Genomic DNA, 57671 nt, shown 5'->3' on the forward strand with positions numbered 1-57671 from the left:
CCATGTCGACGATCAGGTGGAACTGGCCTTCGTTGACGAGTTCCACCAGTTGCTCGCGCAGCTTGGGTGCGGTGTATACATCGATCTCGCCGCCCACCTCGACGATCGTACGACCGCCCTCGGTTCGGGTCGACAGGGACAAGTCCACGGATCCTCCAGCACCTTGCTCTTGAGCGGTCGCCCCCCATGGATCGGCAGCCGCCAAGGCATTCAACCACTTATGGGCACTAGGGGACGATGAATCCCGCGACATTGGATGTAACACTGGTGCCCGATGCAGCCCAGTACACGCCCCCCGGAAGGTCTTCTCGGCCGCCTTTTGGCGAGTCGGGATCGACCCGATCGAGTGACGCACGTCCGGCGCATACCCGCTCGCGAAGGTGTTACCTCCGGCTGGCCCGACTGGGTTCGGCCGGAAGTGGGCGACGCGTTTCGCGCAGCGGGTATCGAACTGCCGTGGGAGCATCAGGCCCGCGCCGCCTCTGTTGCGGCACAGGGCCGCTCGGTCGTGATCGCCACCGGCACCGCCTCGGGCAAGTCCCTCGCCTATCTGTTGCCGGTCCTCACGACCCTGGTCGAGGGCGCGTCCGCGCCCAGCGGGCGCGGTGCGACCGCACTCTACCTCTCCCCGACGAAGGCGCTGGCCTCGGATCAGGCGCGCGCGGTCGAGGAGTTGCGCGCCGCGAACCCCGCGCTCGGGTGTGTCCGGGTCGCCACCTACGACGGCGACACCCCCGTGGAGATCCGCCAGTGGGTCCGCGCGCACGCGTCGTACGTCCTGACCAATCCGGACATGTTGCACCGTGCGTTGCTGCCCGGACACCGTTCGTGGGCCGCCTTCCTGCGCTCGCTGCGCTATGTGGTGATCGACGAATGCCACACGTATCGGGGCGTCTTCGGCTCGCATGTGGCCCAATTGATCCGCCGGCTGCGCCGGGTGTGTCGCCGGTACGGCTCCGACCCCGTGTTCATCCTGGCGTCGGCGACCGTGTCCGATCCGGCGCACGCCGCCGAACGGCTGATCGGCGCGCCCGTGGTCGAGGTGACCGAGGACGGCTCGCCGCACGGTGAACTGGTGTTCGCCCTGTGGGAGCCGCCGCTGACCGGCCACGAGGGTGAACACGGTGCACCCGTCCGGCGTACCGCGACCGCGGAGACCGCCGAGTTGCTCACCGATCTGGTGCTCGACGGCGTGCGCACGGTCGCCTTCGTGCGCTCCCGGCGTGGCGCCGAGGTGGTGCGGGTGATCGCGCGCGACCACCTCGCCCGGGTCGACGAGGCGCTGGCGGATCGGGTGGCCACCTATCGCGCCGGCTACCTGCCGCAGGAGCGCCGGGCGATCGAGCGCGCGCTGCACGACGGCAGCCTGCTGGGGGTGGCCGCGACCACGGCGCTCGAACTGGGCGTGGACATCTCCGGTCTGGACGCGGTGCTGATCGCGGGCTACCCCGGCACCCGGGCCTCGCTGTGGCAGCAGGCCGGCCGGGCGGGTCGGGCCGGGCGGGAGGCGCTGGCCGTCCTGGTCGCGCGCGACGATCCGCTGGACACCTTCCTGGTGCACCACCCCGAGGCGCTGTTCGACCGGCCGGTCGAGGCGACCGTGCTGGATCCGGACAACCCGTACGTGCTGGCCCCGCACCTGTGCGCGGCCGCGGCCGAGTTCGCGCTGACCGAGGAGGACCTGGAGCTGTTCGGGCCGGTGGCCGCCGAGCTGCTGCCGGGCCTGGAGCGGCGCGGGCTGCTGCGCCGTCGGTCCACCGGGTGGTACTGGACGAGCCGGGAGCGGGCCACGGATCTGACCGACATCCGCGGCGCGGGCGGGCCGGCGGTGCGGGTGGTCGAACAGGACACCGGCCGCCTGCTCGGCACGGTCGACGCGCCGGCGGCGCATTCGGCGGTCCACCCCGGCGCGGTGCACCTGCATCAGGGTGACACCTTCCTGGTCCGCGAACTCGACCTGGGCGAGGGCGTGGCGCTGGTGCGCGCGGCGAATCCGGACTGGACCACCAGCGCGCGCGAGGTCACCGAGATCCGGATCCTGGAGACCGCGCGCAGCCAGGAGTGGGGCGCGGCCCGGCTGCACTTCGGCTCGGTCGAGGTCACCGGCCGGGTGGTCTCCTTCCAGCGCAAGCGCATCATCACCGGCGAGGTGCTGGGCGAGCACAAGCTGGACCTGCCCGAACGCAGCCTGCGCACCCGCGCGGTGTGGTGGACGGTCACGCCCGAGCAGGTCGCCGCGGCGGGCATCGACCCGACCGACCTGCCCGGCGCGGCACACGCGGCCGAACACGCCTCGATCGGCCTGCTGCCGCTGTTCGCCACCTGCGACCGTTGGGACATCGGCGGCGTGTCCACATCGCTGCACCCCGACACCCGCCTGCCGACCGTATTCGTCTACGACGGCCACCCCGGCGGCGCGGGCTTCGCCGAACGCGCGTACGTGACCGCCACCGCCTGGCTGACCGCGACCCGCGAGGCGATCGCGTCCTGCGAATGCGACCACGGCTGCCCGAGCTGCGTGCAATCCCCCAAATGCGGCAACGGCAACCAGCCATTGGACAAGCCGGGCGCCGTCGCCCTGTTGGACGCACTACTGGGGACCAACGGGGTGGCGAGCGGGGGTGGCGCGGCGGGCTCGGGCGCGGCAGGCGGGGCGGCAGGCTCGGAAGACGCAGACGGGGCAGCCGGCTGAGGCGGCACAGGTAGGCAACGGGCTCGCATGGCACGGACAGGGCGACGCGCGGCGACGAGGGCGACCCGGCGGGGCCGTGCGACCTGGACGGGTGCCATGGGCCGGGACGACGCGCGACCTGCGCGGCGAGGTCGGGCGGCTTGCACCGGTGACGTGGGTGGGGCGACCTGCGCGTGCGGCGCGGCGCAAGCGGCGGCCCGGCTGCCGCGACAGGCACGCCCGCACGATGGCGCGCGGCCCGGCGAGCACGGGTAGCCCGCACGAGTGACGTGGGCAGCCCGGCGGGCGCGCACGGCGCAAGCGGCGCCCCTGCTGCCGCAACGGGGCGCGACCCGTGTGGATGACGTGGACGGCTCGGTGTGAGCGGCTCGACGGGACGGACCGCCCAAACGGCGTGGCGGGTTCGGGTGGGGTAGCGGGCGTGAGCGATGTGGGCCGGGTTGAGGGGGCAGCCGGTTGGGATGGTGTAGATCGAGTCGGGTCGGTTGATCGGGGGAACGGAGCGAACGGGTGAGTGGTTCGGGCGTGTCGGGGGGCAGGAGCGGTGCCACCGATTCGGCCGGTTGACTGTTGTGGGGCTCGCTGATGGTCGGATGGCGTGGGCCGCGCGATCGATGCGGACGATGTGAGCCGGGCGGATGGCTGCAATCGGGGGGTCGGGTCGGGCCGCGTCAGCGGTGTGCGTGGGTGTCGGGTTGGTCAAAGGGGCCCGCGCGGGCGGTTGCTCGGGCTGTGCGTGCCGCCGGGGCGGGGGCGGTCACGTCGACCTCTGCGAACCCGGCGGTGAGCCGACAGCGGGTCAGTTCGGTGTGCTGGGCTCGGGCCACTCGGCGGGCCAGCGCGCACGCCTCGTCGGCATCGGCGCCGGCCGCGGCTCGGCCGGCCGCCGCGAGCGCGGCCAGGTCGGCCGCGGCGCCCGCGCGATGTCGGGCCGCGACCGCTCCGGCGAAGACGAACACGAACGCGGCCACACACATCGGCACCAGGGCGAGCGCGACCACCCACAACGTCGCCGAGCCCTCCTGCGCCGACGCGCGTGGGCTCACGGCGGCACCTCGTCCTCCGCGGCCGCCACCGCGACATGTTCCACGTGGAACCTCATCCCGGCCCAGGCAGCTCCCGGTACGCCGACCTCGGCCGCCACCCGGAATCGCACCAGCCCCTCCCCGCCGGACACCTCCGTCCGCGCCCCAACCGGCCCGGCGGCCCGAGCCCGGGTTTGCGCGACCGCCATCGGCTCGCCTCGGGCCAGTGCCCTCGCCCCCGCCTGCGCCGCGTCCACGCAGCGGATCTGCGCGGCGGCGGCGCCGAGCCCGGACACCAGCACGGCCGTCAGCAGCACCAGCACCGGCAGCACCACGGCGGTCTCCGCGGTCACGAAGCCGTCCTCCGCGCGCACTCGGCGAACGGCGGCGGCGACACGCGACCCCGCGTCAGAACGAGACATCGAGCGCCTTGGTGATCACGCCGGTGAGCGCCGTCGCGACCCCGGGGCTGGTCACGATCTTGAACAACACTGCTCCGAAGGCCACCGCGGCGACCGTGCCCACCGCGTACTCGGCCGTGGTCATCCCGGCGTCGTCGCGCAACCGCAGCCACACCCGACGCGCGGCCGGACCGAGAATCGGCATAAGAATTCGCATGATATTCCCCCCTATTGATGCGTATATGAATGAATAAATCGATCGATCAGAACGGCCGCAGCAACGTCGTCGTCAGCCCGATCACGATCGGGACCACCCCGATCAGCAGAAAGGCCGGCAGAAAGCACAGCCCGAGCGGAACGGTGGCCCGCACCCCCACCCGGCGAGCGGCCGCACCGGCGGCCCGCCGGTGCTCGGCGCGTTGCTCGTCGGCCATCCGAGCCACCAGGGCCGCCGCCGGCGCACCACCTGTCGCGGCCCGCGCGAGGGTCCGTCCCAGCGGCGCGAGCACGGGTTCGTCGGTCAACCCGAGCCAGCATCGACTCGGATCGCCACCCAACCGCAACGAAGCCACGATCGGCCGCAAGCGGCCGGCGAGCGGCCCACCGACCGCGTGCGCGACCGCCTCGGCGGCCTCCACCGGCGAACTCCCGGCCACCAGACACGCCGCGAACAAGTCGGCGGCGGACGGCAGATCCGCCCGCAACCGCTCCCGAAGCACTCGCCCGGACCGCGACTCCAGCCGCCCCAGTCGCCGATCGAGCACCACCGCCACCACGACACCCACACCGCCCCCGACCCACCCCCCGAACAGCACGAAGACGGCCGCCCCACCCAGCAACGCCGCCACCCGCCGCCGCCCCGATTCGCTCCCCCACCCATACGGCCGCCGCACCCGAACCCCCCTCCCCCGCACGGCACCGCCGGCCCCACCCGCCGCCGCGAACGCCGCCACCACCACGGCCACCCCACTCAGGTCCCCACCCACCGCTCCAACCTCCCATCACCCCCGAGCCCGCCCCCGAAAGGCCCCCTCGACCTCCCGCACACACCCCACCCCCAAAGCAGCCACCGGCCCCTACGACGCCACCAGCACCCGCCCACCACCCGCTCCCTGAGCTCACCTCCAGGAGCTGCCATCCCTCACCACACCCACCACCCCAAAGCCCACTTCCGAGCCACCGCAACACGCACCCACGACGCTCCAGCGCGGTCCCGCATCCTCACCACACCGGTCATGCCGGCCCCGGCAACCGCCTCGCCCGGCAGCGACCCCTCAAAGCCACCCGCCTCCGGACCGCCACAACAGGCACTCGCGGCATCCCGAACCACCACCACGCCCTCCCACCCACCCCGGCAACCACCCCACCCGCGCAGCGGCTACCCGGAGCCGGCCGGCTCCGGCCCCACGTCAGAAACCGCGAAAACCCGCGCCATCCCGCACCGCCGCCACGCCACTCCCGGCGCCCCGGCATCCATCCACCTCCCGCGGCGGCCACATCCGAGCCGCCGCGACATCCCGTACGGGCCCGACGTCGGTCATACCGACCTCGGCATCGCCCCGGTCACCAGGCGGTCCGTCCACTCCAGGCCGGTGGCCACCAGGGCCAGGCCCACGCACAGGCACCCGACTCCGGTTGGCGTGCGGAGCAGCACGTCCAGTGGCCGAGCGCCCAGGCCGCTGCCCAGGAAGAGGCCGAAAACCGGCAGCGCGGCCAGCACGTGCGCGGTCGAGCGGGCCCCGGCGAGTTCGGCGATCAGTTCCTCGTGCGCGTCCTCCTCGGCCCGCAGCGTGGCCGCGATCCGCTCCAGCGCCGGGGCGAAGCCGGCGCCCCGACCGATCGCGATCCGCCAACACGCGGCGATCCGTCGTAATCCGGCCGCCCCGGGTCGGTCCGACGCCCGGTCCAACGCGTCCGGCACATCGCCACCGACCCGGGCCGACCCGATCGCCTCGCCCACCACCGCCAGGACCGGCCCGTCCACCGCGTGCGCGGCCCCCGCCAACGCCTCTGTAGGTGTGCGTCCCGCCCGCAACTCCCCCGCGAGCGCCGCGCACAGCCCGACGACCCCGCCGCGCACCGCAGCGGCCTCCCGGTCCGCCACGGCCCGCGCCCGCCGCCGGCGCAGCACCCACGCACCCGGCAGGGCCAGCAGCGCGGGCACCGGCGATCCCAGCGCCAAAGCCGCACCGCTCCCACCCGCGAGTACCGCCAACGGCACCCGATGCCGCCGGGCCACCACCGCGCCGCCCACCGACCGCCCCACCCGCTCGCCGTCGAGCGACCCCAGCACCGCGCGCAACCGACCCGGCCCCGCCCGAGTCATCGACAACCACACCAGCCCCGCGACCCCGAACACGGCCAACACCGCCGCGATCACTCACACCACCCCCACACAGCCGGCCCGGCGGCCACCCACCACCGGCCCATCTCGACCTCCGACACCCACCCCGCCGAGCCCCCGCCCCGCCACCCACCCCACCCCCGCCGGCAACGCAGCCGATCGCCGGCGGCCCACCCCCCGAACCGCCCCCGCCGTCCTCACCCCCGCCACCACCCCGCCAGCAGCGCGGTCAATCGCTGGTGGCCCGGGCCGGCTCGGTGGCCTCCGCCGCGTTCGAAGCAGGCCGCCGGGATCGGGCGGACCCATCCCGCCGCGTCCCGTTCGAGGACGTGGATCTCGGCCACCCGGCGCAGACCGTCGCGCTCGCGCACCACATGCACCACCAGGTCGAGCGCGGCGGCCAGTTGGCTGTGCAACGCTTCCCGGCCCAGGCCGGCCAGCGCCCCGAGTGCCTCCAGCCGCGCCGGCACGTCCGCCGCCGAGTTCGCGTGCACCGTGCCGCAGCCGCCCTCGTGGCCCGTGTTCAGCGCCGCGAGCAGTTCGACCACCTCGGCGCCGCGCACCTCTCCGACCACGAGCCGGTCCGGTCGCATCCGAAGTGCCTGGCGGACCAGGTCCCGCAGCGTCACCTCGCCCGCGCCCTCGACGTTGGCCGGTCGCGACTGGAGCCGCACGACGTGTGGATGACGCGGCGTCAGCTCGGCCGAGTCCTCGGCGAGCAACAGCCGTTCGGCCGGATGCGCGCACCCGAGCAGAGCCCCGAGCAGCGTGGTCTTGCCCGACCCGGTGCCGCCGGAGACCAGGAACGCGGCCCGCGCCGAGACCACCGCGCACAACAGTTCGGCCGCCGCCGGCGACAACGAGCCGGCCCGCACCAGGTCGGCCAGGCCGAGCGAGGTCCGCCGGGGCACTCGCAGCGACAGACACGTCCCGCGCACGGCGACCGGACGCAGCACCGCGTGCAGCCGGATCCCGTCGGCCAACGTCGCGTCCACATAGGGCGAGGCGTCGTCCAACCTCCGCCCGGCACCGCTCGCCAATCGCTGCGCGAGCCGTCGCACCGCCGCGTCGTCGGCGAAGGTCACCGCCGTGCGCTGCGGCCCCGCACCCCGGTCGATCCACACTTCGTCGGGCGCGTTGACCAGCACGTCGGTCACCTCGGGATCGCGCAACAGCGCGTCCAGCGGTCCGGCACCGGCGATCTCCGACCGCAGGGCCCGGACCAGCTCCGGCAACGCCGCCTCGCCGAGCACCCGCCCCTCGGCACGAAGTGCCGCGGCCACCGCCCCGGGGGTCGGCTCGTGCCCGCCGGCGGCCAACCGCGACCGCACCGCCTCCACCAACTCCGGCTCCGGCGGCGGCACCGCGACCACCGTCGCCGCCGACGGCGGTGCCCCTGCCGCGGCAGTCGATGCCGGCGGCGGCACCGCCCGCAACTGCGGCGCCGAGAACACCCCGGTCCCGCCATCCGCCGGCGTCGGCACCGGCCACGGCGGCGGTTGCGGCACCCGAGCCGCCGGCCCCGCCCGCCCGGTCCCCTGCGGCCCGCCGGGAAGCGGCGTCGGCGGCGGGAACGGCGGCATCGGCGGCACCTCGCGCGCGCTCACGCCGCCTCCCCGCGCACCAGGCCGGCCGGGTCGCCCGCGAGGTAGTCGCGACAGAACCGGGCCAGCGGTCCGCGCGCCCGCAGGCCCGGCGGATCACCTCGCTCGGCGGCGGCCGAAAGCCCCGCCTCCGGGCGCAACTCGCCCGCGAGCGGCAGGCCGAGGCCGCGCGCGACCGCCTCCGAGGTCAACCCCGACGCGCTCGGCTGCCGCACCACCGCCCGCAGATCGCGCACCATCGGTCCGATCCGCGTCGACACCTGCGCCGCCGCGGCCAGCGCGCGCACCTCGGCCGGCACCACCAACAGCCCGGTGTCGCACTGGCGCAGCGCCTCCGCCCCCATCGAGTCGGTATGCCGCGGCACGTCGAGCACGGCGACGTCGTGGCGTCTGCGCACCGCCCGCACCACCGAGCGCATCGTGTCCGGCAGGATCCCCGGTGGTCGGTCGCGGTCCCACGAGAGCACCGTCAGTCCGTGCAGGCGCACCAGCGCGTCGGACAACGCGCCGCCGTCGATCCGCCCGCGCGCGCTCGCCAGATCCGGCCAGCGCAGGCCGCGCTCGTCCTCGCCGCCGAGCAGCACGTCCAGACCACCGCCCAGCGGGTCCACGTCCACCAGCGCGGTGGTCAGCCCCGTACGCACCGCGGTCACCGCGAGCGCGCAGGCCAGCGTGCTGGCCCCGCTGCCGCCGCAACCACCGAGCACCGCGATCGTGTACGCGTCCGGTCCGGTGCCCTCGGCCACGTCGCCCAATCGATCGACGATCCAGGCCTCGGCGTCGGGCAGGAACACCACGTGGTCGGCGCCCACGTCCAGGGCCCGCCGCCACACGTCGCCGTCGTCCAGGTCGGCGCCGATCAGCACCACGTCCTCCCGGCGGGGGTATCCGCACCGGGCCAGACCCGAGGTCACGTCGTCGCCGACGATCACCAGCGGCGCGCCTCGCCACGCCGCCCGTGCCGCGCCCGCGTCCGGTTGTACCTCCGGTTCGATCCCGGCCGCGGCGCACAGCCGCAACAGTTCGTCGAGCAGGGCGGGATCGCCGGTCACCAGGAGCGGGCGGGCCGGCCGAGGCGGGGAGAGCGCTGCCACGGAACCTCCAGGGGTCGGGGAGGTCCGTCCGAACCGGGCCTCCCGAGAACTGACCCCACCGTCGCCGCCGGCGCGCGCTCGGCCGAGCGGGTGGTTCGTACCTGTGGACAAGCCCGTGGTTGTGGATTGCGGATTCACTCGGGAGAGGGACGCTTCAGCCGTTCCGGACATGTCTTCCGCGTCTGATCGCGCGTAGAACACCAAAAATCGACCGGGAATCCACCCGAAACAGCGGAGAACGGCGGTTCCGAAAAAGTCCGCCGCCCGCACCGGAGCACGATCGACGCAGACCGACGCCGATCGACGCGGAATCGCGGATTCAATCCGATCCGGCCCGCCGGGCACCGCGTCGACAATCCCGCCCGCCGACCCGGCGGCACACCGACAATCGCGCACCTCGGCGGTTAGTCGGACAAAGCCCGACCCACACCCTCGTATGGGCGCAAAAAAGCCCCCCGGACAAGCGACGACCCCCGCCGGGGGGGAGAGCGGGGGTCGTCTCCACGGCCGACTCGGGGGGGGAGGAGTCGGACCGGGTTAGCACGGTCGCGAACGATCCGTGACTTCCAGGATGTACCCGAGGGGGTTCTCTAGCAAACCCACGACATGGAGTTTACGCCGAATGGCTGCCCTTATCCTCGTGAACTGTGGAAACCCAGGCTCCGAAGCGGACAGCAGCCTTCTTCGACCTCGACAAGACCATCATCGCCAGGTCCAGTGCGCTGGCGTTCAGCAGATCCTTCTACCACGGCGGTCTCATCAATCGCCGCTCCGTCCTCAAGAGTGCCTACGCGCAGTTCGTGTTCCTCGTCGGTGGCGCGGATCACGATCAGATGGAGCGCATGCGCGAATATCTCTCCGCTCTCTGCCGCGGCTGGGACGTCCAGCAGGTACGCGAGATCGTCGCGGAGACCCTGCACGACATGATCGACCCGATCATCTACGACGAGGCCGCGTCCCTGATCGAGGAACACCACGCCGCGGGCCGCGACGTGGTCATCGTCAGCTCCTCCGGAGCCGAAGTGGTCGAGCCGATCGGCGACATGCTGGGTGCGGACCGGGTGGTGGCCACGCGGATGGTGGTCGAGGACGGCCGCTACTCCGGCGAGATCGACTTCTACGCGTATGGGCCCAACAAGGCCGCGGCGGTCAAGGAGTTGGCCCGAACCGAGGGCTACGACCTGACCTCCTGCTACGCGTACAGCGATTCGATCACCGACCTGCCGATGCTCCTGGAGGTCGGCCACCCGTACGCGGTCAATCCCGATCGTGGCCTGCGCCGCGAGGCGACCGGTCGGGGATGGCCCGTACTGGTCTTCAGCCGGCCCGTCGCACTGCGCCAGCGGGTGCCCACCCTCTCGGTGCCCTCGCGCCCCGTACTCGCCGCGACCGCGATCGGCGCGGGCGCCACGGCGGCCGGCTTCGTGTGGTACCTGGCCAGGAAGCGCCGCTGACCCCGGGCGACCGGCCGAAACCCGGTTCGCCGGCACGGGCCAAGCGGACCGGGAGCACGGCGATCGGGGAGCAAATCCGACAAAGGCCAAAAGTAAAGATCTTGGCTCAGGGGTTCCACTCCCCCCGGCAACCCACTAGAAAAGGGACCAACGGCCCGTACGGCCCCCGCTTCGGCGGACGGCTCGAGCAGGCCGAGCACGACCGCCGGGAACCCACGTGCGACCGACCCTCGTAGGGGCCGAACGCGTCGGATGACCTGCATGTTCTTCCCCCCGTGGATGCGCATGCCGGGGCCGATCGTCATAACGGGTACACGCTTGGTACCCCGGTGGGAGTGACAAAACGGCGGCGTCCTCACGGGCGCCGCCGTCTCGTGCGTTCGCCCCCGGGAACCGCCGAGACGTACGGGCGCGGTCCCATCGCGGCCGGCACCACGAACGCCCGCGGGATCGCGGTCAGATCCCGCGCATCACCGCTTCGCAGACCGCCACGCTCTCCCGCGCGCCCAGCGTCATCGCCTCCGCGCAGTGCCGGATCCAGGTCGACACACCTTCGGCGGTGCCGCTCTCGTACGCGCGCAGCGCCGCCGCGTAGGCGTCCACGCCCAGTTCCAGGTGACCGACCTCGGGCACCGCCGCGCCCTTGGGGTCCAGGCCGCGAGTGACCAGCACGATCCGCTGCGCGGCCCGCGCGACCAGGCCGTTGCCCCAGGTGAACGGGGCGAGCGTGAGGATCTCCGCGTGGGTGACGGCGGCGACCACGATCGCGGGCGCCGCGGACGGCGCGAGCAGCAGCCGGGACAGTCCGTCCAGCCGGGCGGCCACCTCCTCCGCGGAGGGCAGCGGGCCGGGCAGTTCGCCGTCGCGGCGCGGTCGGCCGAGCGCCTCCGCGGGCACCGCGTCGGCGGCGGCGACCACGTGCAGCCGGGCCAGCACCTGGAGCGGGCTGTGTCCCCACGTGCCCAGCAGCGAGCCGATCTCGGCGGACAGCCGCAACGCGCCCGCGACCACCGCGCCGCCGTCGTCGAGCGAGGACGAGAAGTCGGTACGGCGGCGGATCTCCTCGAGCGACCAGTCGACGCCTTCGAGCGCGGCACTCGCGCGCGCGCCTCGAAGCGCGGACTCGGCGCTGATGTCCATGCTGCGGCGGCGCATCGTGCGGTGGCCGAGCAGCCGGTCGACGGCCTTGCGGGTGTCCTCGACGGCCTCCGGGACGCCGGGCAGCGCGGCCAGGGCGGCGAGGGGATCGGTTGCGGTGCTCACCCGGGCGAGATTACGCCGCGCGGGAAACCACCCGCGACACCGGTCCGCGCGACACGCGACGGCCGCACGCCCACCACCACACGGTCACCGAGCGACTTGACGCGGGCACGGTGAGCGACGGATGATCGTATTCGAAAACGATTGTCAAACCCAGATCGTCGAACCCGGATCGTCGAACCCGGATCGTCGAACCACCCGGGCCGACGAACCCGTCGTCGGGTCGAACCCGTCGATCGGTTCCATCGGTCGAACCCATCATCGGAGGGCCCATCCGTGAAGATCGCCTTCGTCGGCAAGGGCGGCAGCGGCAAGACCACGTTGTCGTCCCTGTTCATCCGACACCTCGCGACGACCGGCCGGCCGGTCGTCGCGGTGGACGCGGACATCAACCAGCACCTGGGCGTGGCCCTGGGCCTGGACGAACGGACCGCCGCCGCGCTGCCCGCGATGGGCGCCGAACTGCCCGCGATCAAGGACTGGCTGCGCGGGGACAACCCGCGGATCGCATCGGTCTCCGAGATGGTCAAGACCACGCCGCCCGGCCGCGGTTCGCGGCTGATCCGGCTCGCGGACGACAACCCGATCCACGCGGCGTGCGCGCGCGAGGTGCCGGGCCTACCCGGGCTGCGGCTGATGGCGACCGGGCCGTTCGAGGAGTCCGACCTGGGCGTCGCGTGCTACCACTCGAAGGTCGGCGCGGTCGAGCTCTACCTCAACCACCTCGTCGACGACGCCGACGAATACCTGGTGGTGGACATGACCGCCGGATCCGACTCGTTCGCCTCCGGGCTGTTCACCCGCTTCGACATCACCTTCCTGGTCGCCGAACCGACCCGCCGGGGTGTCGGCGTCTACCGGCAGTACCGCGACTACGCGCGCGACTGGGGCGTCTCGCTCGCAGTGGTCGGCAACAAGGTCCAGGGGCCCGAGGACGTCGAGTTCCTGCGCGAGCACGTCGGCGCGGACCTGCTCACCTGGACCGTGCAGTCCGACTTCGTGCGCGCCCTGGAGAAGGGCCGCGCGCCCGGCTTCGAGACCCTGGAGCCGGCCAATCGCGCCGCGCTGGAGGAGCTGACGCGCGCCTGCGACGCCGCGTTCGAGCGCCGCGACTGGGAGCGATACACCGCGCAGATGGTCGAGTTCCACCTCAGGAACGCGCGGAGCTGGGCGAACGCGAAGACCGGCGCCGACCTCGCCGAGCAGGTCGACTCGGCGTTCGTGCTCGGCCCGCACGCGATCTCCGCCCCGGTGTGAACGCGGCGGGGCGGCCCGCCCCCGAAGGAACGGGCCGCCCCGTCTCGATCAAGTCCCGGCCGGATCGGCCCGGGGTCAGTCCTCGGCCGTCGCCGACGGCAACTGCGACGTGATCAGATCCATCACCGACGCGTCGGTCAGCGTGGTCACGTCGCCGAGCGTGCGGCCCTCCGCGATGTCGCGCAGCAGGCGGCGCATGATCTTGCCGGAGCGCGTCTTGGGCAGTTCGGCGACCGGCAGGATGCGCTTGGGCTTGGCGATCGGGCCGAGCACCTTGCCGACGTGCTCACGCAGTTCGCCGACCAGCTCCTCGGACTCGGACGCGCTGCCGCGCAGGATCACGAACGCCACGATCGACTGCCCGGTGGTCGCGTCGGTCGCGCCGACCACGGCCGACTCGGCGACCTTGGGGTGCGAGACCAGCGCCGACTCGACCTCGGTGGTGGAGATGTTGTGGCCGGACACGAGCATCACGTCGTCCACCCGGCCGAGCAGCCAGACGTCGCCGTCCTCGTCCTTCTTGGCACCGTCGCCGGCGAAGTACAGCCCCTCGAAGCGGGACCAGTAGGTGTCCTTGAACCGTTGGTCGTCGCCCCAGATGGTGCGCAGCATCGACGGCCACGGCTGGTCCAGGACCAGGTAGCCCCCGCCGCCGTTGCCGACCTCGGTCGCGGTGTCGTCGACCACCTTGGCCGAGATGCCCGGCAGCGCGCGCTGCGCGGAACCCGGCTTGGTCGCGGTCACCCCCGGCAGCGGGCTGATCATGATCGCGCCGGTCTCGGTCTGCCACCACGTGTCGACGATCGGGGTCTTCCCGGCGCCGATGTGCTCGCGGTACCAGATCCACGCCTCGGGGTTGATCGGCTCGCCGACGCTGCCCAGGATGCGCAGCGAGGACAGGTCGAACCGGGCCGGGATGTCGTCGCCCCACTTCATGCAGGTGCGGATCGCGGTGGGCGCGGTGTACAGGATGGTGACCCCGTACTTCTGCACGATCTCCCACCAGCGGCCCTGGTGCGGCGAGTCCGGCGTGCCCTCGTACATGACCTGGGTGGCGCCGTTGGAGAGCGGGCCGTAGGTGATGTACGAGTGCCCGGTGACCCAGCCGATGTCGGCCGTGCACCAGTACACGTCGGTCTCGGGCTTGAGGTCGAACACCGCGTTGTGCGTGTAGCTCGCCTGGGTCAGGTAGCCGCCCGAGGTGTGCAGGATGCCCTTCGGCTTCCCCGTGGTGCCGGACGTGTACAGGATGAACAGCGGGTGCTCGGCGTCGAACGCCTGCGGCTCGTGCTCCTCGGACTGCGCGTCGACCAGGTCGTGCCACCAGAGGTCACGGCCCTCGGTCCACGCGACGTCGCCGCCGGTACGGCGCACCACCAGCACGTTGCGCACGTCCGGGCAGGACTGCAGCGCCTCGTCGATGGCGGGCTTGAGCGCGGAGGGCTTGCCGCGCCGGTAGCCGCCGTCGGCGGTGATCACGACGCGCGCGTCGTTGTCGTTGACACGTGAGGACACCGCGTCCGCCGAGAAGCCGCCGAAGACGACCGAGTGCGGGGCGCCGATGCGCGCACACGCGAGCATCGAGATCACCGCCTCGGGGATCATCGGCAGGTAGATCGCGACCCGGTCGCCCGCCTCCACGCCCAGCGAGGTCAGCGCGTTGGCCGCCTTGGACACCTCGCGCTTGAGGTCGGCGTAGGTCAGCGTGCGGGTGTCGCCCGGCTCGCCCTCGAAGTGGATCGCCACCCGGTCGCCGTTGCCCGCCTCGACGTGCCGGTCGACGCAGTTGTAGGCGACGTTGAGCTTGCCGTCGGCGAACCACTTGGCGAACGGCGGCGTCGACCAGTCCAGCGTCTCCTGCGGCTCCACCGCCCAGTCCAGCCGCCGGGCCTGCTCGGCCCAGAAGCCGAGCCGGTCGGCGGCCGCGCGCTCGTACGCCTCGGCCTTGACGTTGGCGTCTGCCGCGAGCGCCGGCGGGGGCGCGAAGCGTCGCTCCTCGCGCAGCAGGTTCGACAGTGCCTCTCCGGCCTTGTCCCCGGTGTTCCGGTCTGCGTTGCTCACGCGTACTCCTCCGTGCCGCTGCGGTCGGTTCCTTTGGCCGTAGCTCATCAGGGACCGGCCCGAGCCGGCAAGAGGAGGACCGCGATTGGTTTAGACCACTTGTCGGCTCACGGCGCATCGTGGCCGACCGCGCGATCGTACGGGGTGGCTACCCCGCGTTGAGCACCGGAAAAGTGTGATCTTCGGCGCCCAGGACGACACCCGCCGGGAGCGCCCCGGACTCGGCCCGCTCCGCGTCCACCGGACCGAAGTCGCCGCGCACGCCGTCGTAGAGGTACATCTGCGCGGAGGCGATGTCGAAGTACAGCCCGAACAGCCGGAGTCGGCCCTCGGACACGGCCCGGGCGACCACCGCGTGGTCGAGCAGGTTGTCCAACTGCTGGACCACGTTGGTCAGGCACAGTTGCTCCACCGGCGGCACCAGGTGGCCGGTCAGGGTCGGCGCGGGGCCGGCCGTGAAGCGCGCCAGCGACGCGTCGCCGTTGCGCAACCAGCGATCCAGATGCGGCGTGGTGCCGTGCCCCGACCCGGCCTCGGCCGCGTCGCCGACCTTGGCCAGCAGCGCGTTCATCGCGCCGCAACCGGAGTGCCCGCACACCGTGATGCTGCGCACACCGAGCACGGCCACCGCGTACTCGATCGCCGCGCCCACCGACGCGTCGGCCGTGTTCGGGTCGGCGTGCCCGGCCTCGCCGCGCGGCACCAGGTTGCCCACGTTGCGCACGGTGAACAGGTCGCCGGGGCCGCTCGCGGTGATCAGGTTCGGCACGATCCGCGAGTCGGCGCAGGTGATGAACAGTTGCGCGGGCTTTTGCCCCTCCAGCGCGAGCCGCTCCAGGAACGGCTGTACGAGCGGCGCGGTGCGCTGCTGGAACTCGCGCGCGCCGGCCACCAGCGCCTGGGACGCGGTGCCGTCCTCGCGTGGGCACGCCCGCTGCCAGTGCCACCACGGCGCGAACCAGCGCGGCGACGGGGTCAGCCGCGAGCGCTTGGGCCCCGGGGAGCCGCCCGCGGCCCGCTCGTAGCACCCGTCGTGGATCTCCTCGATGTCCACCCGCCCGCCGCGCGCGAGGTAGCCCACCCGCCACGAGTGCACCGCCTCGAACGCGGCCTGGTCGAGGTAGTCCACCGTCATGTCCAGCACGACGTGCTCGCCCGGCGGCAACTTGCCCAGCACCCGGGACAGCCGCGGCACCGACAGGAAGGTCAGCGACCCGTGCACCTCGACGTGCAGCACACCGTCGCCGGGCTGGACCCGCACCGTGCTGCGGCTGAGCCGGTACAGCGCGGTGAGCACCGCGACCACCACGCCCAGCAGCACGCCCTGGAGCACGCCGGCCAGGACCACTCCCGCGATCGTCGCCGCGTAGGCGGGGAACTCGCGGTGCCGGTGCACGTGTCGGATGTGCGCGAGGCTGACCATCTGGATGCCGACCACCATCACCAGCGCGGCCAGCACCGCGAGCGGGATGCGCTCGACGAACGCGCCGAGCAGGACCACGAACAACATCACCCACACGCCGTGCAGGACGGTCGAGGCCCGAGAGACCGCGCCCGCGCGCACGTTGGTCACCGACCGGATCGCGACACCGGTGACCGGATAGCCGCCGATCGCTCCGGAGACCACGTTGCCCACGCCCTGGCCGATCAGTTCGCGATCGAGGTCGGCCCGGGGCCCGTTGTGCAGCCGGTCGACCGCGGCGGCCGACAGCAGCGACTCCATGCCGGAGACCAGGGCCACGCTGACCACGCCGACCGCGATCGCGCTCCAAGCGCCCGACGGCGGCACCACCGGGGTGGTGAAGGTGACCGAGGACAGGTCCACCCGGGCCACGTTCAGGTGGGTCACGCTCGCGACCGCCGTGGCGAGCGAGACCGCGATCAGCGGCGCGGGCACCTTGGCCGGCGCCGCCCACCGCCCGGGCAGCCGGGACAACAGCGGCCAACCGAGCAGCAGGACCACGGTGATCACTCCCACCGCGACCGCGGGGGCGCGCAGATTGCCGACCTGGGTGGGCAGTTCGCGCAGGTTCTCCCAGGCCGAGCGCTGTGGCGCGCCGCCCAGGACCACGTGCAACTGGGCCAGCGCGATGACCACGCCGATGCCCGCGACGACGCCGTGCACGACGGCCGGCGACAGCGCGAGGGTGGCCCGGGCCACCCGGAGCAGGCCGAGCAGGATCTGCACCAGGCCGGCGCCGACGGTGACGAAACAGGTCACCCGCCAGCCGTGGGTCTGCACGAGGCCGGCCACGATCACCATGACGCCGGCGGTGGGGCCGCTCACCTGGAGCGGCGCGCCCCCGAGCAGGCCGACCACGATGCCGCCGATCACGGCGGAGATGATGCCGGCGCCGAGTGGGGCGCCGGCGGCGAGTGCGATACCGAGCGAGAGCGGTACGGCGACGAGGAAAACCACGAGTGAGGCGCCGAGGTCCGCGCGCAGCGCGGCGGTCCGGGAGACCGGCGCGGGCGTGGTGGCAGGGGCAACGGGCATGTCCGTGTCCTCCGGGTCAGTCATGTCAGTCATGTCATGGCGGGCATGGCTGCCGCAGGGATGGCGGCGCGCGGGTCGAACGAGAGAGTTCCGGGCCTGGCAGGCCAAGTTAACTCTAAGTGTTTACATTGTCACAGTAAGGCTATCCTTTTCGGAACGTAAAATATGCACCCGCATGGGTGAAACGAGTGTTTCGCGCCGGAGATCTTCCACACTGTGCGTGATGGCACGTAATCTCCCCGGAGTGGGGGTGGTTCCGTGCAGGTGCTCACGCTGTTCGCGACCGGGCTCGGTGCGGGGTTCGTCGCGGGTGGCGCGTCCTGCGCGGCGGTCCAGGGCGGCCTGCTGGCCGGGGCCGTGCGCCCGTGCGAGAACCCGGCCGGCGACTGCGCGAACAAGCCGCCGCGTGGCCTGCTCCCCCGCGCGCTGACCGCGTTCCTCGGCGCGAAGCTGCTCGCGCACGCCATCCTCGGCGCACTGCTCGGCCTGCTCGGCGGCGCGATGCAACCGGCGCCGGGCACCCGCGCGATCCTGCTGCTCCTGGCGGGCGCGCTGATGGTGCTCTTCGGGTTGTCGATGCTCGGCGTGCCCGGCGTCGGCCGACTGCTGCCGCGCCCCTCGCCGCGTGGCGCCGGTCGCGGTCCGCTGCTCCTGGGCGCGGCCACGGTGCTGGTCCCGTGCGGAGTGACGCTGAGCGTCGAACTGGTCGCCGTGACCGCCGGGAACGCCCTCGGCGGGGCCGCCGTGCTGACCGGCTTCGTGCTCGGCACCTTCCCGCTGTTCGCCGCGCTCGGCCTGCTGGTCGGCGCTTCGGGACGGCTCCTGCGCGGCCGACCGACCGCCGCCGTGGGCCTGTTGGTGCTCGCGGTGGCCGCCTGGACGATCGCCTCCGGACTGCGCCTGGGCGGCTGGTGGACGCCGGCCGCGGTGGGCACGGTGGACCACGCGGCGGCGAGCACCGGGGCCGATGGCGTGCAGCGGGTCACCGTGCGGGTCGGGAACGAGGGCTACCGCCCGGCCCGCGCGCTCGCCCGGGCCGGTGTGCGCACCGTATTGGTGCTGCGTACCGACCACACCACCGGCTGCACCCGGGGCTTCGTGCTGCCCGCCCGCAACGTGCAGCGCGTGCTGCCGACGTCCGGCGAGACCGGGATCGACCTGGGCACGCCGCACGCCGGCACCCTCACCTGGACCTGCTCGATGGGCATGTACAGCGGACGGATCGAGTTCCGGGCCGACCCCTGACCGTCGCGGGTGACGGCGGATCGCTTTGGGGCCCTTCCGCCCCGTACGGTGATGTGTCCGCGCTCACGCGCCCCGTGCGATCCGACGCGTCCCGACTCGGGTACGCGGGGAAAGCGGTCCGGGCACGCACGCAACCGGGTGACCCCGGTGTGCGTATGTATCGATAGGGAATACAGCTCGGTCCGGCATGTCCATGGGAAGAGGTGAACTGTGCGAACTGTCCGCGGCGCTGCGGTGCTCGTCGTTGTCGCAGTCCTGGCCGCTATCGGTTTCGTGGTTTTCGCAAAGGACGGGAAAGATTCCGGCAACTCCTCTGCAAAGAACTCTGGCAACGGAAATCCGAGCGCTCCGGGCAAGGAATCGGACAAACCGAGAGGTCCGGTCCGGCCGATCGGCGACGGCTCGACCGCCGACACCGGTCCGCAGCCGAACCAGCCCAAGGTGGAGAAGCTCAAGCCGGGGGAGAAACCACCGCAGTTCGTCGTGTTCTCCTGGGACGGCGCGGCCGAGGACGGAAACAAGCTGGTCTCGGAATTCTCGAAGCTGTCCGAGGCGAACAAGGCGCAGATGACGTACTTCCTGAGCGGCATCTACATGCTCCCGAAGGCGAAGCGGGCCATGTACACCGGACCGAAGCACGCGCCCGGCGCGTCGGACATCGCGTTCATGTCCGACGAGACGATTCGCAACACGATCGTCCAGATGCGCGAGGTCTGGCTCAAGGGCAACGAGATCGGCACGCACTTCAACGGGCACTTCTGCAACAGCTCCACGAGTGGCAAGGCCTGGGCCCCGGCGGACTGGAAGAACGAGACCGAACAGGCGGTCAAGTTCATCCAGAACTGGAAGACGAACACCGGGTTCGCCGATCTGCCCCCGCTGCCGTTCGACTACTCGCCCGGCAAGGAACTCATCGGCGGCCGGGCACCGTGCCTGGAGGGCCAGACGAATCTGATGCGGGCCGGCAAGGAAATGGGCTTCCGCTACGACGCGAGTTCCGCCGGCGGTCTTCAGGTGTGGCCCAAGCGCGGCAAGGAGACCGGCATTTGGGACTTCCCGCTCCAGTCGCTGCCGTGGCCGGGAAACCCGAGCAAGTCGCAGCTCTCCATGGACTACAACATCATGTTCGAGCAGGAAGCGCTGCACGGTAAGTACGACCCGTCCAAGAAGGAAGCGTGGGAGAAAGAGGCCCACGAGTTCTACATGAACGGATTCCAGCGCGCCTATACCACCAACCGCGCGCCGTTGTTCATCGGCAACCACTTCGAGGACTGGAACGGCGGCATCTATATGAACGCCGTCCGGGACACGGTGAAGTCGATCTGCAACAAGTCCGACGTGCGCTGCGTGACCTTCCGCCAGTTGACCGACTGGCTCGAGGGCCAGGACCCCGCGGTGCTCACCAAGCTGCAGGGTCTGGGCGTCGGTCAGAACGTGACCGACTGGAGCACGATCATCACCGCCTCCGCGGGGGGCCAGAACAAGCCCGCCGCGCTCCGCCCGCTCGCCGCCTCGGACTCCGCGGTGCTGCCGCGTCGCCAGGACTGAGCGACCGGCCGAACCCGGGCCCGGCTCCGGCCCCGTATCGAAATCCCCTTCGGTACGGGGCCTTTGCGTGGGCGGCGCGGGGTCGGTGGGTACGTCGGCGAGCCCGGCGGCGCCGACGCGGCCGTGCGCGGTTCGGTTCCCTCGTGGCGCGAGTCTTGTCGATACACTGACGGGGATCGGGTCGGTCGGGTTCCGCCGTCCCGCGTCAGGGGTCTCCGCTCGGGAGGCATGCCGGGAAGTCTGGTCGGCGCTGTTTTGTCGTTTTCGCAGGGCGGTATACGCCCGCGAACCACAGCCGACCTGGAGGTCCCGTGGCTGCCGAGTCCGCACCACGCAACAAGTTCTTTCGGCGTCCGTCCACGTTGGCCGAACGGAACTTCATCGCGGACGCGCTGCGCACCGAGACCGTCGGCGGCGCGCTGTTGCTGATCGCGGCGGTGATCGCGGTGATCTGGGCGAACACCGGGTGGAGCGAGGCCTACCAGGACCTGCGCGATTTCCACATCGGTCCGAGCGCGCTCAACCTGGACCTGTCGCTGGGCACTTGGGCCGCGGACGGCCTGCTCGCGGTGTTCTTCTTCGTGGCCGGCATCGAACTCAAGCGCGAGCTGGTGGTCGGCGACCTGCGCAATCCGGCCCAGGCGGTGCTGCCGGTGGTGGCCGCCGCGTGCGGGATGCTCACGCCCGCGCTGTTCTACTTCGCGGTCAACGCGGGCGGCGGATCGCCCGACGGCTGGGCGATCCCCACCGCGACCGACATCGCGTTCGCGCTGGCCGTACTCGCGGTGATCGGCACCAACCTGCCCTCCGCGCTGCGTTCGTTCCTGCTCACCCTCGCGGTGGTCGACGACCTCGGCGCGATCCTGATCATCGCGATCTTCTTCACCGACTCGGTCGACTTCCTCGCACTGGCCGGGGCCTTCGCCCTGCTCGTGGTGTTCGCGCTGCTCCAGCGGTTCCGGGTGCGCGGCTGGTGGTGGTACGTACCCCTCGCCCTGGTGACCTGGGCGCTGATGCACGAGAGCGGCGTACACGCCACGGTCGCGGGTGTCGCGATGGGCCTGTTGATGCGCGTGGTCCCGGACCCGGACGAGCGGACCTCGCCGGCCGAGCACGTCGAGCACCTGGTGCGGCCGATCTCCGCGGGCGTGGCGGTGCCGATCTTCGCGCTGCTGTCCGCGGGCGTCGCGGTCTCCGGTTCGGTGCTCGGCGACGTGTTCACCCAGCGGCCCACGCTCGGCATCATGATCGGCCTGGTCGCGGGCAAGGTGGTCGGGATCTTCGCGGGCACCTGGCTGGTCGCCCGGTTCACCCGGGCCCAACTCAGCGACGACCTCGCGTGGTCGGACGTGTTCGGCATGTCCATGCTCGCCGGCATCGGCTTCACGGTGTCCCTGTTGATCAGCGAACTGGCCTTCACCGACGACCCGACGCTGACCGAACAGGCCAAGGCCGCGGTGCTGGTGGGCTCGGTGCTCGCGGCCGTCGCGGCGTCGGTGGTGCTGCGGATAAGGAACAACACCTACGCCCGGTTGTGGGCCGAGGAGAATCGCGACGACGACGGCGACGGGATTCCGGACGTCTATCAAGCGGACGCGGATCGACTCCGCGACGAGAAGCTCGGCCACTCCTGAATACTTCGTTTCCCATCCGAAACACTCGTACGACGCGCCCCGCTGGATACGTATCGCCGCAGCAGGGCATGATCGGGGTCGGATTATCCATACAGGTACAAGGAGTGACCATGGCAGGCACCGACAGGTCCCCGGCCCAGGACGTGCCCGTCGACGCACAGCGATCCCTCGGCGAGCTGTTCTCGTCGGCCAGCCGCGACATGTCCACGCTGGTGCGCAGCGAGATCGCGCTCGCCAAGAGCGAGGTCAAGGTCAGCGTGGTCAACGTCGCGAAGGGCGGCGGCGCGTTCGGCGCGGCGGCCTTCATCGGCGTGTTCGCGTTCATCTTCCTCAGCTTCGCGGTCGTGTACGGAATCCACGCTCTCGGTCTCGGCGTGGCGTGGAGCTTCCTGATCGTCGGCGGCTTCTATCTCCTGCTCGCGGGCGGGCTCGCGTTCTACGGCGTCAAGTCGTTCAAGAACGTCCGCGCGCCGGAGCGCACGATCACCACCACCCGGGACACGGTCACCACGCTCAAGAACGTCGGTTGATCCGGCAACGCGCCCGGGCCGGCCAAACCGGCGGCGGAAACCGGGGTGCGATGGCGAGTGTGCGACGCTGCTCCGCATGACGGTTCCCGAGAGCGCCGTGGTCAACGTGGACGGGCCCTGGACACACCGCGACATCGCCGCCAACGGCGCGCGGTTCCACATCGCCGAGATGGGCGAGGGGCCGGTCGTGCTGTTGCTGCACGGTTTCCCGGAGTTCTGGTGGGCCTGGCGGCATCAGATGCCGGTGCTGGCCCGGGCCGGCTACCGCGCGGTCGCGATGGACCTGCGCGGGTACGGCGGCAGCGACCGCACCCCGCGGGGCTACGACCCGATCACCCTGGCCCTGGACGTGACCGGGGTGATCCGCTCGCTGGGCGAGCCGGACGCGATCGTGGTCGGCCACGACCTGGGCGCCTACCTGGGCTGGACCGCCGCCGTGTTGCGGCCCAAGGTGGTGCGCCGGTTGGTCGCGGTGTCCATGCCGCATCCCCGGCAACTGCGCGGCGCGCTGTTGACCGACCGGCACCAGATGGCCGCGAGTTCGCACATCTTCGGCTTCCAGCGGCCGTGGGTGCCCGAGCGGCAGTTGATCCGCGACGGCGCGGCGATGGTGGGCGACATGTTGCGCGCGTGGTCGGCGCCGGGCCGGCCGGCCGACGAGTCGATCGCACGCTACCGGCAGGCGATGCTGGTGCCCGGCACGGCGCACTGCGCGGCGGAGCACTACCGCTGGCTGATCCGGTCCATCCCGCGCCCGGACGGCATCCAGTACTCGGCCCGGATGAAGGCCCCCGTCGAGGTGCCCACGCTGCATCTGCACGGCGCGCTCGACCCGGTGATCCTGCCGCGCACGGCGGCCGGCTCCGGGCGCTACGTGGAGGCGCCCTACCGCTGGCGACTGCTCGAGGGCGTGGGGCACTTCCCGCACGAGGAACAACCGGCCGTGTTCACCGAGGAACTCCTGGGTTGGTTGAAGGATCCGGAACCCGAGCGCTGAAGTTCCGACAGCGCTTCCGGGCCTTTCTTGTGCGATCTTGACGGGGATATCCGACACTTCCGTACAGATCGCCTCCGGCGTGTCCGGAAATGATTTTCGGACCGCCGAGGCGGCGCGATTACGCCGTCGGTGACCCGGGTAGGCGCCACCGTATGAGCCGGACGTACAACGCTCCGAGCATGGCGGCGGGGGCCGGGGACACCCGGTCGGAGACGGCAGAGACCCTCATGGTTGAGATCGGCACCACTGGCACTCACGGGTTCGAGCACACGCGAGGGGCGCCGGCCGGCGCGGTTGCCGACCGGGGGGATCATCTCCCGGGACTGATGGGGATATTGCGCCGACGAGCACGTTGGTTGAGTCTGCGCCTGCGCTTCCTGCGTTGACGTGTCGACGCGACTCGGGACCGGGTCGCGTCGCACCATCCCCTGTCTCGCGTACGGGTTCCACGCTCCCGCACGGGTTCCGCGCATCGGTCGGTCGATTCCGCTTTTCGCCGCTCAGGCGAATGTGCCGAACCACAAGAGCGCGACGGTGGCGAGCATCATCACCGGCACCAGGACGAGCGTCTCCACGCGGTTCCCGGTCCGGCTGACCACGGCCACCTCGAAGCGGGTGCCCAGCGGCCAGAACAGCGGTATCCCCTGCTTGGTGAGGAAGTCGCCGAGCAGGTGCGCGATACAGCCGAGCACGATCACCATCGGCAGCCAGTCGGGGGCCGCCGGCATCCAGTGGTCGACCACCGCCGTGCCGCCGCCGGCGAGCGCGACGATGGTGATCCAGGAGGCGAGGCCCTTGCCCGGCGGACACAGGTTCAGCGCGCGCAGCGCGAGCGCGAGCAGCAGGAAGACCATCGTGAGGGTGAACGGCCGCCCCAGGTGCTCGACCCCCTGCCAGGTCAGCAGTCCGGCCAGGACGACGAAGACGATCGAGTGGGTCGCGTGTCGGTGCCCGCCGGACACCTTGGCCACGCCCGCGCACAGCGCCCGCGAGAGCGGTCCCAGGAAGTTGGCGATCGTACCGTTGTGGTGATCGAGGTCGGGCAGCAGCGCCGCGCCCGCGGTCAGGAACGTACCGATCACGATCTCGGACGGGGACAGGTGGTTGTGCCACAGGTGTTGGGGCAGCGTCGGTGCCGTCGCCGCGAACACCAGTGCCCCGCTGACCGCGTGCGAATGCCCGAGCATTCCCCCACCCCACCCTGCCTCGCCCCACCGTCGCCCGCTCGTCGCGGCTGTGCCCGAACATCTGCCCGAGAACCCGGCGGACATGCGTCACATGGCGCAACTCTGGGTGTCCACGGGGCGGTCGCCGACCGCGCCCGCCTCGGCGTCCGCGCGCACCTCCTCGACGGTGAGCGCGTACCCGGTGGACTCGTCGTCGAGCGACTTGGCGAAGATCACCCCGGCGACCTTGCCGTTCGGTGAGATCAGCGGGCCGCCGGAGTTGCCCTGGCGCACCTTCGCGTACAACGAGTAGACGTCGCGACTGACCGTGCCGCGCTTGTAGATGTCCGGGCCGCCGGCCTGGATCCGGGCCCGGACCCGGGCGGGTTCGACGTGGAAGGCGCCGTTCTCCGGGAAGCCCACCACGATCGCGTCCGCGCCGCTCTCCACCTTCGGTTCGAACTGCAGCGGGGTGGCCTTGAGTCCGGGCACCTTGAGCACCGCGATGTCGCGCTTCCAGTCGTAGAGCACGACCTCGGCCGGGTATTCGCGGCCCTCGCCGCCGATCTGCACGGTCGGCTTCTTGACGCCGCCTACCACGTGGGCGTTGGTCATCACGCGCTGCGGGGCGTAGACGAAGCCGGAGCCCTCGATCACCTTGCCGCAACTCTTCGCGGTGCCGACGATCTTGACGATGCTGTCCCGGGTCCCCTGGACCGCCGGCATCGACAACAACTTGGGGTCCGGCGGCGGGACCTGCGGGATGTCCTCGCGAACGAACGGGCTGAAGACCTGCGGGAAGCCGTTGCGGTCGAGCAGGTTGCCGAACGAGGAGAACCATGTGTCGGCGCCCTGCGGCAACACCTTCTGCACGCCGCCGAGCACCTGCGAGGAACGCACCTCGCGCGAGACGGTGGGCATCGAGGCGCCCGCGACCGAGGAGCCGATCAGCCACACCACGATCAGCAGCGCGCACACGCTCACGATCGAGCCGCCGGCCGCGTCCACCAGTCGCGCCGGACGCCAGGTGAGTTGCCGGCGCAGCCGGTTGCCGGCCGCGGTGGTCAGCGCCTGGAGCGCGGTGGCCAGCACGAGCACGACGCAGATCGCCGCGATCGAGGGACCCAGCCCCGGCTCGAACCGGTTGAGCAGCGAGGGCACCAGCCACATGCCGAACACACCGCCGCCGATGAAGCCCAGGAACGAGAGCACGCCGACGATGAAGCCCTGCCGGTATCCGGAGATGGCGAAGGCCACCGCGGCGGCGAGCAGCAACAGGTCCAGGACATTCACGGGCTCACGTTCTCATGTGCGAGCCCGCGCTGTCCGCCGCCGTGCCGGTTCGTCGAACACCGGTGACACAGCCGTACAGAACCGGTGTTGACGTACCGTCAGCCCGCCCCCGCACCGGGTGCGGCGGGCGGGCCGACGGTCAGTCGCGGACCTCGGGCTCGGAGGCGGTCTCCTCATAGCGGTCGAACCCGCGCCGGGCCAATCTGCTCTCGGTCTCCGAGAGGGTGACCTCGCGGCGGGTGTCCCACGGCCGTTCCCAGCCGGTGTGGTGCAGGACCCGGTCGATCAGCCCCGCGGTGAAGCCCCAGACCACCAGGTCGTGCACCAGGAACGCCGGGCCCAGGTGACCGCCGGGGTGGCGCAGTCGGGCCCGGTTCGCCGGTTCGGCGAGTTCGGCGATCGACACCCGCAACACGCGCGCGACCTCCTCGGGTGCCCCCGGGGCGACCTCGCTCTCCCGGTGCCACCACGCGAGCACGGGCGTGACCACGAAGTCGCTCACCGGGATGTACAGATCCGGCAGCCGGCCGAAGACCCGCACGCCGGAGGGGTCGAGCCCGACCTCCTCCTGCGCCTCGCGCAGCGCGGTGCCCTCCGGACCGTCGTCGCCCGGGTCCACCGAACCGCCCGGAAACGCGGGCTGGCCCGCGTGCGAGCGCAGCGTCGCGGCGCGTTGCAGCAGCAGCAGGTCCGGCCCCTCGGGCCCCTCGCCGAACAACACCAGCACGGCGGAACGCCGGCCGCCCTCGGCCGGCGGCAGGAAACGGCTCAGTTGCTCGGGGCGGATCTCCCGGGCGGCGCGCGCGACCGGGCGCAGCCATTCCGGCAGATCCGCTTCCGCCCAGGTCTGGATCCCGGTTCCGGTCTGGGTCACCCGGCGTCCCCCTCGTCTCGCGGTGCGGCCTTCGCTCGTGCGGCCCTCGCTCGGGTGGCCTTCGCTCGTGCGGCCTTCGTCTCGGATACGTCTTCGGCTGCGTCCACGTCTTCGGACGCGTCGCCCGGCACGGCGAGCACCGGCTTGGCCGGCGGCTTGAGCCGTTGGCCGGGTTGCCCGGCCATCTCGTACTTGAGCAGCGCCCTGGCCTTGATCGGATCCGTCTCGCCCTCGCCGTACGCCGGACACAGCGGCGCGATGGCGCACGCTCCGCAGGCCGGGCGGCGGGCGTGGCAGACCCGGCGGCCGTGGAAGATCACCCTGTGCGACAGCAGCGTCAGGTCCTTGCGCGGGAACAGCGCGCCGACCTCCTGCTCGACCTTGACCGGATCATCGTCCTTGGTCCACCCGAAGCGCCGGGCCAACCGGCCGAAGTGGGTGTCGACGGTGATGCCGGGCACGTCGAAGACCTCGCCGAGCACCACGTTGGCGGTCTTGCGGCCCACTCCGGGCAGCGTGACCAGTTCGGCGAGCTTGCCCGGCACCTCGCCGTCGTAGCGCTCCAGGAGCGCCTGGGCCAGGCCCTGCACCGAGCGCGTCTTGGCCCGGAAGAACCCGGTCGGCTGAATGATCGCCTCCAGTTCGGCCGGTTCCGCGGCGGCCACCGCGGCGGCGTCGGGGAAGCGGGCGAACAGCGCCGGGGTGACCGTGTTGACCCGCCGGTCGGTGGTCTGCGCGGACAACACCACCGCGACCAGGAGCTGGAACGCGTCGCCGTAGTCGAGTTCGCAGTGCGCACCCGGGTATATCTCGCCCAATTCGCGATTGATCCGGCGCGCGCGGCGCACCAGAGCGAGATGGGACTCGGTTTTCACGACCTTCGCGGCCGCCCGCGACCTGCGCGGCGCGGGCTCCGTCACGTTGCTCGACACCCGGCCAGAGTACGCAGATGGACGGGGCGTACGGTCGAGCAGTCCGCACATGCTTGATCACAGGAGCGACATGTCCGGTTACTGTGGATCCGCCCGTTCGTGATCCAGGCCACCCCGCGTGATGATTGCGGGTACCGGTGCGTCAGACTGTGACCGATCGCACTGTTTGACCGCTCGGCTTTCATTGGTGTCGACCAGGCCGGCCTAGGAGGAACCTCGTGGACGACGTTTTGCAGCGGGCTCCGCTGTTCGCGGCGCTCGAAGATGAGGACGCCGCCGAGCTGCGGGCCTCCATGACGGAGGTCGCGCTCGAGCGCGGGGACTCACTCTTCCACGAGGGTGACCCGGGTGACCGCCTGTACGTGGTGATCGAGGGCAAGATCAAGCTGCACCGCAGCTCCAACGACGGCCGCGAGAACATGCTCGCGGTGCTCGGCCCGGGCGAGATGTTCGGCGAGCTGTCGCTGTTCGACCCCGGACCGCGTACGGCGACCGCGACCGCGCTCACCGACGTGCGCCTGCTCGGCCTGGGCCACTCCGACCTGCAGCCCTGGCTGACCGGTCGGCCCAAGGTCGCCGCGGCACTGCTGCGGGCGATAGCGCGTCGACTGCGGCGGACCAACGAGAGCCTGGGCGACCTGGTCTTCTCCGACGTCCCGGGACGGGTGGCCAAGGCCCTGCTCGACCTGTCCCGCCGGTTCGGGGTGCCCGCCGACGAGGGCATCCACGTCGCGCACGACCTCACCCAGGAGGAGCTGGCCCAATTGGTCGGCGCCTCGCGGGAGACGGTCAACAAGGCGCTCGCCGACTTCGCCAGCCGGGGTTGGCTGCGGCTGGAGGCGCGCGCGGTGGTCCTGATGGACGTCGAGCGGTTGTCGCGCCGCTCGCGCTAGCACGTCACGCACCGAACGTGTGGGGGTCCGCCGTCGGCGGGCCCCCACACGGCGTTCAGGCGTCCGCGCGCTCGGTCAGGTATTCGAGCTGGGCGCGGACCGACATCTCGGCGGCCCACCACAGGCCGCGGTCCACGTCCGCGTAGACCCGTTCGACGACGTCCTGGGCGGTCTTGTCGCCCGCCGCGACCGCGGCCTCCACCTGGGCCAGTCGGGCCGCCCGGTGGGCCAGGTAGGAGTCGAGCACGCCGACCGCGTCGTCCAGGATCGGGCCGTGCGCGGGCAGCACCGCGGTGACCTCGCCGGCGGCGGCGAGGGCGCGCAGCCGGCGCAGCGAGTCCAGGTAGTCGCCGAGTCGGCCGTCGGGGTGCGCGACCACCGTGGTGCCCCGACCCAGCACGGTGTCGCCGGTGATCACGAAGCGGTCCGCGGCCACCACGAAGCACACCGAGTCGCCGGAATGGCCGGGAGTGGCCAGTACCCGCAGGTCCAGGCCGCCGTCCTCGATCACCTGGCCGTCCACCAGGCCCTCGCCGCCGTAGCGCCACTGCGGGTCGACCGAGTGCACGACGGCGTTGGTGAGCGCCTTGAGGCCGGCCACGCCGGCCGAGTGGTCGGGGTGGCCGTGGGTGAGCAGGATTCGGCCCACGCGGCGGCCCTCGGCCTCCACCGCGGCCACGATCGCGCGCAGATGGCCCTCGTCGTCGGGGCCGGGGTCGATCACCACGGCGGTGTCCGCGCCGGGCTCGGCCACGATCCACGTGTTGGTGCCGTCCAGCGACATCGCGCTCGGGTTCGGTGCGAGCAGACAGGTCACCCGGGAGCTCGCGGGTCCGCCGATGGTCGGGCGCGGGTTGCCGGGCAGGGGCTGTGCGTTCATGGTGGTCATCCTGTACCTCGGTGGCCCGGACCGATCCGGTGGATGCCCTCGGACCGGCTCCGGGTCGTCGGTGGGGCCTCAGCGCAGACCGAACGGGTCCGCGACCCCCGGCCATTCGAGCACGAGGCGATCCCCGTCGAAACGGCCCCGGGCCATGATCGGGGTGATCTCCCGGTCGGCCGCGGCGGCCAGGGCCGCCGCCGGGTCGGCCAGCTCCGCCAGGTGGCGCAGCGTGTCGATGGTGGGCGGCAACATCGCCATCTCCTGCGCCCGGTGTTGTTCCAGCGCGTCGCCGGGCCGGGCCCAGGTGACCCGGTCGGCCTCGCCGGAGACGTCCCGGGTGCGCTGGCCGGCGGGCAGTGCGGCGACGAAGAACCACGTGTCGTAGCGGCGGTCCTCGAACTCGGGGGTGATCCAGCGCCCCCACGCGCCCAGCAGGTCGGAGCGCAGCACCAGCTCGCGCCGCTCCAGGAACTCGGTCAGCGTCTGCTCGCGCGCCACCAGCGCGGCGCGGTCCGTCTCCCAGTCCGCGCCGGTGGTGTCCGAGACGACGGTGGTCGGGTCGGGCCCGGCGAGCAGCACGCCGGATTCCTCGAAGGTCTCGCGCACGGCGGCGCAGACGATCGCGCGGGCCTCGGCGACGCCGGTGCCCAGCCGCTTCGCCCACTCGGCGGGTTCGGGTCCGGCCCAGGCCACCGAGTGGTCCGCGTCCCGGGGATCGACGCCGCCGCCGGGGAACGCGTACATGCCGGCCGCGAACTTCATCGCGGTGTGCCGGCGCAGCAGATACGCCTCGGCGCCGTGCGGCCGCTCGCGCAGCAGCACCACGGTCGCCGCGCGGCGCGGAGCCACCGGTTCCGCCTCGCCGGCGATGATCGCGCGGGCCCGCTCGGCCCAGGACGCGGGCATGCCCGGCTGGGCCTTCCCGGCTCGCGTACTCCCTGATTCGGCCATGCGCCGGATCGTACGCCTGACCGAGTCAAGTTCCATCCCTCGCCCCCGAAAACGATCGGACCCGACCCGAAAGGGCCAGGTCCGATCATCTCGATGGCGCAGCGGGCGGTCCGCTCAGACCACCTCGACGAGGATCTCCACCTCGACCGGGGCGTCCAGCGGCAGCACGGCCACACCGACCGCACTGCGGGCGTGCCGCCCGGACTCGCCGAAGACCTCGCCGAGCAGTTCACTGGCACCGTTGATCACGCCGGGCTGGCCGGTGAAGTCCGGGGCGCTGGCCACGAAACCGACCACCTTGACCACCCGACGCACCAGCGACAGGTCGCCGAGCTCGGCCTTGACCGCCGCGAGCGCGTTGAGCGCGCACCGGCGGGCGAGTTCCTTGGCCTCCTCGGCGGTGACCTCGGCGCCGACCTTGCCGGTCGAGGGCAGTTTGCCCTCGATCATCGGCAACTGGCCCGAGGTGTAGATGTGATTGCCGGTGCGGATCGCCGGAACGTACGCGGCCACGGGCGGCACCACGTCGGGCAGGGTCAGCCCCAGCTCGGTCAGGCGCTGCTCGGGGTGTACCTCGCTCACTTCGCCGCCTCCTGCTTCGCACGCTTCATGTAGGCCACCAGGCTCTCCGGGTTGGGGCCGGGCACGACCTGCACGAGCTCCCAGCCGTCGTCGCCCCAGTTGTCCAGGATCTGCTTGGTCGCGTGCACCAGCAGGGGGACGGTCACGTATTCCCACTTCGTCATGTGTGCAGACTTTAGACGGACACGTCGGGCGGTTCGACGGGGCGCCACGCCACCGGCGAGGACAACACCATCGTGCTGGAGGGTTTGCCGTGCTCGGCGAGCCGGTCGATCAGCACCTGGAAGTCGGACATCGTGGCGACGGCGACCATGAGCAGGCAGCACGCGTCGCCGGTGACCCGGTGCACCTGGAGCACTTCGGGCCACTCGCGCACGGTGTCCGCGTCCCGGCGCAGCAGGCAGCCGGGGCCGTAGCAGTTCATCCGAACCAGCGCCACCACACCGCGGCCGGCCGCGGCCGGGTCCACGTGCGCGTGATAGCCGGTGATCACGCCCGTGTGTTCGAGCCGGCGCACCCGGGTGGCCACCGCGGGCGCGGAGAGGTTGATCCGCCGGGACAACTCGTTGAGCGAGACCCGGGCGTCGCGCTGCAGTTCGGCGAGCAATCTGCGGTCGATCGCGTCCATGCGCACCCTCCGTTCACGATCGTGAGCACATGTCCTTCGACACTTTGCGAGCGTAAACCGAACCGAGGCTTCCGATGCTCGACACCCATTCCCAACCGAATGGTCGCACGATTCCATATGGGCACTCCCCGACCGGCTCTTCCGGCGCACCGGCGGGACCGGCCGGAGAGGTGACCTGCGATGACGATCGACGAACGGACCCCACCGGCCGATCCGGCGAGCGCGACGTGCCCGATGGCGGGCCCGCGTCGAGGCCCCGCCGACGCCGCCGCGCCGCCGTACGCGGACTACGTGCAACTCGACCGGCTGCTCCGGCTCCAGCGCACCCGCACCGACGTGCCCGCCGAGCTGTCGTTCCTGATCTCCTCCCAGGTGATGGAGCTGCTCTTCGCGCTGCTGCGGCACGAGTGGACGATCGCGGGCGAACGGCTCGACGCGGACGACGTGCCCGGCGCGATCGGCACGCTGCGGCGCAGCATCCGCGAGTTGGACGTGCTGGTGTCCACGTGGGACCTGCTCGCGACGCTCACCCCCGGCGAGTTCGGCGGCTTCCGGGACGCGCTCGGCGACGCGTCCGGCTTCCAGTCGCACCTGTACCGGCATCTCGAATTCCTGCTCGGCGTCAAACGCGCGGGCGTGCTGCGGCCCTACACGGGCAGCCCGGAGGTGCACGCCGAGCTGGAGCGCTCGTTGCGCGCGCCGAGCCTGTACGACCACGCGCTCGCCCTGCTCGCCCGCCGGGGTCGACACACCCCGACTCCCGGCGCGGATCCCAGCCGGCCGTACGAGCCGTCCCAGGACGTCGAACGCGCGTGGGCGGGCGTGTACACGGACGGCGTGGTCGACTTGGTCGAGCTCGGCGAGGTGCTCACCGACATCTCCGAGCGCTGGACCCGCTGGCGCGAGCGACATCTGGCCGCCACACTGCGAGCGCTGGGAAACCGGCCGGGCACGGGTGGTTCGGCCGGAGCGTCTTGGTTGGAGCAGACCGTACGTGTGCGCGTTTTTCCCGAATTGTGGACCATGCGCACCTTGGTCGAACCATCGAAGGTCTGATTCATCGAAAGATGGGTGAAGCATGTCCGATTCCTTGCCGAACACGGCCGCCGACGACGCGTCGGTCCGACTCTCCAACGGTCGCCTCGCGGCCGGACGGGTGGCCGAAGCCGCCGAACTGGACGCGGCCGACCCGCTGGCGCACGTGCGCGAGCGGTTCCTGCTGCCGGCAGGCGTGATCTACCTCGACGGCAACTCGCTGGGCGCGCTGCCCGCCGCGGTGCCCGAGGCGCTGAACGACGCGGTGCACCGCCAGTGGGGCACCGACCTGATCCGCTCCTGGAACGCCAACGACTGGTGGGGCGCGCCCGCGCGGATCGGCGACCGGATCGGCGCGCTGATCGGCGCCGCGCCCGGTCGGGTGGTGTGCGGCGACTCGACGTCGGTGCAGATCTTCAACGCGATCGCCGGGGCCCTGCGGCTGCGCCCGGGACGCACCGTGGTGCTGGCCGACCCGGACAGCTTCCCCACCGACCTCTACCTGGCCGACTCGATGGCCGGCCTGCTCGGCGCCCGGGTGCGCCGGGTCCCGGTCGGCGAACTCGCCGAGGTGCTGCGCGCGGACGGCGACACGGTCGCGGTGATCGCGTACAACCACGTCGACTACCGCAGCGGCGAACTGCGCGACCTGCCCGGATTGACCGCCGCGGCGCACGCGGTCGGCGCGTTGGCGCTGTGGGACCTGTGCCACTCCGCCGGCGCGTTCCCGATCGACCTGGACGCGCACGACGTCGACCTCGCCGTCGGGTGCGGCTACAAGTACCTGTCCGGCGGCCCCGGCGCGCCGGCGTTCGTCTACGTGGCCGAGCGGCACATCGCGGACTTCGCGCCCGCCCTGACCGGCTGGCACGGGCACGCGAACCCGTTCGGCATGGAGCCGGGATACGCACCCGCGCCGGGCATCGAGCGGGCCCGGATAGGCACCCCGCCGCTGTTGTCGATGCTCGCGCTCGAAGCCGCGCTCGGCGCCTACGACGACGTGCCCATGACGGCCGTGCGGGCCAAGGGCCTGGCGCTGACCGACCTGTTCATCACCTGCGTCACCGATCTGGGCCTGGAGACGCTGACCCCGCTCGAGCACGCGCGGCGCGGCAGCCAGGTCGCGGTGCGCCACCCGGAGGCGCACGCGGTGATGGCGGCGCTGATCGACCGGGGCGTGATCGGCGACGTCCGACCGCCGGATGTGCTGCGCTTCGGCTTCAACCCGCTCTACATCGGCCACGCCGACGTGGTCGAGGCCGCGCGCGTCCTCGGGGACATCCTGGAGACGGGGGCGTACAAGGACGCGCGCTACGCCGTTCGGGCGACGGTGACGTGACGCGGGTCACCACAGGGGGATCACCTCCGACCGGGCGGGGACGGGGTGGTTAGGCTCGACTCGTGAGTTTGGGTGCGCGGTCACACGGGTCCGGTAACGCCTCGGCTGCGGCCGAATGGCGCAAGCCTTCGAGGGCAGGGATCCGGGCATGCCACGTACCCGAGACGACCGTCGCGCCGGCCGCCCCGGCCGTACCCGCTGGACGGACGCCGTGAGCACCTCGACGGCGGGCGCACGCACGACCGACGGCAATGCCGACTGGGAGGGCGTGCGCCTGCACGTGGTCAGCGGCAAGGGCGGCACCGGCAAGACCACCGTGGCCGCCGCGCTGGCGCTGGCGCTGGCCTCGGGCGGACGGCGCACGCTGCTGGTCGAGGTGGAGGGGCGACAGGGCATCGCGCAGCTCTTCGACTGCCCGCATCTGCCCTACGAGGACCGCAAGATCGCGGTCGCCCCGGGTGGCGGCGAGGTGTACGCGCTCGCGATCGACCCGGAAGAGGCGCTGCTCGAATATCTCGACATGTTCTACCACCTGGGTCGGGCCGGTAAGGGCCTGAAGAAGCTCGGGGCGATCGACTTCGCGACCACCATCGCGCCGGGCCTGCGCGACGTGCTGCTGACCGGCAAGGCGTGCGAGTCGGCCCGGCGCCGCACGCAGGGGAAGTTCGCCTACGACGCGGTGGTCATGGACGCGCCGCCCACCGGCCGGATCGCACGCTTCCTCAACGTCAACACCGAGGTCGCGGGACTGGCCAGGTTCGGCCCGATCCACACCCAGGCCGAGGCGGTGATGGGGGTGATCCGCTCACCGCAGACCGCGGTCCACCTGGTCACCCTGCTGGAGGAGATGCCGGTCCAGGAGACCGTGGACGGCGTCACCGAACTGCGCGACTCGGGCCTGCCCACCGGCGGCGTGGTGATCAACATGGCCCGGCCGCCGCTCCAGGCCGAGGACGAGAGCGACACCGGACAGCGGCTCACCGCCGAGCTGCTCGAGGCCGGCCTGGTCGCGGGCGGCATCAAGCCCACCCGGCCACTGGTCACCTCGCTGCTGGCCGAGGCCGACGAGCACGCGAGCCGGATCGAGTTGGAGAGCACCGGCCGCGCCCTGGTCCGCGGGCTGGACCTGCCGGTGTACGAACTGCCGCTGCTGGCCGACGGAATGGACCTGGGCGGTCTGTACCGCCTCGCCGAAGCGCTGCGCGAGCAGGGGATGGCATGAACAGGCTGGAGATCGACGAGCTGATCGACGACCCGGGCACCCGCATCCTGGTGTGCTGCGGCTCCGGCGGCGTCGGCAAGACCACCACCGCCGCGGCGCTCGGGCTGCGCGCGGCCGAACGCGGCCGGGACGTGGTGGTGCTGACCATCGACCCCGCACGCCGGCTCGCTCAGTCGATGGGCCTGACCGAGTTGGACAACACGCCGCGCCGGGTCGTCGACGTCGACGAGACCAAGGGCGGCAGCCTGCACGCGATGATGCTCGACATGAAGCGCACGTTCGACGAGATCGTCGAACAACACGCCGACCCCGAGCGCGCGCAGCAGATCCTGGACAACCCGTTCTACCAATCGTTGTCCTCCAGCTTCGCCGGTACGCAGGAGTACATGGCGATGGAGAAGCTGGGCCAGTTGCACGCGACCGGCGAGTGGGACCTGATCGTGGTGGACACCCCGCCGAGCCGGTCCGCGCTCGACTTCCTCGACGCCCCCCAGCGCCTGGGCTCGTTCCTGGACGGCCGGCTGATCCGGATACTCTCGGCTCCCGCCAAGGTCGGCGGGCGCGGCGCGCTCAAGTTCCTGTCCGCGGGCATGGGCCTGATGACCGGCGCGCTCAGCAAGGTGGTCGGCACCCACCTGCTGACCGACATCCAGACCTTCGTGGCCGCGCTGGACACCACCTTCGGCGGCTTCCGCAAGCGGGCCGACGCGACCTACAAACTGCTCCAGGCACGCGGCACCTCGTTCCTGGTGGTCGCCGCGCCGGAGAAGGACGCGCTGCGCGAGGCCGCGTACTTCGTCGACCGGCTGGGCACCGAGCGCATGCCGCTGGCCGGCCTCGTGCTCAACCGCGTGCACGCCACGCGCGCCGGTCGGCTGTCCGCGGAACGCAGCGTGGCCGCGGCCGAGGCGCTGACCGAGCAGGCGGAGCAGGCCGAACAGCTCGCGCAGGCGGAGGAGGCCGAGCAGGTCGAGGAGGCCGAACTGCTCGACGGTGAGCTCGCGTCGCGGCCCGCCGACCTGCGCCTGGTCGCGGGACTGCTGACGCTGCACGCCGAGCGGTTGCGGGTGATCGACCGGGAGGAGCGCATGCGTACGCGCTTCACCTCGATCCACCCCGAGGTGCGGGTGGCCGAGGTTCCGGCACTGCCCGGTGACGTGCACGACCTGGACGGGCTGCGGGTGATCGGCGAGAGCCTGGGCGCGGGCTGAGCCCGGGGTCCGCCGGCAGCCCGGACCCGCTCGGCGACGCGCGACCGGTTTCGGCCGGTTTCGTTTGTACCCACGCGCGCCGTGCCGCGGCTGTCGTGCGTGTCGACCCACCGTGCCACGGAGTTCGTCCGTACCCGCCGGGACCCGGGCCTGACTCCCGGCCCCGGCGGGTTCTCACGTGCGAACGAGGTGGCGTTCGGCCGTCGACACGTGCTCAGCCGGCGACCCGAAACTCCTCGTCTCCGTGGATGTCGCGCTCGTACTCCTCGCGCGCGGTCTCCAACAGCCGACGCCACGACGTGATCATCGGCCGGCGGCGCAGCAGCGCGCGCCGCTCCCGCTCGGTCATGCCGCCCCAGACGCCGAACTCCACTCGATTGTCCAGCGCGTCCGCCAGGCACTCGGTGCGAACCGGACACCCGGTGCACACTGCCTTGGCACGGTTCTGCGCCGCCCCCTGCACGAACAGCTCATCCGGATCGGTACTCCGGCAGGCGGCCTGCGTGCTCCAGTCGGTAACCCAGCTCATGCTGGTGCCGTCCTCTCCCGATTTTCGAGGCTCCCCCAACGGCGGCGAAGGGAATTCCCGACGCCAAGCAGGACGGTACGAAACCCTGGGCACGCGCAACAGCCCCTGTGCGGGCAGTCATCGATGGCCCGGAAGGACTATGCGCAAATATGGACCCACCCGTCCGGGTGAATGCTCTTGCGTTTCCGGTCACGGCTTCACTCAGAAGGAGGCACGTCCGCGGCACAGAGCACGGCAGCGAGATCCGACATCCGGCCACATTCACTCTAAAGAGTGAAATGGTTACTGACACGGATCCCCCGGCTGCTCCGCCAGCTTAGGCGAAGTCCCTTCACCGCGTAGGGTGTTTCGGCACGTAGGCTGTCGCCCATGGCCCGAACTTCCTCCGGCTCGGCCCGCCCGAAACGCGGCTCGTCCCGCTCACGATCCCCGTTGGGCTTCGTGGGACGGTTCGCCGCCTTCGTGGGTGCGAGCATCCTCGCCGGTGCCCTGGTCGCGGGAATCGCGCTGCCCTTCGTGGGAGGCTTCGGCCTGACCGCGAAGGCGGCGTCGGAAAACTTCGACGATCTGCCCAGTGATCTGGATCAACCGTTCCTGTCGCAGCCGTCGTACATCCTCGACTCCGAGGGCAACCAGCTCGCGATGGTCTACGACCGGTATCGCATCCTGGTGAACTTCGACCAGATCTCACCGATCATGCGTCAGGCGATCGTGGCGATCGAGGACTCGCGCTTCTACGAGCACGGTCCGATCGACCTCAAGGGCACCCTGCGCGCCCTGATGCGCAATCAGCAGTCGGGTGGCACGGGATCCAAGCAGGGCGGTTCCAGTCTCACCCAGCAGTACGTGAAGAACATCTTCGTGGAGGAAGCCGGCAACGACCCGGCCAAGGTGGCCAAGGCCCAGGCCCAGGAGGTCTCCCGCAAGGTCAAGGAACTGAAGTACGCGATCGGCCTGGAACAACGGCTGTCCAAGGACGAGATCCTCACCAGGTATCTCAACATCACCTTCTTCGGCCGCCAGGCGTACGGCGTCGAGGCCGCGTCGCAGCGCTACTTCAGCAAGCACGCCAAGGACCTGACCCTGACCGAGGCGGCCACCCTGGCCGGCGTGGTGCAGGCGCCCTCGGCGTACGACCCGATCGGCTACCCGAACGCCGCCCGGGAACGACGCAACATCGTGTTGCAGCGCATGGCCGAGGTGAAGGTCATCTCGCAGGTCGAGGCCGACGCGGCCAAGGCCACCGAACTGAACCTGAAGACCCAGCCGCTGCCCAACGGCTGCATCACCGCCGACCAGATCGACGGTGCCGCGTTCTTCTGCGACTACGTCGAACGGGTGGTCAAGAACGACCCGGCGTTCGGCGCGAACAAGGGGGATCGCGACCGGTTGTGGCGCGAGGGCGGTCTGCGGATCACCACCACGTTGGACCGAAAGGCCCAGAAGGCGGCCTACACCGCCGCAACCAAGGGCGTACTCCAAAAGGACCCGGTCGCCGACGCGGTCGTCATGGTCGAGCCGGGCAGCGGCAGGATCAAGGCGATGGCGCAGAGTCGGCCGTACGGGTTCGGCGACTACGAGACCACGCTCAACTACTCGGTCGACCACTCCATGGGCGGCTCGACGTACGGCTTCCAGACCGGCTCGACGTTCAAGCCGATCACCGCCGCGGCGGCGCTGGAGAGCGGGATGAAGGTCGACCAGGAGTACTCCACGGGCTACGACATCGACATGCGGAAAGAGAAGTTCCGCACCTGCGGTGACGCGGCCCGGGACCCGAAGTACCAGCCGCAGAACGAGAGCCGCAGCGAGACCGGCACCTGGAACATGCAGACCGCGCTGGAGAAGTCGATCAACACGTACTTCGTCCTGTTGTCCAAGGACGTGGGGCTGTGTCCGATCGCGACGCTCTCCGACCAGCTCGGTGTGCACCAGGGCAGCGGCAAGGCACTGGAGCAGGTGCCGAGCATGACGCTGGGCGCCAACACGGTCGCGCCGATGAACATGGCCGCCGCGTACGCCGCCTTCGCCAGCCGTGGCGTCTACTGCTCGCCGATCGCGGTCACCGAGGTGGCCAAGCTCGACGGCACCAAGCTGCCCGTCCCCCAGGCGGGTTGCAAGCAGGTGATGAAGCAGTCCACGGCGGACACGATCAACGCGCTGCTCAAGGGCGTGGTCGAGGACGGCACCGGCACCCAGGCCGGACTCAAGGACCGGGACAACGCGGGCAAGACCGGTACCACCAACGAGCGCAAGGCGGCCTGGTTCGTCGGTTACACGCCGAACCTGTCCACCGCGGTGTGGATCGGTGGCGCCAAGGACGACGTCGAGATGGTCGACATCACCATCGCCGGCGTCCGCCACGACAAGGTCTACGGCGGACAGGTCCCCGGACCGATCTGGAAGGCCGCGATGTCCGGTGCGCTCAAGGGCGTGGAAGCGCCCGGCTTCGTCGATCCCCCCTCGGGGACGATCCCGTCGAAGCCGGACCCGAACAAGAAGCCGACGGATGGCAAGCCGCGGGATCAGAACCGGCCGCCCACAGGCGGTACGAACACGCGGCCGCCGTGGACTCCGCCGACCACGCCGACCAACACCACGCCGCCCGGCGGGGGCAATGGGGGCAATAGTGGTGGCGGGGGCGGTAACACCAAGCCGCCGGAGTCGACGCGACCGCCGGGACACTCGTGGCCGCCGATCGGGGGCGGGCCCGGGGGTGGCGGGTTTGGTGATGACGGGTGAGGGGCGCCGACGGGTGACGACCGAGGGGCCGGTGTCGGCCGGGTTCCTTTGTCGGCCGGGTTCCTTGGTGAATTCGGTGTCGAGCGGGTCCGTGGGTTCGTGAGTCTTGAGTTCGTGAGTCTGCGGGTTCGTGACTCTGCGGGCTCCGTGGGCTCCGCAGGCCACGTCGGCTCCGTCGGCTCCGCGTGAACGACGATGGCGGTGCTCCCCTGTTTGTCGGGGGGCACCGCCATCGTCGTCGTGTGGGGTGCGGTCGGCCGGAATCGGGCCCGGGGGCGGTGTCGGTCGGGGCCGCGTCGGATCAGGTGCCGAGCTGGCTCTTGATCTCGGCGGCGATCCGGCCACCCTCGGCCTTGTCGCCGACCTTGGGGCGGACCGCCTTCATGACCTGACCCATCGCCTGCGGACCACTCGCCCCGGTCTCCGCGATGGCGTCGGCGACGATCACCTTGAGCTCGTCGTCGGACAGTTGCGCCGGCAGGTAGGCCGCGAGGACCTCGCCCTCGGCGCGCTCGCGGGCGGCGGACTCGGTCCGGCCACCGTTCTCGAAGGCCTCGGCGGCCTCGCGACGCTTCTTCGCCTCGCGCACGATGACCTTGAGGACCTCGTCGTCGGACAGCTCGCGGGCCGTCTTGCCCGCGACCTCCTCGTTGGTGATCGCGGTCAGGGTGAGGCGCAGCGTCGAGGAGACCAGTTCGTCACGGGACCGGATGGCCTCGGTGAGGTCGCTCTGCAAACGGCTCTTGAAGGGGCTCATGGGGTCAAGTGTCGCAGCCGCGGGTGCGGGGGCCCCACCCAATTACCCGGGCGCGGCCCGAGGCGGACCGGTCGAGGGCGTCGTTCCGACCTGCCGCGTCGTGGTCGGCGGAGCCGCACTACGCCATCGAGACTGCCGACGACCGGCCGGCTCTGCCAGCATGGAGGGATGCGACCGCGTTCAGCCTTCCCCCTAGCCGTTGCCGTCACCGGGGCCGCCTGCCTCACCTATGCGGCGGCCTACGAGGCCCGTTCGTTCCGTTTGCGCCGGGTCGAGGTGCCGGTGCTGCCACACGGGGCGCGGCCGGTACGGATCCTGCAGGTGTCCGACATCCACATGGTCTCCGGCCAGCGCCGCAAGCAGGAGTGGCTGCGCCGGCTCGACGCGCTGCACCCCGACTTCGTGCTGAACACCGGCGACAACCTGTCCGACCCGGACGCGGTGCCCGAGACGCTCGACGCGCTCGGCTCGCTGCTCGGCCGGCCGGGAGCGTACGTATTCGGGTCCAACGACTACTACGGCCCGCGCCCCAAGGACCCCACCGGCTACCTGCGCCGCGACGACGGCACCCGCCGGCTCGGCCGCGAGAACCCGTGGACCGACCTGCGCGACGGCTTCGACGCGGCGGGCTGGGAGAACCTCAACAACGCGCGCGGCCGCGTCAAGGTGGACGGCCTGGAGATCGAGCTGGTCGGCCTGGACGACCCGCACATAGACCGGGACCGCTACGAACAGGTGGCCGGCGGCCCCGACCCGGCAGCGGACCTCTCGCTCGCCGTCGTGCACGCCCCGTACCTGCGCGCCCTCGACGCCTTCACCGCCGAGGGCTACCCCCTCGTGATCGCCGGCCACACCCACGGCGGCCAGGTCTGCGTCCCCTTCTACGGCGCGCTCACCACGAACTGCGACCTCGACCGCAAGCGCGCCAAGGGCCTGTCCAAGCACACCTCCGCCGACCGTGAGGCCTACCTCCACGTCTCCGCCGGCTGCGGCACCTCCCGCTACGCCCGCTTCCGCTTCGCCTGCCCCCCCGAGGCCACCCTCCTCACCCTGACACCCCGTCAATCCACCGCCGGCCCCCTCCCCCCGACCCCCCGCTAAACCGGATTTCGCCTCAGGCCCCCGACCCGCTAAGCTGAACGCGCAGCATCGGGGTGTGGCGCAGCTTGGTAGCGCGCTTCGTTCGGGACGAAGAGGCCGTGGGTTCAAATCCCGCCACCCCGACTCGGATTGGAGACCCTTCCGGAATTTCCGGAAGGGTCTCCTTTTTGCGTCCTCGCGCTCTTCGGGGGTGATGAAGGGCGCGGCAGGCAGCAGGATCAACAGCAGCCATGGCTCCACCAGGACCGGCGCGCCGAGGTCCGTGTGGGCCGCCGCCTTGCCGACCCGGCCGCGGGGCTTCCTGTTCTGCTTCGAGGAATCGGACTTCTTGCCCTTCGTGCCCGGGGGCGCGGACCCGACCCGGGTCGGTTCGGCCGCCGGGTGCTCCTTGGCGTCAGGCTTGCCGGATGCTCCTTGGCGTCAGGCTTCAGGAGGCGGCGCGACCGGATCGCCTCGGTCCCCCGCGTAGCCCTGGAGCAGATAGCGGAGTGGGAGGTGGTCCAGCGTCACGGCGGCGTCGGCCACCGCGTGGCGGAACGCCTCCCGGAACGGCACGCCGAACATGCTGAGGGAGGTGCCCTCGCCGTCCAGGATGGTCTGGTGCAGCGGCGTGACCGCCATCTGCTGCTCGGTGTCGGCGAGGCGTCGGAGATCGGGGCCGTGCGCGGCGAGGCGGTCGGCCTGGGCGACCCCGCGGTCGCCGCCGCAGAAGACCCACCAGCGGCGTACGACCTCGTTCAGCGGCTCGATGTCGAGGGTGGCCGTGACCGCGCCGAGAGCCTCGCAGAATTCCTGGCCGAACCTGCGCCGGTCCTCGCCCGAGAGTGTGGCGTGGACGGCGGGACCCGTCATCTCCGGCGGACCGCTGCGGTGGTTCACCACGTGCGGGTCGAGTGCACCCATGGCTTCAAGTCTGGCCCCCGCGACGGTGCCACGGGAAGGGAACGCCGGCAACGTCGGAGAAGATCCGCCGCGCCGGCGAGTCCGCGCGAGTCGGGTCCGCCTCGTCGATGGCCGGTGAACTGCATGGTCACCATCTGGTTCCCCTCTCACCGAAAAGTGCGTTCTTCCACGTCAGCGCCCGGTCTCCTACGGTCTCCGAGTAACCGAAAGAGAGCGATCACGCCTCGATTCGTGGGAGCGGGCCGCGGCCCGCGGGACAAGGAGGCGGGCAACATGGCCATCACCCTGCTGAACCCCGGCGGACTGCCGGAGATCGACGTGTACCGGCAGGTGTCGATCGCGACCGGGTCGAAGCTGGTCTTCATCGCCGGACAGGTCGCCTGGGACGCCGACGGCGTCACGGCCGCCCCTGGCGACCTCGCCGCGCAGGTCGAACAGTGCTACCTCAACGTCGCCACCGCCCTGGCCGGGGCCGGGGCGACCTTCGACGACGTGGCGAAGCTGACCGTCTACGTCGTCGACTGGACGCCCGACAAGATGCCCCTGTTCCTGGACGGGCTGTCGCGGGCGGCCGTGAAGCTGGGCGTCACGCCGGTACCGCCGGGCACCCTGCTGGGCGTCGCGGCGCTGGACGTCCCCGAGCACCTGGTCGAGGTCGAGGCGATCGCCGTCATCGACTGAACCAGCACGCGGGGGTTGACGCCGCATGGTGTGAGTGATTGAGTACTCACATGAAGACGGAACCACGCCGAACACTCTCCACCGCCGACGAACGCCGCGAGACGGTGCTGCGCACCGCCATCGGGGCGTTCGCGGCGAAGGGGTACTACGGCACGACGACCACCGAGGTGGGCAAGGCCGCGGGCATCTCGCAGGCCTACGTGTTCCGGCTCTTCCCGAACAAGGAGAGCCTGTTCGTCGCCGTGGTCGAGTACTGCTTCCTCCGCGTCCGGGAGAGCCTGGAGCGCGGCGCGGCGGCGGCCGAGGGCAGCTCGCCCGAGGCGGTGCTGTCCGCCATGGGCGAGGCGTACGCCCGCCTGATCACCGACAACGACCTGCTCCTGGTACAGATCCACGCCCAGGCCGCGGCGGCTTCCGAGCCCGCCGTGCGCGATGTGGTGCGCACCGGGTACGCCCGGCTCGTCGAGTACGTGCGCGGTGCCTCCGGGGGCGACGACGCGCAGGTCCAGGAGTTCTTCGCCCGCGGGATGTTGTGCCACCTGGTGTCGGCGATCGGCGCCGACGAGGTGGACGCGCCGTGGACACGCACACTCGCGGCCGGCATCCGGCACTACTGACCCGTCCGAGCCACATCCCCACGTAACACCACACCACCGCCCGCGGTCGCCTTTTCAGGTCTCGCGAGTGAGTGTTTGATCAATCATCCAGCGCGCGATCTCGCGGCGCCTCGATCCACCCCACCACCACCCCCAAGGAGTCCCCCATGTTCGCCGCCGCCATCGCCATCCCGCTCGCCTTCTCGCCCGGCGGACACAGCCCGATCGGCATCGACGAGAAGGCCCCGGTCATCACCCGCGACGACATCACCATCCACGCGCCGCTGGACCGGGTGTGGCGGATCCAGACCGACGTCGAGGCATGGCCTGCCTGGCAGCCCGGCGTGAGCTCGGTGGTCAAGCAGACGCCGGGGCCGCTGCGTCCGGGATCGTCGTGGGTCTGGTCGACCGAGGGCCTGGAGGACATCACCTCCACGGTCAAGCAGGTCGACCCGAAGCGGCGCATCGTGTGGGGCGGGCCGGCCCAGGGCATCACGGCGGTCCACGTGTGGACGTTCACCAAGACCAAGGAAGGCGTGCGCGTCCACACCGAGGAGTCCTGGACCGGCGAACCCGTCGAGGCGAATAAGGAGTTCCTGCAGCAGGCGCTCGACGGCTCGCTCGACCACTGGCTGAACAACCTCAAGCGGCGCGCGGAACGCTGCGACTGACGCGGCGCTCGCGTGGCGCTCGTGCGCGGCCCCTTGGGGCGTTCTTTTTGCGACAAAGCATGATTGATCAATCACACACTATCGCCGCACCGAGACGACCTCGGAACAGGAGTCCCCCCATGTCCTCGGCACCCCTCGCCCAACCGGCGGACCCGCCCCCCATCGCCACGGATCCGGCCGCCGTCCCGGCCGGTCGGGTGCTGGCCGTCCTCGCGGCCGCGCAGTTCGCGGTGGTGCTGAGCACGTCGATCGTGAACGTCGCCCTGCCGCAGGTCCGCGACGGGATCGGCCTGTCGGGTGACGGGATGGCGTGGGTGGTCAACGCGTACGGCCTCGCCTTCGGCGCGCTGCTGTTGCCCGGCGGACGGCTCGCCGATCTGCTGGGCCGGCGCCGCGTCCTGCTCGCGGGACTCGCCGTCTTCACCGCCGCGTCGGTCGCGGCGGCACTGTCCACCGCACCGTGGTTGCTGATCGCCGCGCGGGCCACCCAGGGGCTGGGCGCCGCCGCGATCGCACCGGCCGCGCTGGCGCTCGTCATGCGGACCTTCGCACCGGGACCGGCGCGGGGCAAGGCGCTCGGCGTGTGGGGCGCGGTATCGGGAGCGGGCGGCGCCGCGGGCGTCCTCCTGGGTGGCGTGCTCACCGAAGCCTTCGGCTGGCGTGCGGTGTTCGTGGCGGTCGCGGTGCTCGGCGCCGCCGTGCTGGCCGCCTCCGCCCGGCTGCTGCCGGGCACACAACCGGCCGTGCACCACGGCACCCGCTCCTTCGACCTCCGCGGCACCGCGACGGTGACACTCGGACTGGTCGGCCTCGTCTACGGCCTGACCACCGCAGGCCGCGACGGCTGGACCGACCCCCGGGTCCTGACCGCGATCGCCGTCGCCATACCCCTGCTCGGCCTGTTCGCGCTGCTGGAACGGCGCCACAGCGCACCGCTGTTGCCGCCTCGCCTGCTCAGGTCCGAAGCGGTCACCCCGGCGAACCTCATGATGACGCTGCTGGGCGGCGTGTGGGTGGGCCTGTTCTTCTTCCTGCCGCTTTACCAGCAACAAGCCCTCGGATACACCCCCTTGCGGGCCGGGCTCACACAACTCCCGCTTGCCGTGGCCAACATGGTCGGCGCAGCCGCCGCACCACGGCTAGCCCGGCGGTTCGGACCGGGCGCCGTGCTCGCGGCCGGTATGGCCACCATCGCCGGCGGCTTCCTGTGGCTCTCCCGGATATCGGCGGACGGCAGCTTCCTCGGCGACCTCCTCGGCCCGACCGTCGTCGTCGGCCTCGGCCTCGGCGCCGCCTTCGTCCAACTCACCGGCGCGGCCGTCGCCGGAGTCCCGACCGCCGACGCGGGGTCGGCCGGCGGACTGGTCAACACCACACGGCAGATCGGCGGCGCGCTGGGGCTGGCCGTACTCGGCACCCTCGCCACCGCGCGCACCGATGCCGCCGGATCGGCGGTCCCCCACGAGGTCGCGCTCACCGACGGCTATCGCACCGCCTTCCTGGTCTCCGCGGGCATCGCCGCCGTCGGCGCCCTGCTGACTCCCCTGCTCACCCGGCGGACCACGCCGACTCCCTGAACTCCGCCTCGACCGAAGCACACCCCACACCACCTCGCCCGACCCGCAGACCCGAGAACCGCAGCCCGGAAGGAACCCGACATGGACACCACCGCCGCAGCCCGGCCCGCCGCCCGCAAGCCCTACCTCACCGGCCACTACACCCCCGTCGCCGACGAGATCACCGCCACCGGCCTGACCGTCGAAGGCACCCTCCCGCCCGAGCTCACCGGCAGCCTGCTCCGCGCCGGCCACAACCCCAAGCCCGGCGTCACCCCCAGCCACTGGTTCAAGGGCAGCGGCATGGTCCACGGCATCCGGCTCCGCGACGGCCGCGCCGAGTGGTACCGCAACCGCTGGGTGCGCACGCCGGCCCTGGACGGCGCGCCGTACATGACCGAGCACGGCCCGGACTTCACCGTCAGCACCGCCGGAACCCACGTCATCGAGCACGGCGGCCGACTGCTCGCCCTGTGCGAGTCGGCGCTGCCGTACGAGCTCACCCCCGAGCTGGACACCGTCGGCGCCTACGACTTCGGCGGCAAGCTGAAGTCCTTCATGACCGCGCACCCCAAGGAGGACCCGGCCACCGGCGAACTGCACTTCTTCGCGTCGTCGCCGTTCCCGCCGTTCCTCACCCACTACGTGGTCTCCCCGCAGGGCGATCTGACGCTCAGCCAGGACGTGCCCGGCGCATCCGCCGCGCTCAAGCACGATTTCGCGATCACCGAGGACTACGTCGTGTTCCTCGAAGGATCGGTCACCTTCGACCCCACGGAGGCCTCCGGCATCCCGTACGGCTGGAGCGACGCGCAGCCCTGCCGCGTCGGCGTCATGCCGATGGGTCCCGGCGGCGCGGCGAACATCCGCTGGTTCGACGTCGGCGCCGGATTCGGTATGCACTTCGCCAACGCGTACCAGGACGCCCTGGGCCGCGTCATCGTCGAGGGCGCGACCGTGGACCGCACCGGTTGGCAGCGCTCCTGGAACTGGTGGGTCGGCGCGCCGGGTCGCGGCGCCGAGCCCAACTCCGGTTCCCATGGCCGCCGGTGGACGATCGACCTGACCGAGGGCGTGGCCCGCGAGGAGCAGACCGACGACCTGATCGTCGAGTTCCCGACCATCAACGAGACGCTGCTCGGCCGGCCGCACCGCTACCAGTACGCGCTGGCCTTCCCGGACGACGACGGCGTCGGCAACCACACCTTCGTCAAGTACGACCGCGCCACCGGCGCCCGGCAGCTGCGCCCCGTCGGCGTCGGCCAACTCCCCAGCGAGGCCGTCTTCGTCCCCGCCGCGAACGCCGCCGCCGAGGACCACGGATACCTCCTCAGCGTCGTCGGCGATCTCAACACCGACAGCTCCCGGCTCCTGGTCCTCGATGCCCGCGACCTGACCGCACCCCCGGTCGCCACCGTCCACCTCCCCCGCCGGGTCCCCGCGATGATCCACGGCTCCTGGATCCCGGACGCCCGCTGACCCGCCCCTCCGACTCCCCCGCGGCCCCGCACACCGAGTGCGGGGCCGCGCACGTACCCAACACACGAAACAGCCCGCCCCGAGTCGTCACCGAGCAACGACCCCCGGACGCGTACGCCGTCCATGAGCCCGATCCGCTTGGGGCGGGTCAGTTCTCGTAGTGGTAGCGGCACTGCGCGATCAGAACCGTGTCCTCGGTGGCCTTGTAGATCAGTCGGTGCTCGTCGTTGATGCGGCGCGACCAGTAGCCCTGGAACCCGTGCTTGAGCGGTTCCGGTTTGCCGATCCCCTCGTTGCCCTTCCGGGAGATGTCCGCGATGAGCGTATTGATGCGCTTCAGGATCTTCCGGTCCTGAAGCTGCCACCACAGGTAGTCCTCCCAGGCGCGGGAAGAGAACGTGATCTTCATACGCCGCCGATCCTCACTCGTCGGCCGTCAGTTCGCGTACGGTGCCGCCGCCGTTTTCCAACTCGTCGATGGAGGCGAGCAGACGCCGGGCGTTCGCAGGGCTTCGCAACAGGTAGGCGGTCTCCTTCAGGGACTCGTAGTCCTCCAGGGAGACGATGACGACCGGGTCGTGTCCGGCTCGGGTGATGACAACCTCTTCGCGGTCGTCGTTGACGGAGTTGAGCACCTCGGCATACCGCGCGCGAGACTCGGAGTACGTCATGGTCTTCATGGTCCACCCTCCTCTAAGTACAAGAAACTGTACGTCGCTTGTGGTGGGGCGGCAAGTCTCCGCACGACACCCGCGGCCGGGTGCCCCGGACCCACGATCCGCGCACGCCAGACAACTCCGCCGTCACCAGGACCCGCGAGCGGTCCGAGGGCAGCGTCAGGGTTCGAGGAGGGCGGTCAGGACGACGGCGGGGTCTGCGTCCGGGGGGCCGGACGGGCACCAGGTGCCTCGGTCCTTGGTGTACGGGTACCACAGGCCGTCCCGGCCCAGGCGGAGTTGGGCGGCTCGGCCCTCGACGGTCCAGCGGTTGCGCCAGGAGCGGAGTCGGGGTGGTTTGCCGTCGGGCCAGTTCGCCCGCAGCGCCTCGCGGTCGCGTTCCAGGCGGGTGGCGGGTGGCGTCCAGTGGTTTTCCAGCACTTCCAGGGATGCCGCGCCGCCGTGCCGCCACGCGCGGGTGGCCGCGGCGAGTTCGCCGGGGGTACGGCCGCAGTTCGAGGAGATCCGGGTGAGAACCTCCGGCGTGGGGTGGGCGGCCGCCAGGCGGACGGCGTCCTGCCATTCCGTGAGCGGGACGGGTGGGGCGGTGTCGGCGTGCCGCTCGCCGAGGGCCGCGGCCAGCAGGTGATGGGCGCGCGTCGCGGCGTCGGCGGCGAGCAGTTCGAGCGCGGCGGGGTCCACACCGGGCTCCGGGACCGCCGAGTCCACCAGTGCGGGGCCTCGACCGGGCCGTTCGGGCAATGCCGGCGGCGCGGGCAGGGGCGGCGGTTCGGCGCGGGCGGCGAAGGCGAGACCGGCCGGATCACCGGCCCGGGCCGGAGGTACGGCCGGGCCCGCGCTCACCGCGTCGGCCGCGGCTTCGGCCGCCGCGCGAGCGGTGTTGCGACGGCCGAGTTCGTCCATCAGTTCCCGCTCGCCGCGCCCCCGCAGGAGCAGCAGCACGAAGGGGTCGCGGTCCAGCAGTCGGGCGACCTGGTAGCACAGCGCGGCGGCGTGCTTGCAGGGGTAACCCCAGTCGGGACAACTGCACTGGGGATCGAGGTCGCGGGGACCGGGCAGCAGCGGGACGCCGGCGGCCGCGGCGTCGTCGGCGAGTCCGGCGGGCATCTCGCCGTCGAGGAGAGCGGCGATGTTGGCGGCCCGCTCGGCGATCATGTCGAGCAGTTGGTCCCACTGTCGGTCCGTCAGCGGCTCGACCCGGATCCTGGAGCGATACGGGGTGCGGCGGCTACCTTGCACCGGGGCGGCGGCCGTGCCGCGGGTGATGGTGACCCGGCCCACCGCGCCGCCGCGCGCGTAGGTCCGGCCGCGCTGGAGGCGCCCGGAGTCCAGGGAGGACTCCTCCAGGGCGCGCAGCCATTCGCGGCCCCACCAGGACTCGGCGAACGGCGCTCGACTGCCCTTGGTGGACGGGAACGCCTCGAAGGTGCGGACGGCTTCCTGGTCCGACCGGGTGCGCTTGGTCATCGTCCCGTCCTTCGCGGCGTCACCGGCGTGGCCTCCTGGTCCGCCCCGGCACGCCCGGTCATCGTCCCGTCCTTCGCAGCGCGACCAGTTCGGCCAGTTCGTCGTCGCCGAGTTCGCTGAAGGCCGCCTCGCCCGAGTCCAGCACCGAGTCGGCGAGTTCGCGCTTGTGCCGCAGCATCTCCGCGACCCGGTCCTCCACGGTCCCCTCGGCGATCAGTTTGTGCACCTGTACCGGCTGGGTCTGTCCGATCCGATAGGCGCGGTCGGTGGCTTGGTCCTCCACCGCCGGGTTCCACCAGCGGTCGTAGTGGATGACGTGTCCGGCCCGAGTCAGGTTCAGGCCGGTCCCGGCGGCTTTGAGGGACAGCAGGAACACCTTCTTCTCGCCGCTCTGAAAGGCGTCGACCATCTCCTCACGGCGCTTGACCGTGGTGCCTCCGTGCAGGAAGAGCGTGTCCACGCCGCGCTCGGCCAGGTGACGCTCGATCAGCCTGCCCATGGCCACGTACTGGGTGAAAACCAGGGCCGATCCCTCCTCCGCCAGCACGGTGTCCAGGAGTTCGTCCAGGAGTTCCAGTTTCCCGGAGCGGCCCGGCAGCTTCGCGCCGGCCGGCTCCTTCAGGAACTGCGCGGGGTGGTTGCAGACCTGCTTGAGGCCGGTGAGCAGTTTCAGCACCAGACCGCGTCGGGTGATGCCCTGCTTCCCCTCGATCTCGGCCATCAGCTCGCGTACCAGTGCCTCGTACAGCGAGACCTGTTCCTTGGTCAGCGACACCGGCTGATCGGTCTCGGTCTTGGGTGGCAGTTCGGGCGCGATGCCCGGGTCGGCTTTGCGCCGGCGCAGCAGGAAGGGGCGAACGAGCGCGGCCAGTCGCCGGGCGGCCTGCTCGTCGCGGTCGCCCTCGACGGCCTTGGCATAGCGGTCGCGGAAGGAGGTGAGCGTGCCGAGCAGGCCGGGGGTGGTCCAGTCGAGCAGTGCCCACAGCTCGGACAGGTTGTTCTCGACCGGGGTGCCGGTCAGCGCGACCCGACCCCGCGAGGGGATCTCGCGCAGCGCCCGAGCGGTGTGCGCGTACGGGTTCTTGACATGCTGGGCCTCGTCGGCGACGAGCAGGCCCCAGGGCCGGTCCGCGAGGCGTTCGGCGTCGCGCCGCATGGTCCCGTAGGTGGTCAGGACGAAGCCGCCCTCGGCTCCCGTCCCAAGCCCGTCCAGGTCGCGGCCGGGGCCGTGGAAGCGGCGTACCGGGGTGGCCGGTGCGAAGCGCAGGATCTCGCGCTCCCAGTTGCCGAGCAGGGAGGCGGGACAGACCACGAGGGTCGGGCCGGCGGTGGCCTTTCGTTCCTGGCGGCGCAGGTGGAGTGCGATGAGGGTGACGGTCTTGCCCAGGCCCATGTCGTCGGCGAGGCAGCCGCCGAGGCCGAGCGAGGTCATCCGGTGCAGCCAGTTCAGGCCACGCAGTTGGTAGTCACGCAGGGTCGCGCGCAAAGCCTTCGGGGGCCCTTGAGGCTCGCGCGCGGCGCGGGCCTCGGGGTCGGCGATCCGGGACCGCAGCTCCTCCAGCGCACCGCTCGCGGTGACCGCCACCCGTTCGCCGTCCACCTCGACGCCGCCGGTCAGCGCGGCGCCCAGGGCGTCGATCGCGGTCAGCGGCGGTGTCCCGGACCGCGCGGCCCGGCGCAGGCGGCGGACCAACTCCGGGTCCACGACCACCCACTGGTCGCGCAGCCGCACGATCGGCCGGTGTGCCCGGACCAGCCGTTCCAGCTCCTCCTCGGTGAGTTCCCGGTCTCCGAGCGCGACCCGCCAGCGGAACTCCGACAGCCCGCCGGAGGACAGGAAGGACTCGGCCGAGGACCGTGTCCCCTTGCGACGGGCGGGTTCCAGGACCCCGGCGGCGGTCAGCTCGCGGACCAGCTCCTTGGGCCAGTGCACGGCGACCCCGGCCGCGGCAAGGCTCTCGGCCGCCTCACCCAGCAACGCCCGGGCCTCCTCGTCGGACAGCTCCAGGCCGGTCGGGGCGGCCGCCTCCAGCAGCCGCGCGGCCGGGGGCCAGGCGCGCGCGGCCCGGCGCAGCGTCAGCAATGTGTCCACCCGAGCCCGTGGGCCGAACAGTTCGGGGGCGAAGGCCCGGCCGGACCACAGATCCGCGGCGTCGGCGAGCACGGTGGGATCGCTCAGGCTGCGTAGTTGGACCACGGCTCGGAAGGCGTCCGCACGGCCCAGTTCCAGCCGCAACGACACCGCCAGACCGGCGTCGCGGCCGGCGGCGACCTCCGCCGCCCAGGCGCGTTGCCCGGGTACGGACTGCGGCGCTCGAACCGCGAACGCCGGCCCGCCGGCCACCTGGCGGGCAGCGGGAGGCCGCGTGAGGGAATCGGCCACGGCATCCAGAAAGGCCCGTAGCAGCGGCTCTGCCGGCGGAAGGGCAAGCGGGGAAAGCCCGGGGACCGCGACCGCGCGGGCCTCGGGAGGCATGGCCGCGGCCAGGGCACCCAGCCGCTCGTGGTCGTCGGCGTCCAGCGGGCCGACCCGCCACGCGTCGAAGCCCTCCGGTGACACCCCGGGCAGCACCCGACCCCGGGCCAGCAGGTCCAGAGCGTGCAGGGCCGCCGCGCCCCAGAACGCGGTGCCGGCCGACACCCGCCCGCCGCCGTCCACACCGAGCGCCCGGCAGCGGGTCAGCAGCGGCAGAGCCTGCTCCACCGGCAGCAGCACGGCGCCCACCCGGGCCCGGGTCACGGACGAACCGCGCGGGCGCACCACGGTGAGTTGCTCGGCTTCCACCCCGAGATCCGGCGGCTCGCCGCCGGACGTCCAGAACGCCACCCGTCCCGACCGGGGTGGATCCGCGGGAAGGAACACCGCCTCGGCTGCGGCCAGTTCGGGCAGCAGGGCAAGGAATCGCTCCCGGTCCGCAGCAGCCGACTCGGCGATGGCCGGCCCGCCGGATCCCGGCAGGCGTGGGGTCGCGGTTTCCGCCACCGGGTAGATCTTCGCCACTGCACCCACTCCTGGCACCTGTCCACAACTGGTCGCCACGGCTGTTCGGAACGGCGCGGAGTCCGCCCGCACCCTCGGCAGGCCAAGGCTACCTACACAGGTGGACAGGATGTGTCAAGAGCGGCTTGACCCACCCGGCGCAGTGCGCGACGACGGTGCCGGTACGCACCGCGGACGGCTGCGGCACATTGTTCGGCCGTGACCCCGCGCCGGTGCCGGAATCCGTCTCCGCATCGAGGAACGCTTCGCCGCGACCGCCGAGCCCGTACCCACCCAGCGGCTCGAGATCGCCCTGCGAGACACCGGTCCGCCGATCCGGCGCCGGATCACCCCGCCTGCCGACACCTCGAAGAGGCGGCACCGCTGCGGCGTCGGGGTGGCAACGATTGTGGAGCGATGGCGGTACCCGGGGCCTCCCGCTCGTGAGCTTCGGCCGCTTCCCACCCCGAAGCCGGCCGGCGGGATGTCCCGGAGCGGGTGTCTATGGTGGATCGGTCGACCGGCTTCGGCTCGCCCCGCCGGCCATCGTCGATCCGACCGTCGCAGTCTCCCCGAACGAGGTAGTGCAGCCATGCCGTCAGTCCGCGCGAGGTCGCGCCGTGTTGTTGTCGTCGAGGGGGCGTCGAGCGGGACGGACCGGGCGCCCGGGGCGGTGCTGACGCTGGTCGCGCTGTTCCTGGTGGCGATCAATCTGCGCGGGGCGATCACCGATGTGCCGCCGTTGCTCACCTCGATCCGGAACGATCTCGGGCTGTCCGGGGCCGCCGCCGGGGTGTTGACCGCGATTCCGGTGGTGTCGATGGGGGTGTTCGCGCCGCTCGCGCATCGGGGGGCGGCCCGGTACGGGTACGAGCGCACGGTGGCCGCGTCGGTGGTCGTGCTGCTGGTGGGGGTGCTGATCCGGCTGGGTGCGGCCTCGGTCGTGTTGCTCTTCCTGGGCACGCTGGTGGCCGGTGCCGGTATCGCGGTGCTGGGCGCGGCGCTGCCGGGTGTGGTCAAGACGCACTTCGCCGAGCGCGCGGGGGCGGTCACCGGGCTGTACAGCGCGGCGATAGGGGTCGGCGCGGCGGGTGCGAGCGCGCTCGCCGTACCGCTGTCGGAGGCGTTCGGGTCCTGGCAGCTCTCCCTCGGCGTGGTCGCGATCCCGGCGGTGCTCGGGCTGCTCGCGTGGTATCCGGTAATCCGGCGGACCGCGCCGGTGAGGAAGGTGCCCGCGGCGGGCCCGCGGGTCGACGCGAAGCCGGTGGCGGTCGCGCCGAGCGGTGGACCCGCCACCCGACCGGCCGCGGACGCCTCGCCGTGGCGTCGACCCGTCGCCTGGATCCTCGCCGTCTTCCTCGTCATGCAGACCACCGCCTACTACGGCGTGGTCGGCTGGGTCCCCGCCGCCTACGAGGAGCAGGGCTGGAGTGCCGAGCGCGCGGGCCTGTTGCTGTCCGTGTTCGGTCTCACCGGCATCGTCTCCGGTCTGGTGATCCCGCTGCTCGCGGACCGCTTCACCGACCCCAGGCCGCTGTTCGCGGTCACCGTCGCGGGTGCGGTGGCCGGCATGGGCCTGCTCGCGTTCGCGCCGGATCTGGCACCGTGGCCCACCATCGCGCTGCTCGGCCTCACCCTCGGCGGCGCGTTCCCGTTGATGCTGGTGATGCTCGTGCGCTTCGCGCCGAGCCCGGCGGCGGCCGGCCGACTGTCCGCGATGACGTTCCTGATCGGCTACCCGATCGCCGCCGTGTTGCAGATCGTCTTCGGCACGATCCACGACGCGACCGGCGAGTACACGGCGGTGTTCGGCGTGCTGTTCGCGATGACGCTGGTGGAACTCGTGGTCTGCCTCGGATTGAATCCCAAGCATGCCCGACACCCCTGACGCGCTGTCACCGCGAACCCACCCGACCGACGACCCGCCGGCGACGACCGACGCTCCCGACGACCCGTCACTGTCCGTCCTGCCCGCACGCTTTCGGGCCGTCCCGTACGTCTACGCCCGACACCCGCAGGCCGTCGCGCCCGGCGACCTGGCCGCGGGGGCCAACTGTCAGCTCTACGCGTATGCCTTCCTCGCCCACCACGGCCTGCGCGTGCCGCCGTTGCACTCGTCCGACCTGTGGGCCGACGACACCGCGACCGTCCGGGTGGTGGGCGAACCCGAGCCGCTGGACCTGCTCCTGTTCGACGCCGGCCCACGCCCGGACCGGGATCCGGGCTACGCGGCGCACATCGGGGTACACCTGGGCCCGGATCGGGTCCTGCACCTGTGCCAGGAGGTCGGCCGGCCCGCGATCTGGTCGTACGCGCAGTTCGCCGCCCGCCCGCGATACGCACGTCTGTTCGGAGTCAAGCGGTGCCGCCCGACGACGGAACAGAAGCAGCCCCTCCCGTAGTTGAATTGCGACATGCCCGCTCCCGAGAACAGCACCCCGAACGCCGCCTCGAACGCCGCTCCGAATCCGACCCGCAACGCCGCCCTGGACACCGCCGCGACCACCGGGTCCCCGTCGCCTGCCGGCTCGCCCCCGCCCGCCGTCCCGGCCTGGGAACGCCGCTATCGGGCGGCGCGGATCGGCCTGCCGCGCTGGGCCGACCACGCGCCGGCCAAGTCCGTCTTCGTCTCCAATGCCTCCGGCACCTTCGAGGTGTACGCGTGGGACCGGGTCAGCGGCGCACAACGCCAGGTGACCGATCGGCCCAACGGCACCGCGTCCTCCCGGATCAGCCCGGACGGGCGCTGGATCTGGTGGTTCGCGGACACCGACGGCGACGAGCTGGGCGTGTGGATGCGCCAGCCGTTCGACGGCGGCCCGGACGAGGTCGCGGTTCCCGGCCTCGAACCGTCCTACCCCGGCGGCCTCGGCCTGGCGAACGACGGCACCGTGGTGGTCGGGCGGATGACCGACGACGAGGGCTCCACGATCCACGTCGCGCGCCCGGGCGCCGAGCCGGTGACCGTGTACCGGCACACCGAGTCGGCGTGGTTGTCCGCGCTGTCCGAGGACGGCACCTACCTGGCCATCGCGCACAACGAGCACGGCGACGCGATGCACTCCTCGTTGCGCGTCCTGCGCCTGGACGGCACGCCGGTGGCCGACCTGCACGACGGCCCCGAGGGCGGCCAACCGGACTCCGACCTGTCCGCGATGGGCTTCTCCCCGGTCGCCGGCGACCAGCGCATGCTGGTCGTCCACCAGCGCCGCGGCCGGGACGAGCCGCTGTTGTGGGAGCCGCTGACCGGCGTCGAGACCGAACTCGACCTCGGCCTGCCCGGCGACCTGTCCGCCGACTGGTATCCGGACGGCCGGGCACTGCTGATCGACCACGAGCAGCACGGGCGCTCCGAGCTCTACCGCTACGACCTGGCGAGCAAGGAGCTCACCCGGATCGACACCCCGCCCGGCACCATCGGCGCCGCCGGTGCGCGGCCCGACGGCAGCGTCGAGTACCACTGGTCCAACGGCGCGACCCCGGCCGAACTGCGCTCGACCGCCGGCGACGTGCTGCTCACCCCGCCCGGCGAGCGGCCGCCCGGCTCGGTCCCGGTCTCCGACACGTGGGTCGAAGGCCCCGGCGGCAAGGTGCACGCGCTGGTGTCCAAGCCCGCCGGCGAGGGTCCGTTCCCGACCGTGTTCAACATCCACGGCGGACCCACCGCGCACGACGGCGACCACTTCGCGGCGGACGTCGCGGCCTGGGTCGACCACGGCTTCGCGGTGGTCCGGGTCAACTACCGGGGCTCGACCGGCTACGGCAAGGACTGGACCGACGCGCTGCGGGTGCGGATCGGCCTGATCGAGCTCGAGGACATCGGCGCGGTCCGGGCGTGGGCGGTCGAATCGGGCCTGGCCGACCCCGAGCGGATCGTGCTCTCCGGCGGCTCGTGGGGCGGCTACCTGACCCTGCTCGGCCTGGGCGTGCAGCCCGACGCGTGGGCGCTGGGGCTGGCCGCGGTGCCGGTCGCGGACTACGTCACGGCGTACCACGACGAGATGGACGTGCTCAAGGCGATGGACCGCACGCTGCTGGGCGGTACGCCCGAGGAGGTACCCGAGCGCTGGGCCGCCTCCTCGCCGCTGACCTACGTCGAACAGGTGCGGGTGCCGGTGTACATCAGCGCCGGCGAGAACGACCCACGCTGCCCGATCAAGCAGATCGAGAACTACGTCGAGCGCCTGGCGCAGCTCGGCAAACCGCACGAGGTCTACCGCTACGACGCGGGCCACGGCTCGCTGGTCGTCGAGGAGCGCATCCGGCAGATGCGCAAGGAGTTCGCGTTCGTGGACGGCGTGATCGGCCTGCCGATCCCGAACCCGGCGTAGTGGAGGACGGGGTCGGCGTACCGAACCGCGGGGCCCGGGCGTCGGATCCTCGACGCCCGGCCCCGCGAGCGCCGGGCCCGAACACCCCGCCCCGCCGGCCTCAGGTCTTGACGCCCAACTCCGCCAGCAACTCCGCTTCCCGCTCCTCGGCCCGGTCGTCCGCCTCCCGGCGGACCACCCGCCACCACACGAACACCGCGGCGCCCGCGAAGACGAACCACTGTGCGGTGTAACCCAGGTTCTGCCACGCGCGCCCGGAAATGCCGCCGCTCGCGGACTCCTTGCTCGGCGGCATCGGCGCGAGCGCGGCCGAGTCGGCGGCCGGGGTCTGCGCGGTCAGCGCGACGAAACCGTCGGTGAGCGGATAGGGCAGCACGTTGACCAGTTCGGGTGTGCTGATCATCGAGAGTTGGCCGGCCCGCAGGTCGGTGGCCCGGTCCGCGTTCGAGGTGTGCTCGGCCTCCGACCACTCCAACCGACCGGTGACGGTGACCGGCCCGGCGGGCGGCGCGGGCACGCTCGTGCCCTCGACCCAGCCCCGGTTGACGA

51 protein-coding genes and 1 tRNA gene (2 of these 52 running past the window's edge) are annotated in these 57671 nt (G+C 71.8%); 24 read left to right on the plus strand and 28 right to left on the minus strand.

All coding sequences use genetic code 11. The features are described 5' to 3' along the window. A protein-coding gene (locus OG948_RS17175) for an STAS domain-containing protein (protein ID WP_020549531.1) crosses the window boundary here: on the minus strand, positions 1 to 148 show its 5' portion. Its footprint begins 194 nt before the window's first position; 148 of the gene's 342 nt are visible here — the first part of the coding sequence; it begins with the start codon at positions 146 to 148; its stop codon lies beyond the left edge, outside the window. 126 nt (positions 149 to 274) lie between these two features. Between OG948_RS17175 and OG948_RS17180 the strand changes: the two genes are divergently transcribed. After that, positions 275 to 2692, plus strand: a complete 2418-nt coding sequence (locus OG948_RS17180; RefSeq protein WP_406297405.1) for a DEAD/DEAH box helicase — start codon at positions 275 to 277, stop codon at positions 2690 to 2692. A gap of 671 nt (positions 2693 to 3363) precedes the next feature. On the opposite strand, the gene OG948_RS17185 is transcribed toward OG948_RS17180, so the two are convergent. The 7 genes from OG948_RS17185 to ssd all read right to left on the minus strand — a co-directional run bounded on the left by OG948_RS17185 (position 3364) and on the right by ssd (position 9118). Next, positions 3364 to 3738: an Rv3654c family TadE-like protein gene (locus tag OG948_RS17185; protein ID WP_406297406.1), complete on the minus strand. Its 375-nt coding sequence runs from the start codon at positions 3736 to 3738 to the stop codon at positions 3364 to 3366. Next, complete coding sequence (locus OG948_RS17190) at positions 3735 to 4070, minus strand: TadE family type IV pilus minor pilin (RefSeq protein WP_406297407.1); 336 nt, start codon at positions 4068 to 4070, stop codon at positions 3735 to 3737. The genes OG948_RS17185 and OG948_RS17190 overlap by 4 nt, the downstream gene beginning before the upstream one ends. A gap of 55 nt (positions 4071 to 4125) precedes the next feature. Then, the gene (locus OG948_RS17195) at positions 4126 to 4335 is read right to left on the minus strand and encodes a DUF4244 domain-containing protein (RefSeq protein WP_406297408.1); all 210 of its coding nucleotides are present in this window, start codon (positions 4333 to 4335) and stop codon (positions 4126 to 4128) included. A 46-nt stretch (positions 4336 to 4381) separates the two neighbouring features. Beyond that, positions 4382 to 4966: a type II secretion system F family protein gene (locus OG948_RS17200; RefSeq protein WP_406297409.1), complete on the minus strand. Its 585-nt coding sequence runs from the start codon at positions 4964 to 4966 to the stop codon at positions 4382 to 4384. A 689-nt stretch (positions 4967 to 5655) separates the two neighbouring features. Next, the gene (locus OG948_RS17205) at positions 5656 to 6498 is read right to left on the minus strand and encodes a type II secretion system F family protein (RefSeq protein ID WP_406297410.1); all 843 of its coding nucleotides are present in this window, start codon (positions 6496 to 6498) and stop codon (positions 5656 to 5658) included. A 161-nt stretch (positions 6499 to 6659) separates the two neighbouring features. Continuing rightward, the gene (locus OG948_RS17210) at positions 6660 to 8069 is read right to left on the minus strand and encodes a TadA family conjugal transfer-associated ATPase (RefSeq protein ID WP_406297411.1); all 1410 of its coding nucleotides are present in this window, start codon (positions 8067 to 8069) and stop codon (positions 6660 to 6662) included. Beyond that, entirely contained in the window at positions 8066 to 9118 is a 1053-nt protein-coding gene (gene ssd / locus OG948_RS17215; RefSeq protein ID WP_406300280.1) for a septum site-determining protein Ssd, read from the minus strand. The genes OG948_RS17210 and ssd overlap by 4 nt, the downstream gene beginning before the upstream one ends. Before the next feature lie 689 nt (positions 9119 to 9807). Here ssd and OG948_RS17220 point away from each other — a divergent pair. Further along, positions 9808 to 10614: an HAD family hydrolase gene (locus tag OG948_RS17220; RefSeq protein WP_395866689.1), complete on the plus strand. Its 807-nt coding sequence runs from the start codon at positions 9808 to 9810 to the stop codon at positions 10612 to 10614. A gap of 456 nt (positions 10615 to 11070) precedes the next feature. Here OG948_RS17220 and OG948_RS17225 read toward each other — a convergent pair whose 3' ends face one another. Continuing rightward, on the minus strand, positions 11071 to 11877 hold the full coding sequence (locus tag OG948_RS17225; RefSeq protein WP_406297412.1) for an oxidoreductase: 807 nt from the start codon (positions 11875 to 11877) through the stop codon (positions 11071 to 11073). 273 nt (positions 11878 to 12150) lie between these two features. Here OG948_RS17225 and OG948_RS17230 point away from each other — a divergent pair, with 273 nt between their 5' ends. Beyond that, positions 12151 to 13131 carry an ATP-binding protein gene (locus OG948_RS17230; protein ID WP_406297413.1) on the plus strand — a complete coding sequence of 327 codons (981 nt, stop codon included), beginning with the start codon at positions 12151 to 12153 and terminating at the stop codon, positions 13129 to 13131. 75 nt (positions 13132 to 13206) lie between these two features. On the opposite strand, the gene acs is transcribed toward OG948_RS17230, so the two are convergent. Together acs and OG948_RS17240 are read right to left on the minus strand one after the other, a co-directional pair. Further along, positions 13207 to 15192, minus strand: a complete 1986-nt coding sequence (gene acs / locus OG948_RS17235) for an acetate--CoA ligase (RefSeq protein ID WP_406297414.1) — start codon at positions 15190 to 15192, stop codon at positions 13207 to 13209. Positions 15193 to 15340: 148 nt separating this feature from the next. Then, positions 15341 to 17689 carry a bifunctional SulP family inorganic anion transporter/carbonic anhydrase gene (locus OG948_RS17240; RefSeq protein WP_406297415.1) on the minus strand — a complete coding sequence of 783 codons (2349 nt, stop codon included), beginning with the start codon at positions 17687 to 17689 and terminating at the stop codon, positions 15341 to 15343. A gap of 258 nt (positions 17690 to 17947) precedes the next feature. Here OG948_RS17240 and OG948_RS17245 point away from each other — a divergent pair, with 258 nt between their 5' ends. The 5 genes from OG948_RS17245 (at position 17948) to OG948_RS17265 (ending at position 23643) form a co-directional block, all read left to right on the plus strand. Then, a complete protein-coding gene (locus OG948_RS17245) occupies positions 17948 to 18934 on the plus strand; it encodes a sulfite exporter TauE/SafE family protein (protein WP_406297416.1) in 987 nt (328 codons plus the stop codon). Positions 18935 to 19375: 441 nt separating this feature from the next. Continuing rightward, complete coding sequence (locus tag OG948_RS17250) at positions 19376 to 20482, plus strand: hypothetical protein (protein ID WP_406297417.1); 1107 nt, start codon at positions 19376 to 19378, stop codon at positions 20480 to 20482. A 311-nt stretch (positions 20483 to 20793) separates the two neighbouring features. Continuing rightward, a complete protein-coding gene (gene nhaA, locus OG948_RS17255) occupies positions 20794 to 22116 on the plus strand; it encodes a Na+/H+ antiporter NhaA (RefSeq protein WP_406297418.1) in 1323 nt (440 codons plus the stop codon). Between the two features lie 110 nt (positions 22117 to 22226). Continuing rightward, positions 22227 to 22646: a phage holin family protein gene (locus tag OG948_RS17260; RefSeq protein WP_406297419.1), complete on the plus strand. Its 420-nt coding sequence runs from the start codon at positions 22227 to 22229 to the stop codon at positions 22644 to 22646. Between the two features lie 76 nt (positions 22647 to 22722). Beyond that, the gene (locus OG948_RS17265; RefSeq protein ID WP_406297420.1) at positions 22723 to 23643 is read left to right on the plus strand and encodes an alpha/beta fold hydrolase; all 921 of its coding nucleotides are present in this window, start codon (positions 22723 to 22725) and stop codon (positions 23641 to 23643) included. 500 nt (positions 23644 to 24143) lie between these two features. Here the strand turns inward: OG948_RS17265 and OG948_RS17270 are convergent, their stop codons facing one another. The 4 genes from OG948_RS17270 to nth form a co-directional block, all read right to left on the minus strand. Then, entirely contained in the window at positions 24144 to 24830 is a 687-nt protein-coding gene (locus OG948_RS17270) for a metal-dependent hydrolase (protein ID WP_406297421.1), read from the minus strand. A gap of 87 nt (positions 24831 to 24917) precedes the next feature. After that, a complete protein-coding gene (locus OG948_RS17275; protein ID WP_406297422.1) occupies positions 24918 to 26102 on the minus strand; it encodes a MarP family serine protease in 1185 nt (394 codons plus the stop codon). A 139-nt stretch (positions 26103 to 26241) separates the two neighbouring features. After that, positions 26242 to 26976, minus strand: coding sequence for an NUDIX hydrolase (locus tag OG948_RS17280; RefSeq protein ID WP_406297423.1), 735 nt, complete (start codon positions 26974 to 26976; stop codon positions 26242 to 26244). After that, positions 26973 to 27959, minus strand: coding sequence for an endonuclease III (gene nth / locus OG948_RS17285; RefSeq protein WP_406297424.1), 987 nt, complete (start codon positions 27957 to 27959; stop codon positions 26973 to 26975). The genes OG948_RS17280 and nth overlap by 4 nt, the downstream gene beginning before the upstream one ends. A 167-nt stretch (positions 27960 to 28126) precedes the next feature. On the opposite strand from nth, the gene OG948_RS17290 reads away from it, so the two are divergent. Then, positions 28127 to 28801, plus strand: a complete 675-nt coding sequence (locus OG948_RS17290; RefSeq protein ID WP_020554920.1) for a Crp/Fnr family transcriptional regulator — start codon at positions 28127 to 28129, stop codon at positions 28799 to 28801. 55 nt (positions 28802 to 28856) lie between these two features. Here the strand turns inward: OG948_RS17290 and OG948_RS17295 are convergent, their stop codons facing one another. From OG948_RS17295 to OG948_RS17315, 5 genes are all read right to left on the minus strand, one after another. Further along, complete coding sequence (locus tag OG948_RS17295; RefSeq protein ID WP_406297425.1) at positions 28857 to 29681, minus strand: MBL fold metallo-hydrolase; 825 nt, start codon at positions 29679 to 29681, stop codon at positions 28857 to 28859. Positions 29682 to 29759: 78 nt separating this feature from the next. Continuing rightward, positions 29760 to 30635, minus strand: coding sequence for an NUDIX hydrolase (locus OG948_RS17300; RefSeq protein WP_406297426.1), 876 nt, complete (start codon positions 30633 to 30635; stop codon positions 29760 to 29762). A 114-nt stretch (positions 30636 to 30749) separates the two neighbouring features. Next, positions 30750 to 31217, minus strand: a complete 468-nt coding sequence (locus tag OG948_RS17305) for a RidA family protein (protein WP_406297427.1) — start codon at positions 31215 to 31217, stop codon at positions 30750 to 30752. Next, the gene (locus OG948_RS17310) at positions 31214 to 31381 is read right to left on the minus strand and encodes a hypothetical protein (RefSeq protein WP_395866657.1); all 168 of its coding nucleotides are present in this window, start codon (positions 31379 to 31381) and stop codon (positions 31214 to 31216) included. The genes OG948_RS17305 and OG948_RS17310 overlap by 4 nt, the downstream gene beginning before the upstream one ends. Before the next feature lie 11 nt (positions 31382 to 31392). After that, complete coding sequence (locus OG948_RS17315) at positions 31393 to 31845, minus strand: Lrp/AsnC family transcriptional regulator (protein ID WP_406297428.1); 453 nt, start codon at positions 31843 to 31845, stop codon at positions 31393 to 31395. A gap of 180 nt (positions 31846 to 32025) precedes the next feature. Between OG948_RS17315 and OG948_RS17320 the strand changes: the two genes are divergently transcribed. From OG948_RS17320 to OG948_RS17335, 4 genes are all read left to right on the plus strand, one after another. Next, positions 32026 to 32901, plus strand: a complete 876-nt coding sequence (locus tag OG948_RS17320) for a tryptophan 2,3-dioxygenase (RefSeq protein ID WP_406297429.1) — start codon at positions 32026 to 32028, stop codon at positions 32899 to 32901. Between the two features lie 22 nt (positions 32902 to 32923). Beyond that, positions 32924 to 34219 (plus strand): kynureninase, encoded by a 1296-nt coding sequence (gene kynU / locus OG948_RS17325; RefSeq protein WP_406297430.1) that lies wholly within the window; start codon positions 32924 to 32926, stop codon positions 34217 to 34219. Between the two features lie 148 nt (positions 34220 to 34367). Continuing rightward, positions 34368 to 35441, plus strand: coding sequence for an ArsA-related P-loop ATPase (locus OG948_RS17330; RefSeq protein ID WP_395866649.1), 1074 nt, complete (start codon positions 34368 to 34370; stop codon positions 35439 to 35441). After that, a complete protein-coding gene (locus OG948_RS17335; RefSeq protein WP_406297431.1) occupies positions 35438 to 36652 on the plus strand; it encodes an ArsA family ATPase in 1215 nt (404 codons plus the stop codon). The genes OG948_RS17330 and OG948_RS17335 overlap by 4 nt, the downstream gene beginning before the upstream one ends. A gap of 214 nt (positions 36653 to 36866) precedes the next feature. On the opposite strand, the gene OG948_RS17340 is transcribed toward OG948_RS17335, so the two are convergent. Then, entirely contained in the window at positions 36867 to 37181 is a 315-nt protein-coding gene (locus OG948_RS17340; protein ID WP_020554910.1) for a WhiB family transcriptional regulator, read from the minus strand. Between the two features lie 369 nt (positions 37182 to 37550). Here OG948_RS17340 and OG948_RS17345 point away from each other — a divergent pair, with 369 nt between their 5' ends. Further along, the gene (locus OG948_RS17345; RefSeq protein ID WP_406297432.1) at positions 37551 to 39923 is read left to right on the plus strand and encodes a transglycosylase domain-containing protein; all 2373 of its coding nucleotides are present in this window, start codon (positions 37551 to 37553) and stop codon (positions 39921 to 39923) included. A 301-nt stretch (positions 39924 to 40224) separates the two neighbouring features. Here the strand turns inward: OG948_RS17345 and OG948_RS17350 are convergent, their stop codons facing one another. Continuing rightward, positions 40225 to 40680 (minus strand): GatB/YqeY domain-containing protein, encoded by a 456-nt coding sequence (locus OG948_RS17350; RefSeq protein ID WP_406297433.1) that lies wholly within the window; start codon positions 40678 to 40680, stop codon positions 40225 to 40227. Between the two features lie 168 nt (positions 40681 to 40848). Between OG948_RS17350 and OG948_RS17355 the strand changes: the two genes are divergently transcribed. Together OG948_RS17355 and OG948_RS17360 are read left to right on the plus strand one after the other, a co-directional pair. Next, positions 40849 to 41781, plus strand: coding sequence for a metallophosphoesterase (locus OG948_RS17355; protein WP_406297434.1), 933 nt, complete (start codon positions 40849 to 40851; stop codon positions 41779 to 41781). Positions 41782 to 41830: 49 nt separating this feature from the next. Next, positions 41831 to 41904: transfer RNA gene (locus tag OG948_RS17360), tRNA-Pro, on the plus strand. Between the two features lie 297 nt (positions 41905 to 42201). On the opposite strand, the gene OG948_RS17365 is transcribed toward OG948_RS17360, so the two are convergent. Continuing rightward, positions 42202 to 42684: a DUF6247 family protein gene (locus OG948_RS17365; RefSeq protein ID WP_406297435.1), complete on the minus strand. Its 483-nt coding sequence runs from the start codon at positions 42682 to 42684 to the stop codon at positions 42202 to 42204. A gap of 273 nt (positions 42685 to 42957) precedes the next feature. Between OG948_RS17365 and OG948_RS17370 the strand changes: the two genes are divergently transcribed. The 5 genes from OG948_RS17370 (at position 42958) to OG948_RS17390 (ending at position 47667) form a co-directional block, all read left to right on the plus strand. Then, positions 42958 to 43365 (plus strand): RidA family protein, encoded by a 408-nt coding sequence (locus OG948_RS17370; protein WP_406297436.1) that lies wholly within the window; start codon positions 42958 to 42960, stop codon positions 43363 to 43365. A 50-nt stretch (positions 43366 to 43415) separates the two neighbouring features. After that, entirely contained in the window at positions 43416 to 43982 is a 567-nt protein-coding gene (locus OG948_RS17375) for a TetR/AcrR family transcriptional regulator (RefSeq protein ID WP_406297437.1), read from the plus strand. Positions 43983 to 44128: 146 nt separating this feature from the next. Further along, on the plus strand, positions 44129 to 44632 hold the full coding sequence (locus tag OG948_RS17380; RefSeq protein ID WP_406297438.1) for an SRPBCC family protein: 504 nt from the start codon (positions 44129 to 44131) through the stop codon (positions 44630 to 44632). 119 nt (positions 44633 to 44751) lie between these two features. Further along, a complete protein-coding gene (locus OG948_RS17385) occupies positions 44752 to 46209 on the plus strand; it encodes an MFS transporter (RefSeq protein ID WP_406297439.1) in 1458 nt (485 codons plus the stop codon). Positions 46210 to 46290: 81 nt separating this feature from the next. Next, positions 46291 to 47667 (plus strand): carotenoid oxygenase family protein, encoded by a 1377-nt coding sequence (locus tag OG948_RS17390; RefSeq protein WP_406297440.1) that lies wholly within the window; start codon positions 46291 to 46293, stop codon positions 47665 to 47667. 148 nt (positions 47668 to 47815) lie between these two features. On the opposite strand, the gene OG948_RS17395 is transcribed toward OG948_RS17390, so the two are convergent. The 4 genes from OG948_RS17395 to OG948_RS17410 all read right to left on the minus strand — a co-directional run bounded on the left by OG948_RS17395 (position 47816) and on the right by OG948_RS17410 (position 52821). Beyond that, the gene (locus OG948_RS17395; RefSeq protein ID WP_406297441.1) at positions 47816 to 48076 is read right to left on the minus strand and encodes a Txe/YoeB family addiction module toxin; all 261 of its coding nucleotides are present in this window, start codon (positions 48074 to 48076) and stop codon (positions 47816 to 47818) included. Positions 48077 to 48089: 13 nt separating this feature from the next. After that, on the minus strand, positions 48090 to 48347 hold the full coding sequence (locus tag OG948_RS17400; RefSeq protein WP_395866628.1) for a type II toxin-antitoxin system Phd/YefM family antitoxin: 258 nt from the start codon (positions 48345 to 48347) through the stop codon (positions 48090 to 48092). Positions 48348 to 48503: 156 nt separating this feature from the next. After that, on the minus strand, positions 48504 to 49811 hold the full coding sequence (locus OG948_RS17405; RefSeq protein ID WP_406297442.1) for an SWIM zinc finger family protein: 1308 nt from the start codon (positions 49809 to 49811) through the stop codon (positions 48504 to 48506). 58 nt (positions 49812 to 49869) lie between these two features. Further along, positions 49870 to 52821 carry a DEAD/DEAH box helicase gene (locus OG948_RS17410; RefSeq protein WP_406297443.1) on the minus strand — a complete coding sequence of 984 codons (2952 nt, stop codon included), beginning with the start codon at positions 52819 to 52821 and terminating at the stop codon, positions 49870 to 49872. 562 nt (positions 52822 to 53383) lie between these two features. On the opposite strand from OG948_RS17410, the gene OG948_RS17415 reads away from it, so the two are divergent. From OG948_RS17415 to OG948_RS17425, 3 genes are read left to right on the plus strand one after another with little or no spacing between them, the layout of a single operon-like run. Continuing rightward, a complete protein-coding gene (locus OG948_RS17415; RefSeq protein WP_406297444.1) occupies positions 53384 to 54679 on the plus strand; it encodes a CynX/NimT family MFS transporter in 1296 nt (431 codons plus the stop codon). After that, positions 54663 to 55193: a cell wall hydrolase gene (locus OG948_RS17420; RefSeq protein WP_406297445.1), complete on the plus strand. Its 531-nt coding sequence runs from the start codon at positions 54663 to 54665 to the stop codon at positions 55191 to 55193. The genes OG948_RS17415 and OG948_RS17420 overlap by 17 nt, the downstream gene beginning before the upstream one ends. Before the next feature lie 12 nt (positions 55194 to 55205). Further along, positions 55206 to 57122, plus strand: a complete 1917-nt coding sequence (locus OG948_RS17425) for a prolyl oligopeptidase family serine peptidase (protein ID WP_406297446.1) — start codon at positions 55206 to 55208, stop codon at positions 57120 to 57122. A 100-nt stretch (positions 57123 to 57222) separates the two neighbouring features. Here OG948_RS17425 and OG948_RS17430 read toward each other — a convergent pair whose 3' ends face one another. Beyond that, a protein-coding gene (locus OG948_RS17430; protein WP_395866604.1) for an SURF1 family protein crosses the window boundary here: on the minus strand, positions 57223 to 57671 show its 3' portion. 343 nt of this gene lie beyond the right edge of the window; 449 of the gene's 792 nt are visible here — the last part of the coding sequence; its start codon lies beyond the right edge, outside the window; its stop codon occupies positions 57223 to 57225.

The sequence above is a fragment of the Embleya sp. NBC_00888 genome, from assembly GCF_045207655.1.
Classification (GTDB): Bacteria; Actinomycetota; Actinomycetes; order Streptomycetales; family Streptomycetaceae; genus Embleya.

Bases quoted from the DNA above. Each gene is read 5' to 3' on its own strand.
- OG948_RS17320 (WP_406297429.1), top strand. From the start codon at position 32,026: ATGACGATCGACGAACGGACCCCACCGGCCGATCCGGCGAGCGCGACG.
- OG948_RS17415 (WP_406297444.1), top strand. From the start codon at position 53,384: ATGCCGTCAGTCCGCGCGAGGTCGCGCCGTGTTGTTGTCGTCGAGGGG.
- OG948_RS17295 (WP_406297425.1), bottom strand. From the start codon at position 29,681: ATGAACGCACAGCCCCTGCCCGGCAACCCGCGCCCGACCATCGGCGGA.
- OG948_RS17385 (WP_406297439.1), top strand. From the start codon at position 44,752: ATGTCCTCGGCACCCCTCGCCCAACCGGCGGACCCGCCCCCCATCGCC.
- OG948_RS17260 (WP_406297419.1), top strand. From the start codon at position 22,227: ATGGCAGGCACCGACAGGTCCCCGGCCCAGGACGTGCCCGTCGACGCA.
- OG948_RS17390 (WP_406297440.1), top strand. From the start codon at position 46,291: ATGGACACCACCGCCGCAGCCCGGCCCGCCGCCCGCAAGCCCTACCTC.
- OG948_RS17330 (WP_395866649.1), top strand. From the start codon at position 34,368: ATGCCACGTACCCGAGACGACCGTCGCGCCGGCCGCCCCGGCCGTACC.
- OG948_RS17315 (WP_406297428.1), bottom strand. From the start codon at position 31,845: ATGGACGCGATCGACCGCAGATTGCTCGCCGAACTGCAGCGCGACGCC.
- OG948_RS17180 (WP_406297405.1), top strand. From the start codon at position 275: ATGCAGCCCAGTACACGCCCCCCGGAAGGTCTTCTCGGCCGCCTTTTG.
- nth (WP_406297424.1), bottom strand. From the start codon at position 27,959: ATGTGCGGACTGCTCGACCGTACGCCCCGTCCATCTGCGTACTCTGGC.
- OG948_RS17420 (WP_406297445.1), top strand. From the start codon at position 54,663: ATGCCCGACACCCCTGACGCGCTGTCACCGCGAACCCACCCGACCGAC.
- OG948_RS17345 (WP_406297432.1), top strand. From the start codon at position 37,551: ATGGCCCGAACTTCCTCCGGCTCGGCCCGCCCGAAACGCGGCTCGTCC.
- OG948_RS17310 (WP_395866657.1), bottom strand. From the start codon at position 31,381: ATGACGAAGTGGGAATACGTGACCGTCCCCCTGCTGGTGCACGCGACC.
- OG948_RS17370 (WP_406297436.1), top strand. From the start codon at position 42,958: ATGGCCATCACCCTGCTGAACCCCGGCGGACTGCCGGAGATCGACGTG.
- OG948_RS17405 (WP_406297442.1), bottom strand. From the start codon at position 49,811: ATGACCAAGCGCACCCGGTCGGACCAGGAAGCCGTCCGCACCTTCGAG.
- OG948_RS17355 (WP_406297434.1), top strand. From the start codon at position 40,849: ATGCGACCGCGTTCAGCCTTCCCCCTAGCCGTTGCCGTCACCGGGGCC.
- OG948_RS17265 (WP_406297420.1), top strand. From the start codon at position 22,723: ATGACGGTTCCCGAGAGCGCCGTGGTCAACGTGGACGGGCCCTGGACA.
- OG948_RS17270 (WP_406297421.1), bottom strand. From the start codon at position 24,830: ATGCTCGGGCATTCGCACGCGGTCAGCGGGGCACTGGTGTTCGCGGCG.
- OG948_RS17340 (WP_020554910.1), bottom strand. From the start codon at position 37,181: ATGAGCTGGGTTACCGACTGGAGCACGCAGGCCGCCTGCCGGAGTACC.
- OG948_RS17400 (WP_395866628.1), bottom strand. From the start codon at position 48,347: ATGAAGACCATGACGTACTCCGAGTCTCGCGCGCGGTATGCCGAGGTG.
- OG948_RS17300 (WP_406297426.1), bottom strand. From the start codon at position 30,635: ATGGCCGAATCAGGGAGTACGCGAGCCGGGAAGGCCCAGCCGGGCATG.
- OG948_RS17195 (WP_406297408.1), bottom strand. From the start codon at position 4,335: ATGCGAATTCTTATGCCGATTCTCGGTCCGGCCGCGCGTCGGGTGTGG.
- OG948_RS17350 (WP_406297433.1), bottom strand. From the start codon at position 40,680: ATGAGCCCCTTCAAGAGCCGTTTGCAGAGCGACCTCACCGAGGCCATC.
- kynU (WP_406297430.1), top strand. From the start codon at position 32,924: ATGTCCGATTCCTTGCCGAACACGGCCGCCGACGACGCGTCGGTCCGA.
- OG948_RS17375 (WP_406297437.1), top strand. From the start codon at position 43,416: ATGAAGACGGAACCACGCCGAACACTCTCCACCGCCGACGAACGCCGC.
- OG948_RS17380 (WP_406297438.1), top strand. From the start codon at position 44,129: ATGTTCGCCGCCGCCATCGCCATCCCGCTCGCCTTCTCGCCCGGCGGA.
- OG948_RS17335 (WP_406297431.1), top strand. From the start codon at position 35,438: ATGAACAGGCTGGAGATCGACGAGCTGATCGACGACCCGGGCACCCGC.
- OG948_RS17240 (WP_406297415.1), bottom strand. From the start codon at position 17,689: ATGCCCGTTGCCCCTGCCACCACGCCCGCGCCGGTCTCCCGGACCGCC.
- OG948_RS17425 (WP_406297446.1), top strand. From the start codon at position 55,206: ATGCCCGCTCCCGAGAACAGCACCCCGAACGCCGCCTCGAACGCCGCT.
- OG948_RS17365 (WP_406297435.1), bottom strand. From the start codon at position 42,684: ATGGGTGCACTCGACCCGCACGTGGTGAACCACCGCAGCGGTCCGCCG.
- OG948_RS17395 (WP_406297441.1), bottom strand. From the start codon at position 48,076: ATGAAGATCACGTTCTCTTCCCGCGCCTGGGAGGACTACCTGTGGTGG.